We start from the raw sequence: 57,671 nt of genomic DNA, 5'->3' as shown, positions 1-57,671 counted from the left end.
CTGACGATCGATTTTTTGGGAAACCATATCGTAAAGCTCCTGTTTGGTATTCAAGATGGCCCCAATTTGTTGGAAAGATCGCTCCTCGAACGCTTTTTGGGTCTTGTTAAAGACTTCCTCAAGTTTTTGGTCGATTTCCTTAAGTTCCTTGATTTGGTTGTACTTGAGCTTTTTATGATTGTTGTTCACGTGATTAAAGCTCACTTTCCCAATATATTCCAATGATTGGGACATATCATTCAAATGGCCCATGGCATTGAGATAAAAATTACTGGCCCCAACATGGGCTTCATCCAAATTCTTGATGAAGTAGAACGTATGGTTCCTTAAATCGTCAATCTCCTCGGATAGTTTGTTGCCCTGTTTTTTGTTTCTTTTCAAGGAATCCAAATCTTGTTTGGCAAGACCATTTATGGAATTGGAATAGATTCTGTTGCTTCTCTTTACCACGTTGGCAATATTGGCTGCACTCTCCTCGATCACACCTTGTATGGAACTGCTCTCCGCACGACGCAAACTGTCCTCGGCCTTTATTTCTTTCGATTTTTTGTTGTGCGACATATAATTGCGGAGCAAAATGGCCGCTGCGGCCACAAGCATCAACGCAAGTGCTATAAATTTACCCATGAACAAGATATAGGCTATTATGGCAGAGGCAATAAAGGCACTAAGCGCTGTAAAGAACCAACCACCGATAACGTTCAATACCCCAGCGACCCTGTAAACGGCACTTTCAGCTCCCCAAGCCCTATCCGCCAAAGAAGTTCCCATGGCCACCATAAAGGTCACATACGTGGTGGACAAAGGCAATTTCATGGATGTGGCAAGCGAAATAAGGATACTGGCCACCATCAGGTTTACCGAAGCACGCACCAAGTCAAATGCGGGCATGTCCTGTACCTTGCTTTTTGGTACATAGGTATAGGGAATCACAAATTGTTTGTCTATCCTACTCTGTAATGCCGGTGGAATAATTTTTGAAAGGGTTTCAAACGCGGCAATACTTAACTTTACAATTTGACGGGATAGGTAATTGGGCTGGAAACGCTCATCTCCTTCGTCCTGTCTTGCAAGATCCACACTGGTTTTGACCACACCTTTGGCCTTGGATGAAAACCAGAGCGTGAGAATCATCACGGCCCCGGACAGCAATAACAAAAGCGTAGGGGTTCGTACCGCGGCGGAAAGACCACCCATATTGAAATCAGCAGGCGGGATACCGGATACCTGCCAATCCTGATAAGACTGCAATGCTGCAATCGGTACCCCGATGAAGTTGACCAGGTCATTCCCGGCAAAGGCCATGGCCAATGCAAAGGTCCCGAAACCAATGACCATTTTGTATATGTTCACTTTCCCCATTGTGGCCAATAGGTACGAACTCACGGTCCAAAAAGCAAAATTGCCCAACAGAAAAAGTTCCGGCTGGGTCGCCACAAAATCGGAGATGACACCATTAAACAGCGCAGCACTCTTCAATCCTTTCACCAAGATGAAATATACGATGGCCGTAATGGCCAAACCACCAAAAATGGACTCGATCCATTTTGTTTTCGATTTAAAATCAAAAGAGATCCACACCCTGGAAACGAACTGCACCAAGGCTCCGACCGTGAATGCGATGAACACTGAGAGCAGTATGCCAAAGATGATTTCGGCAGCCTTGTCGGTATTGATATAAGTGGCCAAGTCGGCGAAACCTCCTTCAGTCTTGGCAATCTTGAAAAGTGAAATGGCAACCGAAGCACCCAATAACTCAAATACGATGGAAACGGTCGTGGAGGTTGGCATTCCCAAGGTGTTGAAAAAGTCCAAAAGCAGGATATCGGTGATCATGACCGCCATGAATATGAACATGATCTCTTCAAAAACGAACTCACCTGGGTTAAAAATCCCTTTTCTTGCCACTTCCATCATCCCACTGGATGAAACGGCACCAAAGGCAATCCCAATACTGGCAACTATCATGATGGTCTTAAAGGACAATGCCTTGGAGCCAATAGCTGAGTTTAAGAAGTTAACGGCATCATTGCTAACACCGACCACCAAATCGGTTATTGCCAAAACTCCAAGAGCAACAACCATGAAAATGTAGATATTCTCCCCCATTCTTTCAGAAATATGACAAAAATGCCACTATAAATCCGCAATCAGGTTAACAAAATGTTACCAAATACTCCTTTAAAAATATCAATATTTTCCATGCGGAAAGCATAGGTTCTTCTTTTAATATATCTTCGCCACAAATGATTACACCATGAACTGGGAACGGTTACTTTCTTTAAAACGCCACGGAGATACTGCAAAACGATTGCGAAAAGAACAGAACGAGACCCGTTTGGGCTTTGAAGTGGACTATGATCGTGTCATTTTCTCGTCCGCATTTCGCAGCCTGCAAGACAAGACGCAGGTAATCCCCATGCCCATAAGCGTTGGGTCCAATAAAGATTTTGTGCACACACGCCTCACCCATAGTTTGGAGGTTTCCGTGGTTGGCCGAAGCTTGGGTAGGATTGCCGGACAAGAAATATTGACCAAATATCCTTCGTTGTCTGAAGTGCACGGGTACCATTTCAATGATTTCGGGGCCATTGTGGCCGCTGCGGCCCTGGCACATGATATTGGCAATCCCCCCTTTGGACATAGTGGGGAAAAAGCGATCGGAAATTTTTTCAAGCATGGAGCAGGAGCAAAATACAGGGAGGTCCTATCAGTGGAAGAATACCAAGACCTTATCGATTTTGAAGGCAATGCCAATGGTTTTAAGTTGTTGACGGAATCTAGGGGTGGTGTTCCGGGCGGTCTCAGGTTGAGTTATGCCACTTTGGGAGCGTTCATGAAATATCCGAAAGCTTCGTTGCCCAAAAAACCGTCTAAACATATTGCCGATAAGAAGTTCGGGTATTTCCAATCCGAAAAGGATTTTTTCATGGAAGTAGCCAATGAGATAGGGTTACTTTCCAATCCGTACAATCCTGGAACAGGGTTCTTCAGACATCCGTTGACGTATTTGGTGGAAGCTGCGGATGACATCTGCTATACCATTATCGACTTTGAGGATGGCATCAATTTAGGTTTGGTTCCCGAAGAGTATGCCTTGGAATATCTGATCAATTTGGTGAAGGCGAACATCAACACCAAAAAGTACAATGCCATGACCAATTCCAGTGATCGATTGAGTTACCTAAGGGCTTTGGCCATCAATACATTGATCCAGGATGCGGTCGATGTGTTTGTGCAAAACGAGGACAAGATCATGCAAGGGGAGTTTGATGCCGCTTTGTTGGACAAAGGAAAATACCAGGCCCAGGTTGAGGATATCATTAAGTTGAGCGTGGACAAAATCTATCAATCAAGCGAAGTGGTAGATAAGGAACTGGCGGGGTACAGGATCATCTCCGACTTATTGGAAATGTATACTTCGGCGCTCATCAATGCCAAACAAGGACATGCAACCAATTATGACAAATTGCTGATCAAAAGCCTGCCGGAAATCTATCGGGATACCGAAACATCGATTTATAAAATCCTGTTGGACACCAGTTGTTTTGTGGGCAGTCTTTCGGACAGTGCCGCAGTGCACATCCATGATAAACTTACTGGAAGAAAGGTCTAAAAATTGTAAATAATTCCGAGTCCCAATAATTGTTTGAACTGGATTCTGGAGATGCCGGGGTCTATTACATTGCCCTCATCATCAACCACTTCATCAAACTTGATGTCATTGTCAAAAATGAGATGGGTCCCAATACTGGCATTGATGTGGTCATTGACCTTTAGGTTAAAGTTCACCTCCCAATCCACGTCGATGTTCCCGAAACTTCGCACGTAATCCGTATATAGGTTTATCCGATGGTTCATCAACACATTTTTCATCACCTCCTTCTCCCAGGTGTTCGTGATGAGAAAACCGAGTTCCAAAAACACATTTTCCCCTTTGTCCACACCAAAGGCACCTTGATTGGACAGTGCTTCATCCATAACAAAGGTAGATTTCATGGTGGCTGGTGAAATGTAAAGGTTGAACTTGTCGTTTGCAGGGATGTACGAAGTACCCATACCTATATAGAGATACCCCGGAGACATGAACCGTGAGATGGGATTGTCCCGATCTGGATATTTGAAACCGTTGGAAAACTGGGTGTTGAAATTGGCCTTTACGGAATAGTACCAACTGGTGATGGTGTCTTTCCTAAAACTGATGGTGGAAGAAAGCCTGATCTGGTCGTCCGTTTTTCTGAGTTTTCTCCCTTCTTGGGCATTGAGCCCATATCGCAGCTGCGCTTCGTTGTTCCAGTTGAGATATCGGAACTTATAGTTACGGGCGAAGTTGAAACTTGCCAAGGCGGAAACCGAATTATCACCCCCCGCATTCCAGTTTACAAAGGAAACCTCGTTGATGTTGAGGCCAAACTGGTTGACTTTTTTCCAAAAAGAAGTGGGTTCAAAACGCTTGTACCATTTGCGTAGCGGTTTTACCCGGTTCAGAACGGCCCTCGGATCCGTGAGTTTGGCACTCCTGGGCAGGTATTTCAATTTTACATCCTTGATGCGAACAATCTTGAAACCGGCATTTACACTGTCCGGTTCAAATACTTTCAGTCGGGTTATTTGTGCACTTGCAGAAAAGGAAACGGTAAGGAAGAGAATCAGAAAACAAGTTATCCGCATTGGTCTAGGGGGTTGATTGTATGTAAGAAAACAGGGCATCAAAATCCATACCAGCCAGTTTTTGGGTCTCGGGGATTGTTCCATGTTCAACAAACCGATCGGGAACACCAAAAATTTTAACAGGTTTGGAAAACCCTTCTTCATTTGCAAATTCAAGTACCGCAGATCCAAATCCTCCCATTTTACATCCATCTTCCAAGGTGATTATCTGCTCATGTTTTTCAAAAATAGTACGTAGTGTGCTTTTGTCCAATGGTTTTACGAACCTCATATCAAAATGGCCCACTTCTTCAGGCTTGTCCAAAGCACCGATTAAATCTTCCACTTCATTTCCCAAATGGCCAATGGAAAGGATGGCTAACTTGGAACCTTCTTTTAAACATCTGGCGGTTCCGATTTCAATCCTTTCGAACTTATTTCGCCAATCAAGGTTTACCCCACGACCCCTTGGATAGCGGATGGCAATGGGGCCATCAAGTCCTAACTGGGCGGTGTACATGATATTTCTCAGTTCCATTTCATTCATGGGGGCAAAGACCACCATATTGGGAATGCATCTTAGGTATGCGATATCAAAGACACCGTGATGCGTGGGGCCATCCTGGCCTACCAGTCCGGCACGGTCCAAACAAAAGATCACAGGGAGTTTTTGAAGTGCGACATCATGGATGACCTGATCATAGGCCCGTTGCAAAAAAGTGGAATAAATGTTACAAAAAGGAATCAATCCTTGGGTCGCCATCCCTGCAGCCAAGGTAACGGCATGTTGTTCGGCTATGCCAACGTCGAACGCCCTATCCGGCATTTTATCCATCATGAATTTTAACGAACTTCCTGTTGGCATGGCTGGGGTGATGCCCACAATCTTGTTGTTCTTCTCCGCCAGTTCTACCAAGGTATGGCCGAAAACATCTTGGTATTTGGGAGGTTCTGCACCGTTGGATTTTTTTATCCGTTCCCCGGTACGTTTGTCAAATTTTCCCGGAGCATGGTATACCACTTGGTCCTCCTCTGCTTTTTTGAGGCCTTTGCCCTTGGTGGTGATAATATGCAACAATTTGGGGCCTGATACTTTTTTTAACCGTTCAAGTTCACCAACAAGCGTTTTTACGTCATGCCCCTCCATGGGTCCTGAGTAGTTGAGGTTGAGGCATTCGAAGATGTTCTCGTCCTTGGCGGTCCCAGCTTTTACATTGGTGAGGTATTTCTTCAGTGCCCCGACACTAGGGTCGATGCCGATGGCATTATCGTTCAAAATGATGAGGGCATTCACATTGGTGACCCCCAAATGGTTCAATCCTTCAAAGGCCATGCCGCTGGCAATGGAGGCATCGCCGACCACAGCCACATGTTGCCTGTCGGTATCACCTTTCAATTTAGAAGCCATTGCCATACCCAAAATAGCGGATATGGCGGTTGAGCTGTGTCCTGTTCCAAAATCATCATAAACACTTTCGCTGCGTTTCGGAAAACCGCTGATGCCCCCTAACTGTCGATTGGTGTCGAATATTTCCTTTCTGCCCGTCAAGATCTTATGCCCGTAAGCCTGATGGCCCACATCCCAGATGAGTTTATCGTTCGGGGTGTCGAACACATAGTGCAGGGCAATGGTCAATTCCACAACTCCTAAACTGGCCCCTAGATGACCTTCTTTTGTGGAAACTATGTCGATGATAAATTCCCGAAGTTCCTGGGCAAGTCGGGGCAGCTCATCCAAGGTTAATTTTTTGAGGTCGGCGGGGGAATTGATATGTGATAGCAATGTTTCCAATGGACAAAAAACAAAAGTACCGATTCTCTCCAAAATTTTTTTATGCGTAGCTTAGCCATGTCTTCAAAATTTTGAAAATTATCGTGGAAAATCCGTTCGATGACACCTATTTCATGAAAAAAGCCTTGCAAGAGGCCGAAATCGCATTCGAAAATGGCGAGGTTCCTGTGGGTGCCGTGGTGGTAGTGAACAATAGGATCATTGGAAGGGCACACAACCTTACGGAGCGATTAAAGGATGTTACGGCCCATGCCGAAATGCAGGCCATTACGGCAGCATCCAATTTTTTGGGAGGAAAATATCTTCATGGCTGTACCCTCTATGTTACCTTAGAGCCCTGCCAGATGTGCGCGGGTGCCCTGTACTGGAGCCAAATTTCGAAAGTGGTATATGGGGCTGCCGATCTGGAGCGTGGTTTTAATGTTGTGGGGGGACATCTGCATCCCAAGACCGAAGTGGTCAGCGGAATATTGGAAAATGAGGCGTCCGAATTGTTAAAAAGGTTCTTTATCCAGAGAAGGAACCTCAATTAAACAAAAAACCCTGGCAGCGCCAGGGTCCTAAAACAAATCAAAATAAAATATTGTTATCCGATTACCTTCACTTTGGAAGCAACCACACCTTTTCTTCCGTCTTCTTCTGTGTATTCTACTTTGTCACCTTCGTTCAGTTCCACTCCGTTCAATGCCGTAACATGAACGAAAATGTCTTTTCCTGTTTCGTCGTTGGTAATGAAACCATAACCTTTGGAGTCATTGAAAAATTTTACTGTACCAGTCATTAAAAAAAAATAAAATGTTAAAGTACGAATGTAGGATTTTTTATGGCCCGTTGGATGAATTGAAGATTAAATCTTTTGAAAATTATTGAGTATCAGTGTTTTTGCGTTCATTATTTTGCATTTTCTTAATATTTTCATTGGTGAGCATGTAATCTTTCATGTTTTTGCCCCTACTTTCCGTAAATAAAAAAAGGGGCATGGCCACCAAAAATAAGCCCGCAGTGCCCCCACCGATAAATTTTTGGGCCGTTACGGGGTCTTTCTCTTCAATATTCAAGCCATAGATGATGCTGGTCAATGCCGCTATGACCAAGAGTAGAACAATATATCTGAAGATGATTTTCATTGCGTATAGTTGATGAGTTCCCTGCGGTAGGCTGTGAGCAATTTTGATTTGGAAATAAACCCTTCGTATTTTCCATCCTTCACCACGGGTAGGTTCCATGCACCACTGTCCTGAAATTTCTTCATCACATCGGCCATTTTATCCGCATCCAGATCGATGATGCTCGGTGGTGTCTGCATCACATCGGTGGCCAACACTTTATCGTACATGGTCTGGTCGAACATGATGGGTCTGATGTCATCCATCAGGATGATACCCAGCAAAGTGCCTTTTTTTTCATGGACCACTGGAAAAATATTTCGTGTGGATTGGGTGACCACCTTGTGGACGATGTCACCCAGATTCATTTTGGGATACACGGGCAAAAAATTCTTTTCTATCACCTTGTCCATTTCCATGAACATCAGTACCGCATGGTCTTTATTGTGGGTGATGAGTTCGCCTTTACGCGCCAATTCCATGGCATACACGGAGTGCGGGTGTACATAGCGGGCCAGTGCGTATGAAATGGCGGCAGTGACCATCAATGGAATGAAGAGCTCATATCCTCCGGTTACCTCGGCAATAAGGAAGATGGCCGTTAGTGGGGCATGCAAAACACCGGCCATAAGACCTGTCATGCCTACCAATGTAAAATTACTTTCCGAGACCATATTTTTGAAAATGCCCAAATGGTTGATGAACTTGGCTACACAATTGCCCATAAGGCTTCCCATAAAAAGGGTAGGGGCAAAAATACCGCCAACACCCCCGGCACCAAAGGTGAGGGCACTGGCCACAATCTTAAAGGCCACAAGCCCGGCCAAAAGTAAAATGACCACCCAGCCGTTGTTCAGGTCAAGATTGAGGAAGTTGTTCTCAAGAACGGCATCCGTGTTTCCCTGTACCAAGTTGTTCATCGTATCGAAACCTTCACCGTACAAGGGAGGGACCAAAAAAACCAATATCCCGATGACCACACCACCTAACATCAATTTTTGAATGGGAGAGCCAAGTTTGTCAAAAAAGTTTTGTATCCGTGTATACACCTCGGTAAAGTAAATGGAAGTGATACCTCCGAACAGCCCCAATACCATATAAAAGGGTACATCTGCAATAGTAAAACCATCCACGATCTTAAAGGGCAACAAGGCATCATCCCCAAAAAAGAAATAGGAGGTGATAATAGCCGATATGGAGGCCAGCAATAAAGGCAGAAGTGATGCAAGGGTCAAGTCCAAACTGAAAACCTCGATGGCAAATACGATGGCAGCAATGGGTGCCTTGAAAATGGAGGACAATGCACCGGCAGAGGCGCAGCTGATCAACAGGATCCGTGTAGCGTGGTTCAAGTGCAAGGCGCGGGCAATGTTGGAACTGATGGCAGCACCTGTGGCCACCGTTGGTCCTTCAAGTCCCACAGAACCTCCAAAACCAACCGTGATGGGAGCGGTGAGGATCGAGCCGAACATTTGATATCTGGCCATAATACCCTTTCTTTTGGAAATGGCATATAAAGTGGAAGGGATGCCGTGGCTTACCTTATTCCTGATGACGTATTTGATGACGAGATACACCAGGGTCAAGCCTATGATAGGGAAAACAAAATAAAAGGCATGATGGTATTCCTGTACCAATCTACCTTCCATAAGATGTTGGAAGAAATGCGTCAGGTTTTTTAGGATAACGGCCCCCATTCCAGAAGTGAAGCCCACAAGAATGCTCAAGATGGCCACAAATTGCCTATGAGAGATGTGTTTGGCCCGCCAAACCAAAAATTTTGTCAACCAAGATTTTTTATGTCCCATTGATCCAAAGGTCAAAAAAATCCCGATAACAATCGGGATTTGAAGTTTATGAGGTATGTGTCAATTTCAAGTGCAATTCATCCAGTTGTTCTTGATCGATATGGGCAGGCGCATCGATCATTACATCCCTTCCGCTATTGTTTTTAGGGAAGGCGATAAAATCACGGATGGTTTCCTGTCCGCCTAAAATAGCCACCAATCGGTCGAGTCCAAAAGCGATACCTCCATGGGGAGGTGCTCCGTATTGAAAGGCATCCATCAAAAATCCAAACTGTGCCTTGGCCTCTTCCGGGGTAAAGCCCAAATGTTTGAACATGGTCGCCTGTGTCTCCTTGTCGTGGATCCTGATGGAACCACCGCCTATTTCATTTCCATTCAGCACCAAATCATAGGCATTGGCCTTTACCGCACCGGGGTTGGTTTCCAACAATTCCAACTGACCGGGTTTTGGCGATGTAAAGGGGTGGTGCATGGCATGGTAGGTGCCCGTCTCCTCATCCAGTTCCAACAACGGAAAATCGATTACCCAAAGTGGGGCAAATTCGTCAGGTTTTCGCAGACCCATTCGGTTGGCCAGTTCCATTCTCAAGGCACTTAATTGTGCGCGGGTGGGATTGGCATCACCGGACAGCACACAAATAAGGTCTCCAGGTTTGGCCCCGGTCACTTCTGCCCATTTGGCCAAATCCTGTTCATCGTAGAATTTGTCCACGGATGATTTATAGGTGCCGTCCTCATTGCATTTTACATAAACCATGCCCTTGGCGCCAACTTGTGGACGTTTTACCCAATCGATCAGGGCATCAATTTCCTTTCTGGTATAGGACGCTGCGCCTGGCACGGCAATACCTACTACCAACTCGGCCGAATTGAAAACTCCAAAATCCTTGTGTTGAGCCACGGCATTCAGTTCGCCGAATACCATTCCGAAACGGATATCGGGTTTATCGTTACCATAAAGTCTCATGGCATCGTCAAAGGTCATTCTAGGGAATTTGTCGATTTCGACACCTTTGATTTCCTTCAACAAATGTTTGGTCAATCCTTCAAAAGTGTTCAGGATGTCCTCTTGCTCCACAAAGGCCATTTCACAATCTATCTGGGTGAACTCAGGTTGCCTGTCTGCACGGAGATCCTCGTCCCTAAAACATTTCACGATCTGGAAATACTTGTCCATTCCGCCCACCATCAACAACTGTTTAAAGGTTTGGGGGGATTGGGGCAGGGCATAAAATTGTCCCTCGTTCATACGGCTGGGTACCAAAAAGTCCCTTGCGCCTTCGGGGGTCGATTTGATTAAATAGGGGGTTTCTACATCCACAAAGCCCTGGTCGGAGAGATATTTTCTAACCTCCATACTCATCTTGTGCCTGAAGATGAGGTTGTTTTTTACGGGGTTTCTTCGGATGTCCAGATAGCGGTATTTCATTCGGATATCCTCTCCGCCATCCGTTTCATCCTCAATGGTGAAAGGAGGTAAAAGGGATTTATTGAGAATAGTGAGTTCACTTACCAACACCTCAATGTCTCCTGTAGGGATATTTGGGTTTTTGGATGCCCTTTCTATCACTTGGCCTTTGGCCTGAATAACGGTTTCACGACCCAGCTCACGGGCCTTTTCCAAAAGCTCCAACGCGGTGCGGTCCTCATCCAAAACCAATTGGGTTATGCCGTAACGATCACGAAGATCTACCCACACCACAAAGCCTTTATCCCTGACCTTGTGTACCCATCCACTTAAAATAACCTCGGAACCGATATCAGATGCCCTTAAAGCACCACACGTATTGCTTCTGTACATGATGTTTGTAATGAGAGGGCAAATTTAATAGGAATAGCATTATTTATTGCTAGTAAACCTTTTTTTCTCGTTATCGGGAAAAATATTTCTGACGGATTGATTTTTTAACGTCCCATACAAGGATTATTTACATAACTTAGAATTAACAATAAATTTACATTGAAGTTCTTTTTGACTGGAATATGTGTCAAAATTATCGATAAAAGGAGAATTGCCCTAGTATGCTTAATGTTATAAATATCTATTAATCAATTACTTAAATTTTTAATGTTAATTCAATGTAAATTAAAAGTTACCTAAATATTTATTTAACGTAAAATATATGTATATTTGTTACGTTGTCTAATAGTATTAACCATTTAAAATCCCAATAACGTGATGAAAAAAGCAGTATTTCTTTTGGCGGTGATGTTTACGGTAGGTATATCTGCACAAGATATCAAACCTACTTTTGAAAAAGATGGTAAAATGGTAAAGGCTACTTATTTTCACGATAATGGAGAAATCGCCCAAACTGGCTTTTTGTTGAACGGAAAGCTACATGGGGATTGGGTGATGTTCAATAATGAAGGAAAAAAGATAGCTACAGGTCAATACATGAATGGTAAGAAAACCGGAAAATGGTTCTTCTGGGAAAATGATGTATTGAAGGAAGTGGATTTTACCGACAACCGAATTGCAAACGTTAAAAACTGGAGCCAAGGCGAAGTTGTCTCGGTCAACTAGTAATTAAATCAGTGTTTAAGAAAAAGCCCCGACCTATTAGGTCGGGGCTTTTTTTGTTGGGTACCTTTTGGAAGGTTTTAGGCAGTTGCTGTATTCACTGCTTTGCGCTCTTCCCTTGCTAATTTTCTTTTTCTGATCCTGATCTTAAGCTTGTACACCAAACTGAATAGTATGGGCACCACTACCAAGGTCAAGAACGTAGCCACGAACAATCCGTAGATCACGGTCCATGCCAAGGGTCCCCAGAATATTACGTTGTCCCCACCAAAATAGATGTTCGGGTCAAAGTCACTCATCAAGGTGAAGAAGTTGATGTTGAACCCGGTGGCCAACGGAATCAATCCCAAAATGGTGGTGATGGCCGTCAACAGTACAGGTCGCAACCTGGCCTTACCACCTCTTACCACGATTTCTGTGAAATCTTCCATCTCCAACAGTTCGTCCTCGTCCATATCGAGTTTGTCTTTTCTCCTATCGATTAACAGTTGGGTATAATCCAACAGTACCACCCCGTTGTTCACCACGATACCCGCAAGGGAAATGATCCCCATCATGGTCATCATGATCACAAAGGCGCTTCCCGTGGCCACCAATCCGCCAAATACCCCTATCAAGCTCAAGAAAATGGCAAGCATGATGATGCCTGGCTTGGACACCGAGTTGAACTGGAAGATCAAAATAAAGAAGATCAAGCCCAAACCGGTAAAGAAGGCTCCCATCAAAAACTGAAATTGGTCTTTTTGTTCTTCAATTTGTCCGGTATAGTCGATTTTGATACCCGAAGGGAGGTTTTCAAAATCGTTCATTTCTTCTTGAATTTTGCCAACAACGGCAGCAGCATCAGTAAAACCTGGGGCCAAAGCGGAATACACGGTCACCACCCTGCGCACATCACGGTGTTTGATGGCGTTGAACCCGGTACTGTTCACCTGCTTGGTCACGGCGGAAACAGGAACTTCCTTGATCTGTCCGGATGAAGGGTCCCTAAACGTGATCCTTTGATTGAACAGGGCACTGGTGTTATAGCGGTCTTTCTCGTTAAAACGGACATAGATATCATAATCCTCTCCATTTTCCTTATAAATACCCGCCTTGGATCCAAAGATGGAACTTCGCAATTGCTGGCCTACCTGACCAGTGGCGACACCTAGTTCCCCAGCTTTTTTACGGTCCACGGCCACCAACATGGAAGGCTTGGATTTGTTCACATCAATTTTCAACTCATCAATACCAGGTATGTTTTTGGTATTGATAAAGTTCCGCATTTCTTCAGCGGTATTGATCAACTCCGTATAGTCATCACCTTCCAACTCAATGTTGATGGGATAACCTACTGGGGGACCCACCGCATCTTTTTCCACAGAAATGGCCACCCCTGGGTAAACATCTTTCAAGGCTTCCTGTACTTTTCTGAGCAACTCGTTACTGTCGGCACCCTCACGATATTTGAACTCCCGCATGGTAGCTGTTATTTTTCCACGGTGGGGCATCTCGGCGGAAGAACCCCCATCAGTCTGTGGGTTTCCGGCACCTTCACCCACCTGCGAAACCGCACTTTCGGTCATAAAGTTATAATCCCCGTGCATGTAGGCATCCGAATTGATGATGCCATACACTTTATTCTCAATGTCTTTGGTAATTGCATTGGTCTTCTCAATATCGGTTCCTTCCGGATATTCGATATACACGATTATCTGGTTAGGCTTGTTATCAGGGAAGAACTCCACTTTGGTCCTTTGGCTTCCCACGGAAATACCAAAACCAACGAAAGAGATTAAAAGCAAAACCAAAGTGGTGATCGCTATTAAAATAGGTCTTTTACCCGCCAAGGCGAAGCGCAAGGTTCTTTCGTATAGGTTTTCCCACTTGGGGAGGATGTTTTTCTGGAATCCATTGGCCCATCCTCTCAAGAAGAAGCGATATACCCACAACATGATGGCGGTTACCACCATTACCGTTCCTAAACCACGGTAACTTCCTCCAAAGAAAATGATCAACAATCCAATTACGGCAACGATGGATGTAATGCGGATAATCTGCTTTAAAGGCATTTCCTTGTCCTCGGTGGTCATGTATCTTGACACCAATACCGAGTTGAAGAAGATGGCCACGAAGAGGGACGATCCCAATACTACGGACAGGGTTATCGGGAAATACATCATAAACTGCCCCATGATACCAGGCCAAAGACCTAGTGGCACGAAAGCGGCTACGGTGGTCAACGTGGAAATGATAATCGGGAACGCGATTTCACCGATACCTTTTTTGGCGGCCTCTATTCGGGACATGCCTTCCTCATCCATCAAACGGTACACGTTCTCAACAACCACAATACCGTTGTCCACCAACATTCCCAACCCCATGATCAAACCGAATAAGATCATGGTGTTCATGGTGTAACCCATTGCGTTCAGGATCATCAGCGACATGAACATGGACATCGGGATTGCAAACCCTACAAACAAGGCGTTCTTGAACCCTAAAAAGAACATCAATACTCCGACCACCAAGATGATACCGAAGATGATGTTGTTCACCAAATCATCTACTTGGCCAATGGTTTTGGTAGATTGGTCATTGGCAATAGTAATTTTCAAGTCTTGTGGGAACACGTTCTTTATGGCATCATCCACGATAACTTTGATCTGTTCCACAGCGGCGACCATGTTCTTCCCGGAACGTTTCTTTACGTCTAGCATTACCACAGGTTCACCAAATTCCCTGGCATATGTGGTCTTGTCCTCTTCCTTGAAGGTCACTTTTGCAATATCCTTCAGGTAGATGGGATTTCCATTTTCGGACTTCACCACAAAATTTTCCAGATCTTTGGGTTTGTCGATCTCACCTACGATCCTGATGGTTCTCCGTTGGCCACTGGCGATAAGGTTACCGGCGGACATGGTCATGTTTTCATTGCTGATGGAACCGATCACATCGTTGAAGCTGACCTTGGCGGCCATCATTTTATAGATGTCCACGGCCACTTCCACTTCTTTTTCCTGGGCGCCCCGAATATCCACCTGTTTGATTTCCTGTAATCCTTCGATCTCATCTTCCAGATATTCCCCATATTCTTTGAGTTTGTCCACGGGATAGTCCCCAGAAATATTGATGTTCAGGATGGGCATCTCTTCGGATAGGCTCAGGTCGAAAACATTGGGTTCTACTTTCGCATCGTTAAAAGTAGGCCAGTCTTCACCCGCGGTTTTGGAATCCACTTCGTCCTTCACTTTTTGAAGGGCCCCTTCCACCGAAATGTTCTCATCAAACTCTACAATGATCATGGAATAGTCTTCCTGTGAGGTAGAGGTAATCTCCACCACATTGCTCACGGTTTTGAGTTCATCCTCCAACGGGTCCGTGATCAGTTTTTCAATATCCTCGGCGGTGTTTCCAGGATATATGGAGCTGATGTATATTTTGGTTTCCTTGACTTCCGGGAAGCTTTCCCTGGGCATGCTGAAATATGCCATGGCGCCAAGGATAAGGATCACCACGATCAATACATACATGGTGGTTTGGTTATCGATGGCCCAAGAGGACAAACCAAACTCCTTATCTACTTGCTTTTTTTGTTTGCTCATATTTTTTAAGTCTTTGGTCTATGGTTGATAGACGTTGGATCCTATTACTGGATATTTTTGATCTTCACTTTTTGTCCCTCTTTCACACTTCGGGCACCTTCATCAATAATGGCATCGCCACTGTTGATTCCGGAAAGTACTTCCACAAAATCCCCTTGGGTCTTACCTGTGGTAATGACCACCTTTTTGGCCACTGGGTCGTTCTCAATGGAATCTGCTTCTACCAAGAACACATATTGTTCACCATTGGCATTTTCCGAGAGGATGCTTTGGGGAATAAGAATGGCATTTTCGCTGGTATAGTCATTGATCATGACCCTCGCCGTTAGGTTCGGTTTGATCTTGCCATCGTGGCTAGGTACGGGGATTTCAGCAGTGAACGATCTATTGCTCGGATTGATGAAGTTTCCGGTTTCCCTGATTTTGGTGGCAACACTGTCGCCCAATACAGGAAAATATACTTTTACGTCTTTTCCTGGGTTTACATTGGGGAGGTGGCTTTCAGGAACTTCCACTTCAACATACATATTGGAAAGGTTCACGATACGGAACACCTCCGAACCTGCTCCAGGGGCAACCACCGTGCCTTGATCTTTGATCACGTCGTCTATGATTCCAGCAAAAGGGGCCCTGATGGTCGATTTGGCCACTTGGCTTTCCATTTGCTTCACGGCACTTTCTTGGGCCTCGTAATTGGTCTTGGCCTGTAGGTACTGGATTTCGGAACCGATGTTCTGTTCCCAAAGTCTTTTTTGACGTTCAAAAGTGGTCTTGCTCAGCTCTGCTTGGGTCTTAAGCTGCGCTAATTGGCTGGACAGGCCACCATCGTCTATGCTAGCCAATATTTGACCCTTGGCCACTTTTTGTCCCTCTTTTACATACACATGGTTCAAGGTACCGGCCATTTCAGGATAGATGAGCACGTTCTGTTTGGTCATCACATCTCCTTGAAGCTCCAAATAGTGGTCGAATTTTTGCGGATGTACCTGTATGGTGGTCACTAATGGCAATTTGGCGGAATCGTCCAATAGGGCGATTACGGAATCCAAGGAATTGAGCTGCATTTCCAAGGCCTTGTGCTCTTTGGAAATTTCCACATGCTTGGCACGTATGGCATCAAGGTCGTTGCTGGCAAGTACTTTTTCCAAAGATTTGTTGCTGCCGCCCCCGCAAGAAGCCAAAACTGCCGCTGTTAGTGTTATATATATAGTCTTTTTCATGATGGAATGGTTTTCTCTTGTGATCATTTGTTTAATATGGTTTCCAGTTCGGTTTTCTTGTTGATGACATCTACCATGGATTGTAGATATTCCTGTTGACTGGTGTACAACTGTGTTTGCGCCTGTCTTAGGTCAAAGCTGGTGGCAAGACCCTCGGCGTATTTGATTTGGTTTTTCTTTTCGATACGTTCCGCGAGTTCCAAATTTTCCTTGAAGGTGCCATACTGCTCAATGGCAAGGATATAATCACTCTTGGCACTTTCCAATTGAAGTCGGATTTGCGCTTGGGCCTCGGTAAACTGTGTTTTGGCCTTGTCCAGCGCAATTTTGGCGCGCTGGGTACCTGCACTTCTCTTGAAGGAACTGAAAATGGGGATGTTCAGGTCCACTCCCAAAATGGAGGAACCGAACCATTTTTGGCCACTGTTCAAGAATGAGAAATCATTACTGAAAGAGTTCCCACCGTAATTCACAAATGCATTCAAAGTAGGTAAGGCGTAACTTTTGGCCAATTTCAGTTCAAGGGCCCTCTGCTCGTTCAAATTGATTGCCATTTTGTAATCGACATTGTTTTCAATAGTGAACTCGCTGTCCAAAAGACCTAGGTCTATTTGACGTTGGGTAAGGTCATCCAGGTTTTCGGTCAAAACCGTAGGAGTCTCTATGGGTAAACCCAAAACCAAATTGAGCATTTGCAGCGTAATGAGTTCCAAACGCTTGGCATTCTTCAACTGGTTATCCACCGAAGAAAGGGTAATCTGCAACTGATCCACACTTTCCTCATCTCCCAAGCCATTTTCATAGATACGTTTAGTCTCGTAAAGATTCTTTTCCAAAGTGGCCTTGTTCTTTTCGGAAATTTGCACGCTTTCTTGGGCCAACAGCACATTGCCATAGGCTTCCACCACGGATTTTCTAACCTCCAACTCGGTTTTCTCCTTGTTGTTCTGGCTGTACTCCAAAAAGGTCTTGGTGGCCTGTACCCCCACAATGTAGGAACCATCGAAGATTTGTTGTCTCAAGGTGGCCGATGCAGTCATGGACTGCTTTTGACCAAAGACCACTTCTTGGTACGTGCCGGGTTCGCCTCCAAAGAATTCCGCAGGAATCTGGGATACGGGCTGTTTCAATTGGTTCTGATAGCTTACCGCTCCGGAAATCTGTGGTAGGCCCGTGGCAATGGTTTCCCACTTTTGCTTTTGGGCATCCACTATGTCCCTAGAGGCATTGATGGCGCTATAGTTGTGCTCCAAGGCGTAGGCAATGGCCCCATCCAAACTGAAATTTGGGATGGTATCCTGGGCCGAGGCCAGCCAGGGCAATAGTAACATTAGACTGATAAGGGTTGTTCGCATTTATTCTTGATTTGAATTGATGATAGAGTTTAGTATGTTTCTTCCCTTGGGTGTTACGATTCCCCTCAGGTGGTATTCGAGATAATAGTCCAATAATTCGGCCCTGCTGAAAATCTCCGTGGGAAAAACATTATTGTCCTTAATGCTCATGACTCCCGTGAAATAGATGCGCGATACGAATTCCACATTGAGATTATCACGATAAATTCCCATTTCCATTCCCCTTTTTACATTTTCAGCCACACAACGGTGCGTACACTCAAACTGGATTTCCTTCAATGAGGAATGGATCTTTGGATAATATTTCTGTAATTGGTACAATGGGGATGATTTTTCGTCCTTCAAATGCACCATGATGAATTTTTTGATCTCATATAATTCTTCAATCGGGTTTTTTTCCAGGGCTATGATGTTATCGATGCCGCAGGTAATGAAATCCGACATGGACATGGTGGTTTCCTGTACCAACTCGGTCTTGTTCTTAAAATGGGAATAAATGGTCTTTTTCGATATTCCCATTTCATTGGCCAAATCATCCATGGTAATGCTCTTAAAACCAAGGTTTAAGAACATGTCCGTTGCTTTTTGTATAATCTTCTCCCTCATAATGAGCGGCAAATGTAGGCATGGAAACTTTAAAAACAAAAAAAGTTTCCTTGGTTTTACATTTTTTTAACGAGGGCTTAATGGTTTGTTCTACTGGGTTTCTTCTACATTGCTAAATAGGGGGCGAATATGCGGCCCATTATCTTTAGAACCTCCTGTAGTACCGCCCAACCGCCAAAAGAAGGGGCTGAAACGGAGTAAATACCGGTTTTTGGAATTATTCTTGTTCTGATTTATCATGATTTTCGTTTTTGATTTTTTCTACATAAGCTTTGAAGGACTGTTCCCCTTCTTCTTTCCAAAACTGGTCATAGTGTTTCCACTCTTCAAAATCCCTTCGCATGGAACCACAGCGCTTGGATGCATTGAACTTCCTTTTGTGACGAGGTCCACCACCTTTTTTTCCACCGCCACCTCCAAATCCGAAGAGGAGTTTGGCAATGATGAAGATTCCAAGGGCCTGCCAGTAGGTTATGATGGATAGTCCAAAGAGATCTGGCATCAACCAGTTCCACAAACGCATCAACACATAATTGGCCAATAGGAAGAATGCAACTGCCAGTATGACCATGGCTATGACCTTGACCACCTTTTTTACATAGTGCTCCACATTTTTTTCAACTCTCCTTTCAAATTCTTTTTTACGTTCCATAATTAAATTCTTTTATATTTTCCAATGTTTTTGACAATTCCGACATGGCACGGTGCCTCCTGGACATCAGTGTTCCAGAGGGTATCCCGGTCCGTTCGGATATCTCTTTATAGGTATATCCTTCAAAATCCACAGCTATGATGATGTCCCTGTAGGCTGGCTTCAGATCGGAGACCGCTTTTTTTAGGGCTGCTTCCATTTCTGGGGAATAGCTGTTGTCCGCATCACCGTAGAACAGTTCCGCAAATTCCTGCCACTGTCCATCGATGTCCTCGCTGGGGAGCTTTCGTTCTTTTTTCCCCCGCATAATATCAATGATCCTGTTTCGTATGGCGTTGTACACAAACCCACCCACGTTGGTAATGGGAATGGCATCATCTGGCCGCGAAAAGATCCGAAGGGCAACGTCCTGCACAATATCCTCCGCATCCCGCTCCGAGGTATCCCGGATTTTGGATTGCACGTACGATCTCAACGACCCATATTCGTCGTTGAAAAAAGTAGTGAGGTTATTATGGTTTTCTGTTTTGGCTGCCATTTAAATAGGACTGGTTGCTGTCTTCAACTATAGAGACGAAGGATTTCAAATCTATTGCATTTTTTGGGCAAAAATTTTTTAAGGGATGCCGTTTTAGGCTTTAGGATGCTTCCAAACGCGAAGTATTCATGAAGGTTGAGACGATTTTTTGATTTTTTGCATGTATTTTTGACGCCATGGCAAAAACCGAATTCATCGACAGGTATAAGGACCCATTTTTGGTACATTTGGAAAAAAGGTCGCAGGTTACCGAACCCAAAAACCTTTACGAACCAATCCAGTATATTTTAGGTTTGGGTGGGAAACGGCTCAGGCCCATTTTAACGTTGATGACCACTGAACTTTTTGGTGGAAAGGTTGAAGAAGCCATGGATGCCGCATTGGCCATTGAAATGTTCCACAATTTTTCGTTGGTACATGATGATATTATGGATGATGCCCCGTTGCGCCGCGGGAAGGTCACCGTGCATGAAAAGTGGGACATCAACACAGGTATTTTGTCCGGAGATGCCATGTTGATCCTATCCTATCAATTTTTTGAAAGCTATCCGCCTGAAATATTCAAGGAACTGACTACGCTTTTTAGCAAGACTGCCATAGAAGTTTGCGAGGGCCAACAATATGATGTGGATTTTGAGACGAGGGACGATGTAACCATCCCAGAATATCTTAAAATGATAGAATATAAGACCTCGGTACTGGTGGCGGCTGCCATGAAAATGGGGGCGATCATTGCCAAGGCCCCGGAAAAGGAATCATCTGCTATTTACGAATTCGGTCGTAATCTTGGAATTGCCTTTCAGTTGAAGGATGATTATTTGGATGCCTTTGGGGATCCTGAAACTTTTGGAAAACAGGTTGGAGGGGATATCATGGAGAACAAAAAGACCTTTTTGTATCTGCGTTCCCTTGAAAAAGCAAACCAACAAAATCGGGAAAGCCTGTTGCATTTGTATTCTATTAAACCAGAAGATTCGACCATCAAAGTCCAAGCAGTAAAATCGATTTTTATGGAAAGCGGGGCCGTGGAGGATGCTAAATATGAAATTGAATCTTATACGCAAAAAGCGTATAAAACTTTGGATGAACTGAATTTGCCCGATAGCAGCAAACAACTTTTAAGGCAATTCGGGGAAAGTTTGATGCAACGAACTGTTTAAAAAATCCGGTTGACCAATGCTTTAATAAAGGGCATCGGTTTTGGCGCCGTTACAATCTGTAATTCTTCCCAAAGATTGGTCTCATTACCTAAAAATTTCAGGATCAGGGATGCTTTTCTTTTTTTGAACAGGGATGTAAAAATGGACGCTCCCAAATGGTTGTTTTTGTACAGAATGTCCAACAAAAGCATATCGTAAAATCCAAACCTGTTTTTTTGATGGAATTTGGAAAGCGGCTTCCCCATTTTCAAATGCTCCACCAATTTTATGATCTGTTTACTTGTATTAAAAAAGGTAAAACCGGTACTGGGTTTGGCCCATCCGCCTGCAATGCCAATATGAAAAATCCGTTCGGTATTTTTATGATGAAAGGGATAGCAGGTCATGGGAATGGTTCCGAATTCCTTCTCTTGGATGGTATATATGGTGCCAGGAAACTTTTCTTCAATATAATTTTTGATGGCATCTTCGTATGCTTCTTTTTCCAGAAGATGTTCAGAAAACAAGGTGTATTCCACCAATGCTTCGGTTTCTGAAAAGGGGAGTACGTACATAAACCGGGTATTGCCGTTTTGGGGAATTGAAAAGTCCATAAAAGTGGCCGTATTCGTTTTAAAAACCGAATGGTCGGTTTTAATTGTCCATCCCAGAAAGTGTTGTTGCAGTAATGGATACTTCATTTGTTGGGCAACTACATCCTTATCATACAGGCTTGAAAAAACACATTCACCAACATAGGTGAAGTGTTCCGTGGTGATGATAACTCGACTATCTTCCTTCCGAATATCCACTACATTTTCCTGATTCCAAGTGATATTAGGATTGGCTTTTACCTTGGAGACGAAGTGTTGGTAAAAATCAGCCCCACGAATCATTTTGTAGGTGTACGGGGCAATGGATGTTCGTAATTCCAGGTTTTCCCCCGCAACAAGAATTTGGTCCCATGATTGGTGCATCAAAAAATCAAACTGACCTTCTCCTTTTTCCCAAAAACACCAAGTGCGGTCATTCTGGTTTTTAGGTTCTTTTTCCAAAATTAAAATGGATTTGTAGGAAAAGAAAGCATCAGTTCCCATGGCATCGGCCAATAAAAGTCCAGCTGCACCGGCACCCACAATAATGTAGTCGTATTGGGTCATGGCGTAAAAATACACATTGAAAACTGTAGTTGGGAATCAAGTTTTGGAACTATCCTACATGACCCAATAAAATGTAAACCGCTAGCGTGGCCACTACCAAAAATATGCTGAAACCTTTGGCATACTTCCATTGGGTTACATCCACCACACCAATGTTTGTAATGCTGAAGGAATTGGTCCTTGGATAGAATTTTGAGACCAAAAGCATGACCATAATATTGAGAACAAATTCAATGCCCCAAATATGGACGTAGTGCATATCCACTTGCCAAATAAAATTGGTGAAAACATAGAAGAACAAACCGAACAACAAACCAATTTTAGCTGCTTTGGCGGATACCTTGGGCAAAAAGAATCCTGCTAGGATTACAGTTGCCATGGGGATGAAGAAAATTCCGTTCAGCTGTTGTAACAATTGGTAAAGTCCTCTAGGGGCATGGGCGATGAACGGTGCAATCCCGATGGCAAACAAGGCCAACAATGCGGAGGTTGATTTACCAATCTTGACCAATCGGTTTTCGTTCGCATTTTTATTGATGTAACGTTTATAAATACCCAAACTGAAAATGGTAGCTGCACTGTTCAACGCACTGTTGAAGGTGCTCAAGATGGCTCCCATCAAAACGGCAACAAAGAAGCCTGTCATCCAAAAAGGTAATACTTGTTTCACCAAACTGGGGTAAACGAGTTCTTTTTTATCGTAAAATGAATCGTTGAAATAATAGAAGGCAATAATGCCGGGGAGGACAATGATTAAGGGAATCAAAATCTTCAAGAGTCCTGCATACAACAATCCTTTCTGGGCTTCTTTCAAGTTTACTGCTCCTAAAACCCGCTGGATGATGGATTGGTGCATGGTCCAAAAATACAGCTGGTTAATGATCAATCCCGTAAACAAGACACCAAAGGGCATGATGGAATCACGGGAGCCTGGTCCCACCGAAACTTCATCACTGACCACATTGAATTTTTCCGGAGCTTTTTCAAAAACCAAACGGAGTCCTTCCAGAATATTGCCATCCCCAATGTTCCACAAGGCCAATAACGGAATGGAAATTCCAGCTATCAAAAGTCCAAAACCATTAATGGTATCGGTATAGGCGACCATTTTCAATCCACCAAAAATGGCATAAACCGCACCGATGAAGCCCACAACAATTACGGTTAACCAAAGGCCTTCGGTCTGGGTGATGCCCAACAACCCGGAAATATCAAAAATCTGCTCAATGCTAATGGCCCCCGAGTACAACACAATGGGCAAAAGAGTGGATACAAAGGAAATGATGAGCAAAAAGGCGATAATGGTCCTGGTCAATCCGTCAAAACGTTTTTCAAGGAATTCGGGAATGGTGGTGAGTCCCATTTGTAGATAGCCTGGTGCAAAGTACAGGGCCGCGGCCACCAAGGCCAACGCGGAGGTTACTTCCCAAGCCACAATGATGGCCCCGTGTTTATAGGCATCCCCGTTCATGCCCACCAAATGTTCGGTGGAAATATTGGTCAGCAACAGGGAACCGGCTATGACAATGCCTGTCAAACTTCGTCCACCCAAAAAATAACCATCCTTAGTGGAGAAGTTGTCCTTACGTAATTTCCAACTGGAGTACGCGGCAACAAATGCCGTGAACACAAAAAAACTAATGAATGCTACCATCCGCTAAAACCGAATTGTATCGGGCAGATATTTGGAAGCCAGATCCTCATAATAGGGGCGTAGTTCCTTTACATTGGGTTTTACGGGTGCCTTGGAATAAAGATCGTAGGGATTGAATTTATCCACCCACTTGAACATGGCCCGATCGTGGTCATCCATCAAATGATCGTAGGCATGTTCCCTGTGTTGGGAATAGAAACTGTGATAGCGGATCATATACAAACCTTCTTCGGGCAGATAATCCTTCATGATGTGGTAGAGGTATTCGTCATGACCCCAGGACATATGAACATTCTTCAACCCACAATTTTCCTTGTATACGCCAAGTTTGGTGTTGAAACGTTCATCGGTATTATCCGGGTTGGTTTTGAAAAATTCCGGATACACAATTTTATCCGAGAATTTACAGCCGACTGGGAAGGTATCGCCCACTACTGCCCATTGCGGTTCGCCGAACAAGCAGAGCACTTTGCCCAAATCGTGCAAGAACCCGGTCAGCACAAACCAATCGGGATGTCCGTCGGCGCGAATGGCCTCGGAAGTCTGCAACAGGTGTTGGGTCTGGTCCAGATCAATATCGGGATCGGAATCATCCACCAAAGTGTTCAAATATTCCACGGCATCCCAAAGGCTCATTTCCCTGCGATTGAGGGAAAGGAACTCTTTTTCCTTTTCCATCACAAAATCATAGGTTTGATAGGTGTGGTTCATTTTGTAGAATTCCCTAACCGTATCTCTGGCAGGATCATCGTAATTACGGAATTCTTCCTTGGATTTTGTGGCATTTTCGGGGTAACGTTCCAGGACATCATCTTCCCAAAGCTCCATCATATCATGGGCTTCTTTCTTTTGTTGTTGGTTTAGTTTCATGATTGTGCAAATAATGGGGATGTGCGGTCCCGTTAAAATAAAAATAGGAATTTTTTTGATCTATGGCTTATAAAACAGCATTTTATGGATGAAGTTGTGAGTGAACCACCTTTATTTTTCATTATATCATCAACATACTTAGCGTTAAAACACCGTATATCTCAAACCCAAAAATCCCCTTATACCTTGATTGGGGCCGTATACATATCCAGTGTCAAAAGTAAGGGCATAGGGATTATCCTGAGTGGCAACGGCATTCCCATTGGCATCAAAAGTGACGTTTTTATCGAACGGGTCATTGGCCCGGGCAATGATGAAAGGATTGCCCCGGTTTGGAGTCCAGTCCAACAGGTTTTTGATGCCTGCATATGCTTCAAAGTTGGGGAGCCCTTTATAGGTGAATTGAATGTTTTGAATGCTCCATGTCGGGGAATACTCCCGCCTAGGATCTAAATCGCCCAAAAGTGGCAACCGCATGGGACCATATAAGTTTCCAGTATAATCAACCATTAAATGAAGCTGTCGAAAGGTATACGACAAATTCCAGGTAGCCGTAATGCTTTCGGTTAGGATTTGCTGTTGGCGAATGCCATTTTCAGTATTACTTACATCCTGCCAAGTAGCCCCGACTAAAAATTTGAGTCCGCCTGCAAAGGCAACATCCACATTGGCACTTACACCCTGTGAAACCGATTTTCCATCAAGGTTATCATAAATGATAAGATTGGGGTCGGTATCGTAATCGGGCAGGATGATATTGGAGAAATGGGTGTAGAATGCAGAGGCATCGAGGCCAATGAAAGTCCCATTGTCGCTATAGATTTTTTTCAGGTAGTTCAGGTTTATGTTGACGGATCGTTCGGGTTTCAGCTCCTCCGAAATGACTACCTCGCGTGCTCCTGTGAGAGCAGCATGGTCTTCTGTGAAAAGGCTCACCACACGAAAACCGGTCCCTACGTTCAACCGTAAAATGTCGTTTGTGGACACTTTCCATTTGTACGCAGCCCTTGGCGTAAAAATGTTGCCGTGCCTTTTGTCATAATCATATCGCATTCCCGCCAAAAAAGAGTGGTCTGGTGCAATGGCAATTTCATCTTGGGCAAACATACTCGGAATCCAAATGTTATCCGCTGATGGAGTGGCAGGAGTGTTGTCGTTGTAATAATTATAGCGCACAGCGCTTCCAAAAAGCAGATCATGTTTACCTACGGATGTATCCCAAGTAAGTTGAGCAAATCCGATACGCTGATTAGCCAAATATTGGGTGTCACCATAAACCGAGTTCTGGTTGTGGTCGTTGTAAGAGAAGGAAAGCAGAAGTTTTTCTTCCAAGGGCAATTGGTATTTCCCTAAGACTTCCCAACGGCGTGTATAAATGCTTTCACCATAAATTTCATCACCACCCCGATAATCTGGAGTCCATTGCATTTCCCCGCCCCATCGGTCTTCATAGAAAAATCTACCCGCAAAAGAGAATATTCGGGAGTCTTTGCGTTCAAAATCCCATTTCTGAAAGATGGAAATGCGGTCTTGCAGAGTTAAGTCGGTAAAATTGTCCCCATTGTTGTCAATAGGCTGGTTGTAGTTGAAGTAATTGATTCCAAAAAGCACATCGGCTTTTTTTCCTAAGTTGAATTTACTGCCCACATCCAGATTATATTCACCCCATCCGGTCACAAAGCCATCCGCAAAAAACTCTGGGGCGCTTAAGGTATTTTTGGTGATGATGTTGATCAGCCCACCCACGGCTTCGCTACCATACAGGGATGAAGCCGGTCCTTTGACGATTTCAACTTGTTCGATCAAGGAATTGGGGATGCCTGTTAAACCATACACGGTGCCCAATCCGCTCACGATAGGCATTCCATCAATAAGCACCAAAGTGTAGGGGCCTTCCAATCCGTTGATATGGATGTCGCCTGTATTACACACATTACAATTGATTTGTGGGCGCACCCCGTTCACGTTTTGAAGGGCATCAAAAATACTGGCTGTTGGGTTCTTTTTTAAAAACGTTGGGGAATAGACTTCCACGGGAACGGGACTTTCCAATCGACTTACGGGTTTAAGGGTTCCGGTAACCACGGTCTCGTTTAAACTTTGAGCCGAAGGAACCATCTCAATATGGATTGTTAAGGACTGTCCCTTTGATATGGTTAAGGATTTGGAAAAGGAGACATAGCCTAATGCCGAAGCGAAAAGCAGGTGCTCCCCAGTTGGAATATTGGTCAAGGTAAAATTCCCGTTTTCATCCGAGGATGTTCCAAGTTGGGTGTTTTTGATCATGATGTTCACAAAGGGCAAGGGCTGTCCATTATCTGTTACTATTCCATTTACCGATGCCGATTGTGCCATGCAACAACTGCTCACCAAAGCAATCCAAAGTAGGGCGATATGTTTACAAATGGTTTTCAATTTATATAAAATAAAATTTAGGCAAATCTAAAAATAGTTTTTTATAAATAAAAAATGTATTTTTGATAAAATTAAATTGAGATGACCCGATCCGAGGAGAACTATCTGAAAACCATTTTCCATTTGGGAAGCGGGGATGATGTATCCATAAACACCAATGCCATTGCGGAGCAGATGGAAACCAAACCATCCTCTGTTACGGATATGGCCAAGAAATTGGCCGAAAAAGGTCTGGTGAACTATAAAAAATACCAAGGGATTTCCCTTACGGATGCGGGGGTTAAAACCGCCCTTTCCATTGTTCGAAAGCATAGGCTTTGGGAAACTTTTCTGGTGGAGAAGCTTGATTTTGCCTGGGATGAGGTACATGAGGTGGCGGAACAGTTGGAACACATCAAAAGTGAAAAATTGATCGATAAGTTGGACCAGTTGCTCCAGTTCCCCAAATATGACCCCCATGGTGATCCCATTCCGGGAAAGAACGGTGAATTCCAAGAACATAATAAGGACTTGTTGAGTGAACTGCCTGTTGGGGCCCATGGCATTTGTGTGGGGGTGAAGGATAGTTCTTCGGCCTTTCTGCAATATTTGGATAAGCATGAAATTTCAATCGGCAAGCCGATCCAAATTTTAGGGAAAGAGGCATTCGATGGTTCCCTTCACTTAAAGATTGGGGAACGGGAACATATGGTTTCACATCAGATTGCCTGTAATATCTATTTAAAATGAAACGATTATATAATCCAAAATAGCTATGGAACAACCTGTAATGGCCTTGGTTTTGGGATTGGTAGCCGTCGGGACCCTCATTTGGGTGTTCTGGCCCAAAAAAGGATTGTTGGCCCGTTTGGGAAAAGTACGGATGAGCTCCCAGCGCGTTCTTTTGGAAGACACTTTGAAATACCTTTTCGATTGCGAATATAAGGGCATCGCCTGCAACTTGAACAGTGCTGCGGGCAATCTCAATATCAGTGCAGACCAAATGGCAAAACTGATGGCCCACTTGAAAGATATGGGTCTCGTTGTTTTTGAAGGACATAACATCCATCTTACCGATACCGGGAAATCCTATGCGCTACGTATTGTACGTGTACACAGGATCTGGGAGCGGTTTTTGGCCGATGAGACCGGGGTACAGCATATGGATTGGCACGGGGAGGCCGACATTCAAGAACACCAATTGTCCTTAGAAGAAGCCAATAGGATCGCGGCACGAATGGGCAATCCTGCCTTCGACCCCCATGGTGACCCCATTCCCTCCACGGAAGGGGAGATTCCGCCATTTTCCGGCCGGCCGTTGAGTAGTTTAAAAGAAGGGGAAGTGGCCCAAATTGTACATATTGAGGACGAGCCCCATTATATCTTTGAACAACTTTCGGCCCTTGGTCTATACCCCGGCATGCAGGTTTACCAATTGGATGTACAACAGGGGAAGATCACCTTTGCCGCCGATGGGAACGAATGTGTGCTTACCCCACTTTTTGCCTCAGCTATAACGGTTCAACCACTTCCGAAAGCCGAACCTATTCAAGAGGGGTATCAGCGCTTATCCGAACTTCAGCCTGATGAGACCGCCAATATTGTGGGCATTTCTTCCTACTGTCGTGGTTTGCAAAGAAGACGGTTGATGGATTTCGGGATTGTTCCGGGTAATTCGATAACCGCTGAGCTTCGGAGTGCCTCGGGAGACCCTGTGGGCTACCGCATTTTGGGAACCACCATCGCCATCAGAAAAGATCAGGCCAACCTGATTTTCATCAATAACATTAAAAAAGAACAACATGAGCAGTCAGCCTAATTGCGAAAATTGTCCGGTACACCATAAGGGGAACCTCGTCCGATTGGGAATCGATATGGATAAGGTGGATTATGTTGTGGCGCTTGCCGGAAACCCCAATACTGGAAAAAGTACTGTCTTTAACAACCTTACCGGATTACGACAACATACCGGAAACTGGCCAGGAAAAACGGTTGGTAGGGCAGAAGGAGCTTTTTCCTATGAAGACGACAGTTACAAGATTGTGGACCTTCCGGGCACCTATTCTCTTTTATCCACCAGTACGGATGAGGAAGTGGCCCGTAATTTTATCCTTTTTGGCCGTCCGGATGTAACCGTGATCGTCGCCGATGCCACCCGTTTGGAAAGGAACTTGAATCTCGTCCTTCAAATATTGGAAATCACAGATAGGGCCATTTTATGTCTCAATTTGATGGATGAGGCCAAGCGTAACCATGTAGAAATCGATGTTCGAGAACTTACCAGGGAATTGGGGATTCCAGTGATTCCTACTTCGGCCCGAAGACGGGATGGTATGGACGAATTGGTAGCCATGATAGCCGAGGTGGCCTCAGGCAAATACATCTGCAAGCCCCATCGGGTCAGGAACCATACGCCACAGTTAAAACATGCCATTGATACCTTATCTAAAAAATTAAGGGAAACCTATCCGGGTTTGCCCAATGCGGAATGGGTGGCCTTACGTTTGTTGGAAGGAGACCAAAGCATCATCGAGGCCTTGCAGAATGGCATTTTAGATGGATTGGTCGAGAATGAAACCCCTATAGCGATATGACGGAGCAGAACAAATCAAAAAATACGGAGGAAATCTTGGGGATAGCCAACAACCTGAAATGGGAATTGGGCATGGGCATCCATGACAAGATCGTTTCCTCCCTATATGCCGATGCGGCACAGATTGCCCGCAAAACGGTTTCCATCGAAGGAGATAAACCAGCTTTCAGTTTGGATAGGAAGATTGATAAGATCGTGACCAGCCGATGGTCAGGATTCCCGATTATGTTCGTGCTCTTAGCCGTGGTTTTTTGGGTCACTATTTCGGGTGCCAATTACCCATCCGGACTTTTGGCTTCTTTGTTGGTGGATACGCTTCATCCCATCCTGAAAAGTGGAGCAGACAGTTTTATGCCATGGTGGTTATCCGGGCTTTTGATCGATGGGGCCTATTTGGCCATGGCCTGGGTCATTTCCGTAATGTTACCGCCAATGGCCATATTTTTTCCATTATTCACCTTGTTGGAAGACTTGGGTTATTTGCCCAGGGTGGCCTTCAATATGGATAGTTTGTTCCGAAAAGCAGGGGCACACGGAAAGCAAGCCCTTACCATGAGCATGGGATTTGGATGCAACGCTGCGGGTGTTATCGCCGCAAGGGTCATCGATAGTCCAAGGGAACGATTGATCGCCATCATCACCAATAACTTTTCACTATGTAATGGTCGATGGCCTACTCAGATTTTGATTGCCACCATTTTCATTGGAGGTATGGTATCCCCATTTTGGGCTGGTTTGGTTTCCACAGGGGCGGTGGTAGGTGTGGCCGTTTTGGGTATCGCTTTTAGTTTGATCGTTTCCTGGGTTTTAAGTCGCTCCGTTTTGAAGGGTGAAGCTTCTACCTTTAGTTTGGAATTGCCGCCTTATCGTCCGCCAAGGGTGCTTCAAACCTTGTATACTTCATTGATTGATAGAACATTGTTCGTGTTGTGGAGGGCTGTGGTCTTTGCCGTTCCAGCTGGAATGGTGATTTGGTTGGTTTCCAACATCCATATTGGGGGGGTGAGCTTGGCCGAGCACTTCATTGATTGGTCCAACCCGTTTGCTGTGGTCTTTGGGTTGAACGGAGTCATTTTATTGGCCTATATCATTGCCATTCCAGCCAACGAAATCGTAATCCCGACCATTTTGATGCTTACCGTGTTGGTGACAGGGATGTCCGGGGTCGGTGAGGGCTCAGGGGTCATGTTCGAACTGGATTCCATCACCAGTACCGAAAACATTTTGAGGGCCGGGGGTTGGACATTGCTCACTGGAATCAACCTGATGCTGTTCAGCTTGCTGCACAACCCCTGTTCCACTACTATTTATACCATTTACAAAGAGACCAAAAGTGCCAAATGGACTCTAATTGCTACTCTTTTGCCCATTGTGTTGGGATTTGTGGTCTGCTTTTTTACGGCCCAGTTATGGTATTTATTTGCTTAATATACTATCCTCCAATCAGATCAAAAACTCCTTTGAGCAAAAATTGATCGTCTTGCTTGAGGTCTTCCGAGCTGATTTCGGTAAAGCCTCCATAGCTATTGCCTTGGTCCACATGGACTTTCTCAAAGGTATAGCCCTCAGCATTTTGAGAAACCAATTTCAACACATAGGATGACCCTTCGGATTCTATGACAGCTTCATCCGGAAGGGATAGGCCATTTTTCGTATCGGTCATAATCATGGCATTCACGAACATACCGGGCAGGAATCCAGTATCATCCTCGTTCTCCAAATGGCCATGTACTTTAATGGTTCGTTTGGCATCATCAATGGAGGCACCTACCAGATGTACTTCTGCCATATAGGTTTCGTTGGAAGCCTCTGGGATGGTAAATTGGATTTTTTGTCCCTTTTTTACTTTTAATATGTCCTTTTCGAATACTGTGAGTTCCAAATGGACGTGTTCATTGTTCGCTATTTCGAGAATTTGACTGGCAGGGGATACATAGCTGCCCATGGAAACGTTCACTTTGGTTACACTGCCCGAAATAGGGGCATAGATACTTGCCAGTGAACTGATAGCCCCTTTTTCCACTTGACTGGGAGAAATGTTGAGCATCTGCAGTTGTTCCCGTAACCCTTGGTATTTGGCCTTAGCGGTTTCATAATTGCTTTTGGCCTGAAGGAAGTTCTTCTGGGAAGCGATTTTTTCATCGTACAACGTTTTGTTTCGCTCGAATTCGGCTTTCAAAAAATCCAGTTGATTGTACACCTGAAGATATTCTTGCTGCATTTGCACAAATTCTTGGTTTTCCAAGGTCACCAACAATTGGCCTTTTTTTACCTTGTCGCCTATTAAAAGTGGCGTCTTTTTCACGAATCCTCCCATAAAGGCCATTACACTGGCCCTGTTTTCCGGTGGTACATCGATCATACCCGATGTTTCCACCACATCGGGAAAATTTCGCTCCTCCAATCCTCCCAAAAGAAGTCCGTTGGATGTGAATTGATCTTGAGTTACCACAATCGCAGAGGTTTCAGTCTGTTCCCCTTCGGAGGAAGTCTCGTTGTTCTTGTTGCCACAGGATGTTATCAATAAAAGGAAAACGGTGGCGTAGCTATAGATGATATTTTTCATTGTTATAATGTTATGGTCAAGTAATTAATGGCGATTACGGTTTGATTGTATTGGTTGAGGACATCCAAGTAATTCAACTGGATGTCATAAGCATTCTCCAAGCTTTGGATGTATTGGAAAAAATCGATTTCCCCATTGCTGAAATTGCCCGAAGCCGCTTTTAAGATTTGCTCGGACAATAGGCCCCCTTCATCTTCATAATAGGAGAGTTCCTTGGTCTGCTGTTCCAACTGCTGCAAAAGGGATTTGTAACGTTGGTTCATGGTAATGCTGATCTCTTGGTTTTCCATGGCCGTGATCTTGGTCTGGATCTTGGAGGATTTCACACTGTTGCTGTGCCCGAAGAAAAACAAAGGAACCCTTATTCCCAATTGGACTCCGTACAGGGAGGTGCCGAGTCCTTTATTGGTCCCTTGAAAATATTCCAGGTCGATGTCTGGCAGCAATCGGTTTTCTTCCAATCGCTTTTGGGCATTGCTCAACTCTTGGCGCTGATCAAGGAAGGCGTTTTCCGTTTCCAATAGGCCAGTGGTGTTCAAGACCGATAGCTTTTCTGGTTTTTCAATGGCAATATCCAAGGTGTCACCACTTTGCACTAAACTGATGATCAATGCTTTGGCTGTGATAATTTCCTGTTGGGTCTTGGTATAGGTATTGGCAATCTGCCGTTGTTTGGCTTGGGCCGTCACCTTTTCCAGATAGTTGGTCTCACCGAGCTCAAAGCGCCGGTTCGCTGCATGGGCAAATTTGGTGTAGATGCTATCCAGCGTATGGTACATTTTGGCTTTTTGATGCAGCGTTTGGTAATCGTAATACGCGGTGCTCAATGATTGGAACAGGGTCTTTTTTTGTAGTTCCAAAGATGATTTTTGCAGCTCGAAATTTGATTTTTGCACCTTACTTTTCGCACCGTAAACCGTCGGAAATTCCAACATCTGCTTTGCGCCGAAAACCTTTAAAGGCTCCCCGTTCAACGCCAGGTTGTTCTCATCGTATTGATAGTAGAAATCAGTCTTTTCCAACTGAAATGCAGTTCCCTTTAATGTTTCGGCCTGATCCACCATTAGAGCACCGGCTTGAATACCCTTGTTATTTTCCAAGGCCAGGGCCTTCAAATCTTCAAGGTTCAATTTGGATTGTGAGAATCCGGATATCGAAATCAAAAGCAACAAAAGCGTCAATCCTTGGTTTTTCAACATCTTTTTCATTTTTCTTCGCTTTCTCATACCCTTAAACTTAATGTTGTGTGAATAGGCATACAAAACAGGCAACACTACCAAAGTAAGCATGGTCGCCGTTACCAACCCACCGATGACCACAGTGGCCAAAGGTCTTTGCACTTCGGCTCCCGCATTGGTAGAAACCGCCATGGGCAAAAAGCCCAAGGCCGCGGCCGATGCGGTTAACAATACGGCCCGCAATCGATCTTTAGTTCCTTGCTTGATAAGGTCTTCCATGGAATCAAAATCCTTTCCTTTCAATTCCTTGAAATGTTCGATAAGTACGATGCCATTGAGCACCGCTATACCGAAGAGGGCAATGAAACCGACTCCCGCGGAAATACTGAAGGGCATTCCTCTCAACCATAATAGTAAAACGCCTCCCACGGCGGAAAGCGGTATGGCAGAAAATATCAATAGTGCTTCCTTTACCGATCCAAAGGCAAAATAGAGCATGATGAAAATGAGTAACAATGCTATAGGAACGGCAATCATCAACCTAGCTTTTGCATTTTGCAAATTTTCAAATTGTCCGCCGTAGGAAATGGTATACCCAGTGGGCAACTTGATGTGTTGGTTGATCAACAATTGTACATCGTCTACCACAGATTGTAAATCGCGGTTCCGCACGTTGATACCGACCACAATCCTTCTTCGGGTATTGTCCCGTGATATTTTGGCGGCCCCTTTTTGATAGGTGATCTCAGCCAATTCGCTCAACGGAATCTTTCCTCCGGAAGGGAGGTCCACATACAGGTTTTTAAGATCGGAAATATCCTGTCGATTTTCTGAATCCAATCGAACTGCCATATCGAACTGCCGCTCCCCTTCAAAAACGCTACCTACAATTTTCCCTGCAAAGCCCATGGAAATCATTTCGTTGAGGTCGGCTATGTTGAGTCCGTGACGGGCAATTTTTGCTCGATCGTAGGATACGTTCATTTGCGGCAGACCTTCCACTTTTTCCACGGTGATGTCCGAGGCTCCTTCCACATTTTCGATAAGTTGTTTGATCTCGTTGGCCTTTTTGTTCAAAATCTCAAGGTCTTCCCCAAAAATCTTGATGGCGATATCGGCCCGCACCCCTGTAATCAATTCGTTGAAACGCATTTCAATAGGTTGGGTAAACTCCACTTCCATGCCAGGAATCACAGCCAAAGCTTCTTTGAATTTATCGGCAAGCTCATCCTTTGTCTCCGCAGAAACCCATTCCGATTTGGGTTTTAGGGATATGATTACGTCGCTTTCTTCCATGGACATAGGATCTGTGGGTACCTCAGCGGCCCCGATTCTACTTACCACTTGCTTTACTTCGGGGAATTGGTCCATTAAAATTTTCTCGATCTTGGTGGTTGTCTCCACGGTTTTCTCCAATGAGGTCCCTGTCTTAAGAATCGGTTGGATTACAAAATCCCCTTCGTCCAGCGTTGGGACAAATTCACCGCCCATGGAGCTGAACAGAAGAATGGCACCAACCAACAGGGCTGCGGCTACGGATAGCACCAATTTTTTACTTTCCATGGCCCAGTGGATTACGGGTTCGTATTGCCGGTTGATCCAGTTTACCAAACGCGCGGATATCCCTTTGGATTCATCCTTGCTCGGCTTCAGAAATAAGGCCGAAGCAACCGGAACATAGGTAAAACACAACAGAACTGCCCCAAGTAATGCAAAACTGAACGTCAAAGCCATGGGTTTGAACATTTTACCTTCAACTCCGCTCAAGGACAGAATCGGGATGAATACAATAAGAATGATCAACTGGCCAAACACCGCGGAGTTCATCATTTTAGTGGCACCTTGCACCGTGATTTCATCCTTTACTGCTTGTATTTCATGCTTGCCCAAATGGACCAGTTCAGCTTGTTTTTGACTGATTTGAAAGGCAATGAACTCTACAATGATGACTGCACCATCGATGATGATGCCAAAGTCGATGGCCCCAAGACTTAAAAGGTTCGCGTCTACTCCAAAAATGTTCATCATGGTGAGGGCGAACATCAGACAAAGTGGGATTACAGAGGCAACCACCAAGCCCGAGCGCCAGTTGCCCAAAAGGAGGACCACCACAAAAATCACAATAAGACACCCCAAAATAAGGTTCTCCGTTACGGTAAAAGTGGTTCTTCCGATCAATTCACTGCGATCCAAAAAAGGATTAATATAGACTCCCTCTGGCAAGAAATTTGAAATACTTGCCACACGTTCTTTAACAGCCTCAATAACTTTTTTAGAATTTGCATCCTTTAACATCATGACTTGGCCCAGCACTTTTTCGCCTTCCCCGTTACCGGTAATGGCACCAAAGCGGGGAGCACTACCGAACCCGACCTTTGCAATGTCCTTAATATAAATAGGTATGCCGTTTCGGGTGGTGACCACGATATTTTCAATATTCTTCAGGTTGTTCACCAGACCCTCTCCACGGATAAAATAGGCTTGGTTCACCTTTTCAATATAACCGCCCCCTGCAATGCTGTTGTTTTTTTCCAAAGCGGTGAACACTTCTGCTGCCGCAATATCCAATGCATTCAATTTTTGGGTCTGGATGGCGACCTCGTATTGTTTAAGGTGCCCACCCCAGGTGTTGACCTCAACCACTCCCGGAATACCAGAGAGTTGACGTTTCACGATCCAATCCTGAATGGTCCTAAGATCGGTGGAGGTATATTGACCTTGATATTTGGGTTCAACGTCCAGAATGTATTGGTAGATTTCTCCCAAACCGGTGGTAATGGGACCCATTTCGGGGGCTCCAAACCCTTCTGGGATACGTTTGGATGCCGATTTGATCTTTTCGGCGATGAGTTGCCGGGGCAGATAGGTCCCCAGATTGTCCTCAAAGACAATGGTGACCACCGAAAGCCCGAATTTGGAAACCGATCGGATTTCCTTGACCCCGGGCAGGTTGGCCATTTCCAGCTCAACAGGGTAGGTAATGAACAGCTCCATATCCTGGGTGGACAAACTACTTGAAGTGGTGAGTACCTGTACCTGGTTATTGGTCACATCCGGAACGGCACCAATGGGTATTTGTGATAGGGAGTATAAACCTACCAACGCAATAAATAAAGTAAAGAGTAGAACAATGAACTTGTTCCTTATGCTAAAAGAGATGATTTTTGAAAACATGATTCATAGAAATAGAGTAGCATTACAGATTAAATAAGGCTTCTGGAGAAGTGTCCGGCAATCCCGGATAACTATGAATTATGCTTGTTTGGGTGGTTGGAACAACCCGTCGCCCCAAATTTGTGAGTCCGACATTTGATAATGGAAATTGCCCTTTCTTACCACGGGGATTTCCGAGCGGGATTCAAAAAAAGGATTGGAGTCCACCATAAAGACCAAATGCTGCAAACATTGTGATTGGTGCTGAAATGGCAATTTTTCGTGATCTTTTTGTTCCTCCTGATGCTTTTCGTTGTGTGAGGCTTTCAATTCACCATAATGTTTGGACATAAAAACCATGAAACTATCCCCATATTCCTCGCTGTGGAATTTGTAGTGCTCCACCAACTGTCCCATTTCCACCAAATCCTTAAAATGGATATTGATGCTCTGGAGCAAAATGAGCATTGCAGTTAATATGGTAATAAGTTTATTCATCCTGACACCATAAAATTACGACAATTCGAGGTAGGATAAATGCTTGATTATTAATTTAGAATGAGTCTGATTATATTGGTAATGAATCAGTTGATGTTTAGTATCACCGCTTGAAAGGGCTCCATTTTTATGGAATCGTCAATAATTTGAAGGTCATTATAATTATTTATAAGTACTGGCGATTTGGCCCAACCTGTCTCAAGGGTAATGTCAGCACTTTCTTTAGAAAAGTTTAACAGGGTCAAAAGCGTTTTGCCCTCCAAAGTTCTGGTATAGGCATAAATAGAAGGATGTTCTGGAGCCAAAAGCTCATAGCTGCCATAGACCAGAACAGGATTTTGTTTTCGAAGTGTGGTCAATTCCCGAAAATGATTCAGCACAGAACTAGGATTGGAGTTTTCTTTTTGTACGTTGATGTCGACGTATTTGGGATTGACTGGAAGCCAAGGGGTCCCCAAGGTGAATCCTGCATTTTCGGAATCATTCCACTGCATTGGAGTGCGGCCATTGTCCCTGGAACCAAAATTGAGTTTCTTCATGAACAAGTCCATATCCTCACCTTCGGACAATGCTTTTTGATATCCATTGAGGGCTGCAATGTCCTGATATTGTGTAATGGTATCAAAATCAATATTGGTCATTCCAAGTTCATCCCCATAATAGCAATAGGGAGTGCCCCGCATGCTCATGATAAAGGTATTCAATAATTTGGCCGAGGCACTTCGGTATGCTTCGGTGTCATTGCCCCATCTACTTACCATTCTGGCTTGGTCGTGGTTGGCCAAAAAAATGGAAAGCCATCCGTCTTTGGCAAATTCCTTGTCCCATTTGCTGAACACTTCCTTCATGGTTGCCAATTCATATCCCTCATATTTGGGAATATCCACCCCTTCAAAGGCATAGGCCATATTAAGCTCTTTTCTGTCCCGATCTACCAATTTATGGGCATCATCAAAATTACGGCCGGCGCCTTCGGCAACGCTCATGACATCATATTTACTAAAAACTTCTTGGTTCATTTCCCTCAGATAGTCATGGAGCCTATCCTGCATGGCATAGTATTGAATGAAGTCCTTTTCAAAACCATCCGGGAATTTAGGGTAGGTGGTATCCTTGGCCGCAAACTGAAAGGCATCCAACCGAAAACCGTCCACGCCCTTATCGGCCCAAAATTTCATGATGTCGTAGACTTCGTGGCGCATTTTTGGGTTGGACCAATTGAGGTCGGGTTGTTGCTTCGCAAAATAATGAAGGTAGTAGGCGTTGGTCAATGAATCATATTGCCAGGCATTGCCCTTGGCATCGAACAAACTGTAGCGATAAGGAGGTTCTCCTTTTTCAGCAGGCCACCAATGATAATAATCACGATAGGGATTGTCCCGTGAACTTCGGGATTGTTTGAACCATTCATGTTCATCGCTGCTATGGTTTACCACAATGTCCATGACCAATTTGATGTCCCGCTCATGCATTCCGGTTAAAAGGGCATCAAAGTCTTCCATGGTGCCAAATTCTTCCATGATACCGCGATAGTCGCTTACATCATAGCCGTTATCGGCATTGGGCGAGCTATAGATGGGATTGAGCCAAACGGCCGTAACACCTAAACTTTTAATATAATCGAGCTTTTCTATGATACCTTTTAGGTCGCCAACACCATCACCATCCGAATCCTTGAAACTACGGGGATAAATCTGGTAAACGATGGCCTCTTTCCACCATTCGGCATTTTGAACAGAGGTAGTGGTCTGCGGGTTGTTGTTTTGTTTGCAGGAATTGGCCACGCCCAAGGCTATAAAAAGACAAATCACCCATCTTATTGAGGAACGTTTCATCACAGTTAAATTATGCGCTATGTTCCTTAAAGATAGGTGATTTGCCTGAAATCTTACCGTTAGGAAATCCTGTTAGTCCAAACTGATGGGAGCACTACCATTTTTTTCCAAAAAGGCATTCACTTTTGGGAGTTGTTTTTCCAGTATACTGTTCAATTTTCCAATATGGATATCCAGTTCCTTTGACAGCTCGTCAAAAACAACGTAGGATGCATCAGTGGGTTTGGCATCGCCATTTTCAATACTGCGTTGAAGGGAAATGAACCTGTTGTTGAGCTTTATCGGGAAGTTCAGGGGATCCTGTCCGGACTGGTTCCGAACTTGGTAGAGGTCTTCCTCCACAACGGTCAGGGGCTCCATAAGACCACCTGAAAGTTTTTTGAACTGCTTGCTTGTGATTTCCTTGCCGATACTGTCCAATTGTTTGCGGATGCTTCTGATCTGGATCACTGCCTCGTTGGCAATACTTGCCTTTTTGGTAATCTTGGAAGCCAATTCAAATTGTTTGTCCAAATCATCAGCAGTGATGCCTTTTAAGTTGGGGTCGATGACCACATTAAAAGGGAGTTCCTGTACCACTTCATCCCCTACTTTCATTTTGACCTTATACGCGCCCAAAGGTGCCTTAGGACCGTTTTTGACCGACCCACCCCAAATGATGATGCCATCAAAAGAAGTGGGCCCAGGATACCTTAAGTTCCAGGTAAAGGTGTTGATGCCTTTGGCCGTGGTAGGTTTGGTACTGCTTCCCCTGCTGTACCAAGAATCACCATCATCTTTTTTGTATTTAGGCTGATTCCCTCCGAAGGAATCAATCAATTCTCCTTTGGCATCCAGTATTTCAAAAGTGATGGTATCTACCTGTTCCTCCAGATAATATTGGAAGTTGGCATTGTAAATACCCCGGATGACATCGGTTGGTTTAAAGAGGACATTTTTTTTGCTCTTCAGCTCGGGAGAATATTCGCGAAGGGGTTGAATGTCGTCCAAGATCCAGAATCCCCTACCATGGGATCCCAAGACCACATCGTTGTCCTTGATGACCAAATCCCTAATCGGGGTATCGGGAAGGTTCAATTGAAGGGACTGCCAGTTATCCCCATCATTGATGGAAAAATAGACCCCGTGTTCCGTGGCTAAGAAAAGAAGGCCTTCTCTTTGGTGGTCTTCACGAATGGCCCTTGCAAAATGCCCTTTTTCAATTCCGGTAATGATCTTGGTCCAGGTTTTACCATAATCATGTGTCTTGAAAACATAGGGTTCACGATCATCAACCTGGTAACGGTTGGCCGCCACATACAAAGTGCCAGGATTGTGGACAGATTCATCAATGATGCTGACCCTAGAGAATTTTGGGAGGTCTTGGGGAGTAATGTCGGTCCAAGTTTTGCCGCCATCACGGGTAACGTTAATCTTGCCGTCATCCGATCCTGCCCAAATGGTATTGATGTCATGGTAGGATGGTGCCAAAGCAAAAACTGTGGCATAAATTTCCGGTCCGTTCATATCCATGGTGATCACACCGCCCGTTTTGCCCAAAGTCTCGGGATCGGCATAAGTAAGATCAGGACTTATTTTTTCCCATGTTTGACCATCATTGGTCGTTTTCCAAACATGTTGGGAGCAAGTGTACATCACATTGGGATCTTTGGGAGCAAACATGATCGGGAAGGTCCACTGCCAACGTTCTGGAAGGGCACTGGCGGGTTCCCCGGAGAAAAACCGGGGGTACACCTGTATGTCCCGGGTTTGGCCATTGCTTCGGTCATATCGGGTCAATAAGGCTCCTTGGCTTCCGGCATAAAAAATATCGGGATTGGTTGGGCTCTGCGTAATCCATCCACTTTCACCACCTCCTACGGCATAGTACCAACCTTTATTGGGTCCACGCGCCTGCATAAAATCCCATCCATCGCTGGGCATGGCCAAAGTGGTATTGTCCTGTTGGGCACCCGCTACATGGTAGGGAACATCACTGGTGGCCATCACATGGTAAAATTGCGAAGTAGGATAATCCTGATCGGTCCAGGTTTTACCACCATTAAGGCTTACAATACCTCCACCATCGTTGCTACTGACCATTCTTTCGGGATTGTTCGGGTCTATCCATAGGTCATGGTTGTCGCCATGGGGAGGGTTGATGGTCACATCAAAGGTTTTCCCGCCATCGGTGGACTTGAAAAAGCCCACGTTCAATCCGTAGACCACATCTTTATCTTTGGGGTCCGCATAAATTCTGGAATAGTAGAAAGCACGTTGTCTTAATTTGCGCTCGTTATTGGTAAGTTCCCAAGTTTTTCCTCCATCATCCGATCTAAAAACGCCACCTTCGTTGGCTTCCACAATGGCCCAGACCCTATTGGAATCCACAGGGGAAACCGTAACACCGATTTTCCCGATAGGACCCTTGGGCATGCCAACATTTTGGGTCAGATCGGTCCAGGTTTCACCGCCGTCCGTTGATTTCCAAAGCTTACAATCAGGACCCCCGCCCCACATTTTCCAAGCTTTTCGGTACACTTGCCATGTACTGGCATAAAGGGTATTGGGGTCGTTCCTGTCAATGATCAAATCGGCCGCGCCAGCTTTATTGCTTACGTAAAGTATTTTTTTCCAGGTAGCTCCACCATCGGTACTTTTAAAAACGCCACGCTCTTCATTGTCTCCATAGGGGTGACCAAGGGCCGCAACGTACACTATGTTTTCGTTGGTTGGGTCAACACGTACCCTGGCAATGGCCTGGGTTTCTTCCAAGCCTATATGCGTCCATGTTTTGCCGCCATCGGTGGTTTTATACACACCATCCCCTTGGGTAATACTTCCCCGGAGTTGGGTTTCGCCCATTCCGATATAGACCACGTCAGGATTGGTCTCCGCTACCGCAACGGCGCCGACAGAGGAGCTCGTTACCTGACCATCGGTTACGCAGGACCAGGTATTACCGCCATCAACGGTTTTCCATAGACCACCTCCGGTGGCCCCAAAATAATATTCATTGGGTCTTGAAGGGCTTCCCGCACAGCCTAACGATCGGCCGCCCCTTTCTGGGCCTATATTTCGCCATTTAAAACCGTTGTAAAAACTGGTGTCCACTTGCATGGTAGGAGCAGTCTGGGCGTAATTGAACAATGAGGATAGGAACATGGACAGTAGCAGCCATGTTCTGGTTGAGGTTTTTAGCATTCCCATGATGTCGGTGTTGGTTATGAGTAGTTAAATAAAGCTACAATTTACTCAATACGATTGAAAATGATTCACCATTTGTGAGGATGTGCCCCATATTTTTAACCATTCTAAAGAAACTGTTGAGAATATTTCAAACTAGCTTTTCAAATGGGTCAATTGCTCCCCAAAATCATATTGCAGATCTTCATGGAGCAGGGGCAATTTCTTTTCGATATAGATCAATTGCCTGTCGTACAAGTTTTTTAAAGTGGTATTACGGTGGATGGAAGGCCGAAGGGCTTTCAGTTTTTCACAGAAATAGAGCAGTAGTTCCACTTCGGTTTCATTGTTGCCCGAATAACGGATGTATTTTTTGATGGTTCGAAGGATTTTCCGGACACTTTTTTTGATGTAGAAATAGCTGTTCACATTGATTTCAGAAAACAACTCGTCCACTTCTTGCTTCACGGATTCAATATATCCCGATTCACTGTCCGCCTCAAAAAGTAGGTAGGTAAGGAGTTCCTTGTTTTCCTTTTTGAACCGGGCCAATCGCAAGCACAGTTGGACCACTTCATCCGAAGATCTGTGTTGGAGTTCTTTTTTGATTTGTGCTATGGTAGATGCCTTCATGAATGGTTTATCTCAAATATGAGGCCCCATTCACGTCGATAATGGTCCCTGAAGAATAGGCAGCACCTTCCGATGCCAAAAACAATATGGCATGGGCCACTTCTTCCGGTCGGGCCATCCGTTTGAAGGGAGATTCCCGCAAAAGATTTTCCCGCTCGGCGGGGGTAAGAGTTTCTTGTGCCATTTCGGTTTCAGTGAACCCTGGGGCCACAACCCCCACATAAATGTGGTGAGGGGCCAGTTTTTTGGCCAACGATTGACTCATGGCATTCAGGGCGGCTTTGCTTGCGCCGTAGGCTGGCTTGGTGGGTTCCCCTCGGAAAGACCCTCGGGAAGAAACGTTGACAATGTGTCCGCCACCCGATTTCATCATGGCCTTAGTTCCCCAATAGCAGAGATTTGCCGCCGCAAAGAGGTTGGTTTCAAAAGTTTTTTCCCAAGCATGGGTCCAATGATCAAAATCCACATGGTCCAATTCATGAAAAATGGAAATGCCCGCATTGTTCACCAAAACATCCAATTGGCCATAAACCTTGATGAAATCATCGATCAATGCCTTGGTCTCTTCCTTTTGGGAAATGTCCCGTTTAAAAAGATGATGACCTTCCCCGGGAAGTTCTTGTAATGCCATTTGGGCCGCTTCGTCATTGTTTTTGTAGTTGACCCCGACCTTGGCCCCTTTTTTGGCGAAGGCCATGGCGGTAGCTTTTCCGATGCCGCGTGAGGCCCCTGTGATCAGTACGTTCTTTCCTGTAAAATCCATAATGGTGGTTCTTGATGTTCCAAAGATAATAGGAATGGGCATTTTTGAATGCTAAATTGAATTGCACTACCTTTAAATCCATCAACCGTACCTAACAATATGGGTAAAAAGAAAAGACATTGGCTTTGGAATGTACTGATCGTGGTCACCGTGGTTTTCTGTGTGCTCGCTTTTGTGGAGCATTACAAAAATTGGCATAAGATTGAGGAAGGCAGCCTTAGGATTTTCTCAGGCATATACTACCAGAAGGTTCCGTTGGCCGAGATCGATAGTGTTCTTTTGGTAGATAAGCTGCCCGAAATGGAACGCTCGAGTGGGTTTTCATGGGACATGAAGGAAAAAGGCGTTTTTAAGGATTCCATCACCCAAGCCAAGGTGTATGTTTTTGTGGACGACCTACGGCAGCAGAAGATCAAACTGGTACACCATGACTCGCTCAAAATGTACATCAACCTGCAGGATAGTCTTCAGACCCAAGAATTATACTCCATTTTGCAAACGGATTTACAAGATCGTATGTCTTCCAAAGGAAAAGAATGATGAGGACTTTTTTTGTTTTCTGTTTGATGGTTTTTCCCATGATACTCTTGGCCCAGAACACCATTTCGGTACATGTGAACAATGTGTCATCCAAAAAAGGTAAAGTAAATGTGGCCGTTTACAATTCGGATGAAGCCTTTCTCTCCTTTGAACGGGTCTTGACAACGGAAAGTGTGCAGGCCAATGAAGGTAGTGTTGTTTTGAAGATTGCAAACTTGCCTGCAGGGGAATATGCCTTGGCTGTTTTCCACGATGAAAATGATAATGGTAAATTGGATACTAATTGGTTGGGGATTCCAAGGGAAAAGGTGGCCTTTTCGAATGCCGAGATGAAAACCTTCGGGCCACCCAAATACAAGGAATGCGCCTTTCACATAACCTCGGATTACGTAATCAACATTAACCTTTAAATTTTAGTAGATGGGAACACTGTTTATGGCACAACTTATGGGAGCATTGTACGGGCTACTGGCTGTGGTTTTTGGTGCCTTTGGTGCCCACGCCCTTAAAAAGAAATTGACCCCCGAACTCTTACATAGTTTTGAGACAGGGGTCAAATATCAGATGTACCATGCCCTAGTGCTTTTGGTACTTGGTTTTAACCTAAGTTTTGACGGACCATTGGATTCGGCCATGGTCAACTGCTTCATCTTTGGTACGTTGCTGTTTTCCTTCAGCATTTATGCACTTTGTTTAAGTGCGGCCAAAGGGGAAAACTTCGGTTTTTGGGTCCGGTTACCCCAATTGGGGGATTGCTATTGGTAATCGGTTGGGCCCTATTGCTCTATTCCTTTGTTTCCAATTTGATTTAGGGTCTTCATCACTAATTGCAGATTATCATATTCATTTTGAATAGGTCACAACTTTTATGCTTATGGCGTTGTGCAAAGAATTGTATGCTTGCCATCCTAAATTACCTTCCATTATTTTGCATTGCTAGTTTGTCAAAATGGCGTTTTAATATACTTCTCGATAAACTGTCTGAATAGTTTGGGCAATTGTAATATTTTCGATGCAATCCATATGACCATTTTTCTAATAAGTCATAATCAAAATGAACCATATCTTCAATACGGCTTTCAATGAAAACAAGCTTTAAGGCACTTTCATCCATAACCCCAAGTCCGGCATCAAACAAATTTTTATCTGGCAACCTTACAAGAACATGATTGCAATCTGAACCATCCGGTTTCATCATAAAAACAATATTGACCGAGTCTTTGAACCTGGAATTCCACTCTTCATAGAAGGCATAGGCAAACTCACCGCATGGTCCCATGTCCACCCTCGACCATCCATCAATTGTGCCATAGGTTAAAAGAAGTTCATTTCTAAGTTCATTTAGAACTGCTATACGATTATTTTCAACCTGGGTAATGCTGTCATTACCCAGATTTTCCATATTTGGTTTGCTCGATTTTGACTGTGAGCATGAAAACAAAAGAATTGCTGAAAAGACAATCACTGATTTTTTCATAATTTATTTTTTTGAATAGCGTAACTCTTGCCCCATCACAAGATTGGGTCATCTTTCAGATATACCACGTTGTTGTGATTTAGAGCCTTAAGTAAACATTGCCGTTGATGGTGTTCAGTTTCATGCGGTGCGAGGCATTGCCAAAACTTCCTTCCACTTTTTGCCCCACATAACGTTTGGATACCTTGAGGTCCATTTTTTCGTCGGCGTAAATGTTACCGTTCAAGGTCTCGGCCACCATTTGGGTATCCTTCATGACCAAGTCGATGGCTCCGTTGATGGTCTGTAGGTCCATATCTCCATTATATTTTTTGATGTCGATATCCCCATTGATCAATTCTGCGGTGAAATTCCCTTCAATAATGTCGGATTGGAGCTCACCATTGATGCTACTCACCTTGAATGAAGCATTTTTTGGCACATAAAGCACGTAGTTGAACGTATAGGTGTCCTTGGTAAAATAGTACCTTTCCTCTTCATTGGGATGGTTCTTGTTCCATTCATCGTGAAACGCTTTGAACACATCTTTGGGTTCCGAGGTGATGCTGATGGTCTTGGAACCTTCGTCGATGTCCAATTTATACAGGTCCAAATATTTGCCGTCTTCTGTAGTAAGGTCCACTTTGAAATAAACGGTGGATTTGTCCCATGTCTTCACTTCGATGTTGGATGCGAATTTTACATCAAGGTCAATGTATTGCCCGGAATAGTTAAAGTTCTTTTCAATGACTTTTTGGGCACTCAGGGATAGGGTGCAAAGGCCTATCAAGGCTAAAATGAAATTTTTCATGACTGTTCGTTTTTTTGATGTTTTGGATTGTGATTACTTTTTTCTGAGGTACATGTTCCCGTTGGTCGACTTCATGGAAAGGTTGACACCCCCACCATTGATGGTCGATTTGATGTTTCTGCCCAACAAGGATCGCATACCGTTCTTTTCTTCCGCTTTAATGTCAAAATCGGTATACACATTACCGTTCAAGGTGCTTAGGGATAAGTTGGCAGGCGTGTTGCTGGGTAAGGACACATCTACGGCACCATTGGTGGAGTATAGGGAAATAGGTGAATCTTGTTTCACCGTGCCGAAGGTTACGGCAAGTTCTCCGTTCAAGGTATTGGCGGTTACAGGACCGTTTACATTGGAAACCCTGACACTTCCGTTCAATTGGGCATCTGCTTCAATTTCGCCTGCAAAACCGTCAATTTCAATATCTCCGTTCCAAGTGCTCTTCACGGAAATATTTTGGTTTTTTGGGAGATAAATTTCGGCATCACCAGATTTTCTTAGGTTGTAAACAATCAGGGTGCTGCCATCCTGGATGACCGAAAAGCCCACATCGGTGTTGTCGGTGCCGCCTTCACCCACTAATTTTAGGCCCTTGGCCCTTTCGGGGGTTTTCATGGATGGGCCAGATTTGATCAACAGTTCGTTGGAACTGTGGGTTTTTACCGTTACGTCTGCCTTGGATTCGATTTTTACCCATTGGATACCGCTCAACGATTTGGTATAATCGGCCTGGGCCCGGGCTACCGTACTGGCAAAGAGTACGGCTAGGATAATGGTGAATTTTCTCATGATTTTCGCTTTTTGATATTTATGTTAAACTTGGTAATACTGCTTTGATCTGTTCTTTGATGAAGGGCTGGGTGTCTTCATTCTCCAATAATTTCTTCATGGGTTCGGCCGCTTTTTTCTCTTGAATCTGAACTAAGGTCTGTATGATGGCCACTTGAATGCTTGGGTTTTTTTCCTTCTCCAATGCTTGGATGAGCACATGCTTTACGGTTTCCGAAGAGGTATATTTGGATAGGGCCTCGAAAGCGGTCAACCGAACGTTATCGTTCTCATCATTAAGCAATCGGTTGGCCAAGGCCTGTATGATGGCCTCATCCGGATTCTCAAATTCGTCGATATAAGCTACCCCTTGGATACGTTTGCTGGCTGATTGGTTTTCCATAAGGGAAAGCATGGCGGTCTGTTTCATGTTCAGGTTCTCGTCCTTCAACTCGGCCAGTTCCTGATCTATTTTTTTCTGTTGGAATACACTTCCCATCTGAAAGGATGCGACCAACAAGGCAATACTGGCCGCAATTTTGAGTACGGAACTGGCCCAATCATATTTTTTCGTTTTGGACGACAAGGGAACTACTTTGCCCATAGCTGCTTTTTCAGCTTCCAAAGCTTCTTCAAACCTTGATTTTAAACGTTCCGAAGGAACGGGAACCACATCGTTCTTGAACGCCTTGAGGAGTGCTTCCATTTCCTTTACTTCCTGTTGGCATTGAGGACATTTTTCCAAGTGCCGTTGAATGTTCTTCATGGTCTCGTTGTCCAGGGAGCCATCCAAATATTCGGGGATAAGATCCAAAACGTGTTCGTTTTCCATGGTTATATTGTTTCTAAATAGATTTCCTTCAATTTTTTTAATATCCTGCAGACCTTGGTCTTGATCGCTCCCGGGGTACTGCCCATAATTTCTGCAAGGTCCTCGTACCGTATTTCCTGATAACGGTTCAGGAAAATCAGCTCACGGTCTTCCGGGGACAATCGGTTCAATGCATTTTGCAAATGGGCATTGTTTTCGGTCATGTCATTTACTTCTTCCGCTGATTGGTAGGCCAAAATCCCAATGTCTTCAAAGGTTTTGTGGTGCCTTGTAAAATGCGTCTTCAAACTGTTCCTGGCTATAGTGAACAACCAAGATTTGAAAGACCCCATATGGTATGAACTTCTGTACTTGATCAACTTGTAAAAAACATCCTGTGTCAAATCTTCGCTCAGCATGCGGTCTCCCGACATTTTGAACAGAAAATTGTACACATGTTTGTGATGCCTGTCAAAAAGTACCTTGAGCAAATCTAAATTGCCCTCGGCCACTTTTTGCATGATCATTTCATCTGAAAGCGCTTCCAAAAGATGTTTTTTAGTTGGCGTTTACTTTATATAGTCAGGAAATTAAGAAAGGTTACATCACCAATAAAAAAAATTAAAGGTTGATGTGAGATAGATTTGGAAATATGATTTTTCCTATTGAATACAATGAGGTGAAATGTTATTGGTAGGTGGTAATCTTTATGACCCCGTTACCGCCCCTTGATCCATACTCTGCGGCATCAGAACCTGCAATGGTCTGTATTCTTTTTACGTTGAAACTGTCCACCAACTGGTTGATGGACTGAAAGGAATTACCCATAACCGTGCCGTTCAATACGTACAAAGGTTCGGTGCCGCTATCAAAAAATTGAGTGGAGTTCCGTAAAAAATGCGGTACCCCATTTCGTAAAGTGATGCCTGGCATTTTTCGGATACGATCGATCAATGGAATGTTCCTGGCATTTTTTTCTGCCAGTTCTTCGGAATGGCTTTTATCATAAGATGCATTCTTGTTGGATGAACAAGCGGTCAACAATAAAAGCAGTACTAAAAGACAGAGAAAATGGCTTTTCATGAGAGTAGGATTATAATCTAAAATACTAAAAATTAATTAGTTGAAGACATTAATCCTGTTGGGATTTTAACTGCAGCCACAATTGTCCTGACTGCAGTCCTTGGAATTTTTCTTGCCTCCATGGATCAAGGACTTGGGAAGAAGGAACTTGTACACCAAATAGGCAACGGCCAAGGCCAAGATCAGATAGACCAATATGTGTTGAACCGTTTCCATTAGATGAGGATTTGATAGGCAATCAATGCTACAAGGTAGGCAAAAACACTCATAAAGCCCAATTGGAACAAGGGCCATTTCCAAGAATTGGTCTCCCGTTTTACAATGGCAAGTGTGCTCATGCACTGCATGGCAAAGGCATAGAAAAGCATCAAGGAAATACCGGACGCCAAGTTGAACAATGGCCTTCCCGAAGAGTCCAACTCAGCGGCCATTCTGGTTTTGATGGTTTCTTCCTCGTCACTTCCCACGCTGTAGATGGTGGCCAAGGTGCCTACGAATACCTCCCGTGCTGCAAAGGAAGTGAGCACGGCGATACCTATTTTCCAATCGTAGCCCAAAGGTTTCACCAAAGGTTCAAATGCTTTTCCGGCCTGGCCTATATAGGAATGTTCCAACTTATAGCTGGCAATTTCCTGGGCTTCGGCCCTTTCCCTTAGATCGTGGGTCATGGACTGTATGGAGTCTTGAATGACTTCTGGTGCAATCCCTTCGGCCAGAGCATTTTCCCGATAGGCATCAATGTTGTTCTGGATGTAGTTTTTACTGTATGTGCTAAGGCCTTCCTGTTCAATGCGATCGTTCACGATCTGCTCGGCGTTCTTGAAATCTTCGGAGTATCCGTTGGAACCCAAAAACCAAAGTACAATGGAGATGGCCAAGATGATTTTCCCTGCCCCGAACACAAAGCTCTTGGTTTTTTCCAAAACCGTATAGGCCACATTTTTCAACAAGGGCAGGCGATAGGTGGGCATCTCTACCATAAAGAGCGATCGGCTCTTAATTTTCAGAATCTTGTTCAGGATCATGGCAGAGAAAATGGCCATGCCAAATCCGATGAGGTATAAAAGCATCAAGGTCAGGGCTTGATAACTCAGTCCTAAAATGGTTCCCTTTGGAATCACCAACGCAATCAAAATCAGATACACAGGTAGCCTGGCGGAGCAGGTGGTGAAAGGTGTCACTAAAATGGTGATGAGCCTTTCCTTCCAATTTTCAATGGTTCGGGTAGCCATTACGGCGGGTATGGCACAAGCCGTTCCTGAAATGAGGGGCACGATGCTTTTTCCGCTCAGTCCGAAGGGTCGCATCAATCGATCCATTAAAAAAACCACCCGACTCATGTATCCCGATTCTTCCAAAAGGGAAATAAAAAGGAACAAAAAGGCAATTTGGGGGATAAAGATGACGATACCACCAATCCCTGCAATGATGCCTTCGGCCAAAAGATCCGTAAAGACCCCGGGAGGCAAGGTATTTTTGATCCATTCGCTGGCAAGGGCAAATTGCTCATCAATAAAATCCATGGGATAGCTGCTCCAGTCAAAAATAGCCTGGAAAATAGTAAGCAGGATTACAAAGAAGATGAGATAACCGAAAATCTTGTGCGTCAGTATCTTGTCCAGGGAGGCACGGAAGCCCTTAGCGGCCAAGAAATCCACTTTGTAGGTCTCTTTTAGGGTGTTGTTGATGAACTGGTAGCGCAACACTGTTTCCTTGTGCTGCAATTTTTTGAGTTCCTCCTTGGATTTGGTGGTGAACGATGTGGCATCCTCAATATGTTTCTTCTCAATCGGCATGAAGTTCACATCCTGGGTGATCACCAGCCAAAGTTTGTACAGATCCTCGTTGGGGAACGTTTTTTGAAGTCGTTCAAAGTACTCGGGAGAAATTCTTTTGGCATCGACATTAGGAGCAGAAGACAGGTTTTTGTAATCCGCAATGAGCTCCTTGATTCGCTCTATGCCTTGTCCTTTCCTCGTGCTGACCAAGGCAATCTTGGTATCCAGCTTTTTTTCCATTGCCTCGATGTCCATGGAAATCCCTTTTCTGGACATGCGGTCGGCCATATTGATGACCAAGATGGTGGGAATCTTCAGGTCTTTGATTTGCGTAAAAAGGAACAAGTTCCTTTTGAGGTTTTCCACATCGCTGATCACGACTGCCACATCGGGATAGTCTTTATCGTTCTTGTTCAAAAGCAATTCCACCACCAAGCTTTCGTCCAAAGAGGTAGTGTTGAGGCTGTACGTGCCGGGAAGATCAAGAATATGGGCCTTTACCCCTCTGGGAAGCTTACAGATGCCCTCTTTTTTCTCTACCGTAATGCCAGGGTAGTTGCCCACTTTTTGTTTGAGCCCGGTAAGTTGGTTGAATACAGAAGTTTTTCCGGTATTAGGATTACCGATCAGGGCAACGTTGATGTTCTTGCTCATAGGGCTTGGGTTTCTTCAATGATATCCAGCTCAATGAGTTCGGCCAGTGATCGTCTAATGGCTATGTGACTTCCACTTAGGTTGATGTATATGGGGTCGTTCAAAGGGGCCACTTGGATCAGTTCAATACTGTTTCCGGGCAAACAACCGAGCTCCAATAGTTTAATCGGTAGAACATGTTCCGCAAAATCTTTGATGATTCCCTTTTGGCCTTGGGTGAGGTCTGCAACAGTAGCCACTAAGCTTATTTAGATTGAATATAATTAAGGGCAAAAATAAGTAAAAAAGCTAAATATTTGGCCATCATCTTTTAAACGTTTTGTTTCAATCCTCGTAACTGGCCTCAAGAATCTTGATGTCTTCCAACAACTTGTTGATTTCCTCCCGATTGGTGCCATCATAAAAACCGCGGATTCTTTTCTCCTTGTCCACCAAGATGAAGTTTTCGGTATGGATCATATCATACGGCCCACCATCTCCATCGGTCTTTACGGCTAGGTACGATTTACGGGCCAGCTCGTAAATCTGCTTTTTATCTCCGGTCACCAAATTCCATTTGCTGTCCACCACTCCTTTTTCCAAGGCATACTTTTTCAGTTGGGGCACAGAATCGATCACCGGGGTCACCGAGTGCGATAGGAGCATGATGTTGGGGTCATCCAAAATGGCGGCCTGTATCTCTCCCATGTTTTTGGTCATGATCGGGCAAATGGTGGGGCAGGTGGTAAAAAAGAAATCTGCCACATAGATTTTCCCTTTGTAATTGTCTTGGGTAATGGTATCACCGTTTTGGTTCACCAAGGCAAAATCAGCAATGGTGTGGTACTTCTTTTTGTAGTAGAGTGTGCTGTCCACAAGCGATTTATCCACCATGTTAGGTTGGTACACAGGGAGTACATTTTCGGGCTGTAGGGCATTGTAGAATAGGTAGATGATAATGGCCGACAGACCAAGGAACACCAATCCGAACAACTTGTATTTCGCAAAAAAAGAACCCATGGTGCAAAATTACGGCCCAAGGGATGATCTGCCATGATAAAACTCAACTTTTGTTGCTAAATCTTTCTTAAATCGATGAGTGAACAAAACCTTGGTTTTTTTATCATTTCTTAAAAGGTTACTTTTGTGCGTTTTAACAAATTGTGACTGATGACCCCTATATTGATAAAGACCATACAATTCTTTCTAAGCCTTTCCCTGCTTATCGTCCTGCACGAGCTGGGGCATTTTATACCGGCCAAAATCTTTAAGACCCGGGTTGAAAAGTTCTTTCTCTTTTTTGATGTAAAGTTTGCCCTGTTCAAAAAGAAGATAGGGGAAACGGTATATGGTATCGGTTGGTTGCCTTTGGGCGGTTATGTGAAGATTTCCGGAATGATCGATGAGAGCATGGACACCGAACAGATGAAGGAAGAACCTAAACCTTGGGAATTCCGGAGCAAACCGGCCTGGCAACGTTTGATCATCATGTTGGGAGGGGTAACCGTAAACTTTATTTTGGCGGTGGTCATCTACATTGGTATGGCCTATGCTTATGGGGACGAATATATTCCCATGGACAGCTTAAAGGATGGGGTGTGGGTCACTGAAAAGTCCATTGGTGATGAGTTGGGAATCCAGACCGGGGACAAAATCATTGCTGTGGATGGCAACGAGTTGAAAACCTTCAGGAGTGTTTTTGCAGAATTGATCAATGGGAACACCATTACCTTGGAGAGGAACGGCCAACGTATTGAAAAGGAAATCCCTGTGGATTTTATTTCCACTTTGTTAGAGGATGAGGACAAAATCCATTTTTTGAGTTTTAGGGTGCCCTTTATCGTGAACCAGGTTCCTGATACTTCCCATAACAAGAATGCAGGCTTTAAATCTAAAGACGAGTTTGTCAACATCAACGGGTCACCTGCCAAATATCGCGATCAAGTGATGACCCTATTGGATAACAACAAAGGAAAAGAGGTTGATGTCCTTGTAAAAAGGGAAGATGGTACGGAGCACCATGTTATGGCCAAAGTGAGCAAGGATGCCAAATTGGGCTTGGAAACCGCTGCGATCACCATGGAGGATTTTCAGGATAAAGGGATATTTAGGATCGAGACGCAAAAATATTCTTTCTTGGAGGCCATTCCAGCCGGAATCAACAAAGGGGTGTCTACCCTCTCGAGCTACATGAAGCAATTGAAAAAAATCTTCAATCCAGAAACTGGAGCCTATAAAGGGGTAGGAGGGTTCGCCGCCATTGGGGGCATGTTCCCCGATACTTGGAACTGGCCGGCCTTTTGGGCCACTACGGCATTTATCTCCATTATTTTGGCGTTTATGAACATTTTGCCTATCCCAGCCTTGGATGGGGGGCATGTGATGTTCCTGTTGTATGAGATGATCACGGGCCGCAAGCCCAGCGATAAGTTTTTGGAGTATGCCCAAATGGTGGGCTTCTTCCTTTTGATCGCTCTATTGCTGTTTGCCAACGGGAATGATCTGTATAAATGGCTTTTTAAATAGAAAAGCTATTTTTTTGTTTGTGGTGTAATAAAGAATCTGCTATATTTGCACCCGCTTAAGGTAAAATTCCTCCTTAGCTCAGTTGGTTAGAGCATCTGACTGTTAATCAGAGGGTCCTTGGTTCGAGCCCAAGAGGGGGAGCAGATACAGCAAGGCTTCAGAGAAATTCAAACTCTGAAGCCTTTTTCATTTGCACGCAATTTGCACGCGGATTGAAAAAAATAAAGTTTGAACCCAAACTTTAACATTTCAAACTAAATTTTTTCAGAATAATTTGTCACTTGTCCCAAATACTTACCCTTAAACTTTTGCACGTGGATCCTGTTCCAATTTTATAGTGTTCGGGAAGAAAAGCGTAAATTAAAATTGGAATAGGGGCAACCTATTGTGCTAATAAATGACTTTAGAATAAAAATCCAATTAAGTTTAATTTTCCTTACTAGCATCCTTGTGACTGTTGTCTAAATGTGGATACATTTCTCGTATCTTTTTCTTTTTTTCTTCAGTGTCTGCCAATTCTAAAAGCCTCTTAAATAGGTTTGTTTCTAAATAATGAGATTCTGTGCCCATATAGAAATAATCGGATATAAAGTCAACAGATAATTCAAGTATATGGGTCATTTCTACTAAGCCCCCGAGATCAAATAAGATTACGGTATCGTCTAATGGGTTATCATCGTATTTTATAAATTGTTCTTTAAAATCACCTGGGATTTTATCTATATGATTAATGAAATTATAAAGCGGATCCAATACCAATATCTGGAAAAGCGAATCATTATGTTTTTTATTAACCATTACGTCTACGGTTTTCTGGTAGAGAATAGGCAAGTTGTGTGTGCGAGGAACCGTGCTATCTGTCAATGATAAATAAGCTTTACAAAATACCTCAATGTAAAATGTGAGATTGTGGAAAATTGCCGGTGATAATTTGCTTAATTGGCTGGATGGATACGAATCGATATCATATACCCTTTCATCTTTAACAATTTCAATCGCATTTTTAAAAAGTAGTGATATTACTAAATATTGGTTTAAACAAGAATTTAGCGCACGATTAAAAGTAGGTTTATTTTTTGCAACTAATCCCGAAGTACTTACCCAAACATACCCAAACTGGCTTTCGGATATATGTATTTTTCTACTTGAATCGTAATAAAAATAGTTTTTAGTAAAGTATTCATAGTCAACCTTTAATGATTCGAGTAAGTTGATGAAGAGTTCTCTTTTGGAAAATTTAAATTTATCGGCAAAGGCTTCTTGTGAAGATATAAGATTGAGTAATTTCTCCAATTGACGTGGATTGGATATCAAAATATAATTTTCACCATCTTCAGTAATGATTTGCATTTTTTGTTTAAAGTTCTATTCCGTTTTAATCTAACTTCATCAACACGAAAAATAGACGTTTTTTTAAACTAAGCACATAAAAGGTTAAAATTCTTAATACGTTCTGGGGGCTTATTTCATAAATATTTCATCTCTTACATAACTTGCATTAAACCAAAAACAGTGTTTAGTATATTCAGTAAGTTTTGTTAATTTATCAGGTATAGGAAGCATAAAAGTATCTGCAGCATTTCTGGCATGTGGTCTGACATGACTTATTCTGTTTTCAGTTTTCTTTGGAAAGTAGGTCTTTCTAATGCCAATATCGCTTACTTCTCGGACTATCAAACCTCTAGAAACTGCTTCAATCATTTTGTCCCAAACTATTTTGGCCTCTGATATGTCGGATTGTGGCATATTCCAAAACCGTACTTTTTTTAAAATTAGATCATCGTTTTCATATTGATAAAAAACAAAGAAAAACTTACTTTCTAAAATATTCTTGAAATCAGAGTCTTCCCAATCAGTTTTGATTAATTCTTGAAATTCAAATGTTGGAAATGAAATATCTTCTTTTGGTAGGTTATTTTCGCTAAGTCGAATTGTTTTGACTTGGATATCGGCCTTTTCAAATTCTTCTATTTTTTGCCCAAGTTTAAGACCAAGAATTGCATTAGTAAGGTTGGCAAAATAGCTTTTGGCTTTTTGATTCAACTCCAAACCCAAATATTTTTCTATCTCTTTTGCTGATTTACCATAGAAAGGAAGGAATTTCGATATAACTATTTCTTCGATTGATTGAACTGCATCGAGAATTTCGGGCCGCTCTATAATCTTTCCATATGTCTCAGTTTCCTCCTGAGAAATGTTTGCAATTATGTGATTAACATAACCTTGCTTAAGAGAATAAGCCCTTTGCTTTGCTTTTTCTTCATTAAATGGCTGATTGCGAAAAGATTTTAAGGCAGTTGAGCCTTTTGTGCAAGCCCCAAGATAAAATGTGTCACCTTCTGATAATTCGTGGGCCTTGCCATCTTTTATTTTTTTATTTATTGTTTCCCAATCATGTTTGATGATTCTTAAATCTTCACTTGGGTATTGCCAATCATTTACAAGCCTTATATTATAATCTAGCAAGTCCAAATCATTGTCATGAAGATAAAATACCAATAATAAATGAGCATTTTTCTTCCAAAAGGAACTGTTCTCAAATTCCTCTTTGTATACTTCTATATAGTTTATAATATTTAATACAAGTCTTTCCTTTGCCCGAAACTCTGTAGATACCCCGATCTTTAGGACAGTTTTTCTACAAAACCAATATAATTATCAAGCTGCTCTCTTGAATAGATCGATGGGTCTTTCATAGTCGATGGACTGATGTCTTCTTTCATGGTTGTAATAATCAAAGTACTCTGCCAATAACAGATAGAGTTCCATACCATCCTTTGGAGGGTTCAGATAGATTTTCTCATACTTTACATTCCTCCAAAGCCTTTCGATAAAGGCATTGTCGGTGGCCCTTCCCTTGCCGTCCATGCTCAGGCGTATTCCCTGACCCAAAACATAGTTGGCAAACTCCTCGGCAGTGAACTGGCTCCCCTGGTCCGTATTGAGGATCTCCGGTGTCCCGTGCTCACCTATGGTCTCTTCCAATGTTTCCCTGCACCATTGGGCATCCATGGAATTGGACACGCTCCAGTTCAGGACATAGCGGCTGTGCAGGTCGATGATGGCCACCAGATAGAGATATCCCTGTTGCATGGGGATATAGGTAATATCTGTGGCCCAGACCTGATTGGGCCTGTCAACGGTCAGGTTCCTCAGCAGGTACGGATACGTTCTGTGGTCCTTGCACCTTCGGGAGGTATGTTTTCCCGGAAGGACGGCCCTGAGGCCCATTACCTTGTAATAGAGCCGTTCGATACGGTTCCTGCTCACCTTGTACCCTCTGTCCCTGGTCAGCCAGATGTGCATCCGCTTGGCCCCTTTGAAGGGATGGTGGAGGTAATGCTCGTCCATCTCGCGCATGAGCCTCAGGTTCAGTTCGCTCTCGCCCCTTGGCCTGTAATAGAGCCCCGAGCGATGGACCGACAATGTTCTGCACTGCCTTGCAATGCTCATCTTGGAATGACCCTTGCGTATCATTTTTCTGCGTTCGGAGAGTGGTCTCAGCGCAAGGCGTCCTTTAAAAAATCGTTCTCGACCTTCAACTGGCCTATGGCCTTTAGAAGTTTGTCCTTCTCCCTTTCGGTCTCGCTGCGGGCATCCTTCTTGCCCGATTCGAACACCTGCTCGGCCCCATCAAGGAAATCGCGCTTCCAAGCGCTGATCTGGGTAGGGTGTATCTCGTACTTCTGGGCAAGTTCGGCAAGGCTATGCCGTTCCTTCAAGGCTTCCAGGACCACTTTGGTCTTGAACTTCGGGGTAAACTTTCTTCGTGTCATATTCAGTAAATTTAATGATTAAACTTACTGCCCTAGTTTTTGGGGTATCTACA

47 protein-coding genes, 1 tRNA gene and 2 pseudogenes (1 of these 50 running past the window's edge) are annotated in these 57,671 nt (G+C 44.0%); 12 read left to right on the top strand and 38 right to left on the bottom strand.

From position 1 onward, the window contains the following. On the bottom strand, nt 1-2,109 hold the 5' portion of the coding sequence (locus D2V05_RS04325; RefSeq protein ID WP_119646305.1) for an inorganic phosphate transporter. The gene continues 165 nt to the left of window position 1, outside the view; the window shows 2,109 of its 2,274 coding nt (coding positions 1-2,109); the start codon lies at nt 2,107-2,109; its stop codon lies off the left edge, out of view. A 148-nt stretch (nt 2,110-2,257) separates the two neighbouring features. On the opposite strand from D2V05_RS04325, the gene dgt reads away from it, so the two are divergent. Beyond that, entirely contained in the window at nt 2,258-3,616 is a 1,359-nt protein-coding gene (gene dgt / locus D2V05_RS04320; RefSeq protein WP_119646304.1) for a dGTP triphosphohydrolase, read from the top strand. Here the strand turns inward: dgt and D2V05_RS04315 are convergent. Then, nucleotides 3,613-4,671, bottom strand: coding sequence for a DUF3078 domain-containing protein (locus D2V05_RS04315; RefSeq protein WP_119646303.1), 1,059 nt, complete (start codon nt 4,669-4,671; stop codon nt 3,613-3,615). The genes dgt and D2V05_RS04315 overlap by 4 nt on opposite strands. Nucleotides 4,672-4,675: 4 nt before the next feature. Further along, nucleotides 4,676-6,442 (bottom strand): 1-deoxy-D-xylulose-5-phosphate synthase, encoded by a 1,767-nt coding sequence (gene dxs, locus D2V05_RS04310; protein ID WP_119646327.1) that lies wholly within the window; start codon nt 6,440-6,442, stop codon nt 4,676-4,678. 83 nt (nt 6,443-6,525) lie between these two features. On the opposite strand from dxs, the gene D2V05_RS04305 reads away from it, so the two are divergent. Further along, complete coding sequence (locus tag D2V05_RS04305) at nt 6,526-6,975, top strand: nucleoside deaminase (protein WP_119646326.1); 450 nt, start codon at nt 6,526-6,528, stop codon at nt 6,973-6,975. 53 nt (nt 6,976-7,028) lie between these two features. On the opposite strand, the gene D2V05_RS04300 is transcribed toward D2V05_RS04305, so the two are convergent. From D2V05_RS04300 to aspS, 4 genes are all read right to left on the bottom strand, one after another. Next, complete coding sequence (locus tag D2V05_RS04300; RefSeq protein ID WP_119646302.1) at nt 7,029-7,223, bottom strand: cold-shock protein; 195 nt, start codon at nt 7,221-7,223, stop codon at nt 7,029-7,031. A gap of 82 nt (nt 7,224-7,305) precedes the next feature. Then, the gene (locus D2V05_RS04295; protein ID WP_119638993.1) at nt 7,306-7,569 is read right to left on the bottom strand and encodes a hypothetical protein; all 264 of its coding nucleotides are present in this window, start codon (nt 7,567-7,569) and stop codon (nt 7,306-7,308) included. After that, nucleotides 7,566-9,356, bottom strand: a complete 1,791-nt coding sequence (locus D2V05_RS04290) for a chloride channel protein (protein WP_119646301.1) — start codon at nt 9,354-9,356, stop codon at nt 7,566-7,568. The genes D2V05_RS04295 and D2V05_RS04290 overlap by 4 nt, the downstream gene beginning before the upstream one ends. Before the next feature lie 46 nt (nt 9,357-9,402). Continuing rightward, complete coding sequence (gene aspS, locus D2V05_RS04285) at nt 9,403-11,157, bottom strand: aspartate--tRNA ligase (RefSeq protein WP_119646300.1); 1,755 nt, start codon at nt 11,155-11,157, stop codon at nt 9,403-9,405. A 378-nt stretch (nt 11,158-11,535) separates the two neighbouring features. On the opposite strand from aspS, the gene D2V05_RS04280 reads away from it, so the two are divergent. Beyond that, on the top strand, nt 11,536-11,883 hold the full coding sequence (locus D2V05_RS04280) for a toxin-antitoxin system YwqK family antitoxin (RefSeq protein WP_119646299.1): 348 nt from the start codon (nt 11,536-11,538) through the stop codon (nt 11,881-11,883). 77 nt (nt 11,884-11,960) lie between these two features. On the opposite strand, the gene D2V05_RS04275 is transcribed toward D2V05_RS04280, so the two are convergent. The 6 genes from D2V05_RS04275 to D2V05_RS04250 form a co-directional block, all read right to left on the bottom strand. Beyond that, the gene (locus D2V05_RS04275) at nt 11,961-15,467 is read right to left on the bottom strand and encodes an efflux RND transporter permease subunit (protein WP_119646298.1); all 3,507 of its coding nucleotides are present in this window, start codon (nt 15,465-15,467) and stop codon (nt 11,961-11,963) included. A gap of 44 nt (nt 15,468-15,511) precedes the next feature. Further along, complete coding sequence (locus D2V05_RS04270; RefSeq protein ID WP_119646325.1) at nt 15,512-16,687, bottom strand: efflux RND transporter periplasmic adaptor subunit; 1,176 nt, start codon at nt 16,685-16,687, stop codon at nt 15,512-15,514. 23 nt (nt 16,688-16,710) lie between these two features. Continuing rightward, complete coding sequence (locus D2V05_RS04265) at nt 16,711-18,042, bottom strand: TolC family protein (protein WP_119646297.1); 1,332 nt, start codon at nt 18,040-18,042, stop codon at nt 16,711-16,713. Continuing rightward, the gene (locus D2V05_RS04260; protein ID WP_119638987.1) at nt 18,043-18,648 is read right to left on the bottom strand and encodes a TetR/AcrR family transcriptional regulator; all 606 of its coding nucleotides are present in this window, start codon (nt 18,646-18,648) and stop codon (nt 18,043-18,045) included. 217 nt (nt 18,649-18,865) lie between these two features. Further along, nucleotides 18,866-19,300 (bottom strand): hypothetical protein, encoded by a 435-nt coding sequence (locus D2V05_RS04255; protein ID WP_119646296.1) that lies wholly within the window; start codon nt 19,298-19,300, stop codon nt 18,866-18,868. Next, on the bottom strand, nt 19,290-19,838 hold the full coding sequence (locus D2V05_RS04250) for an RNA polymerase sigma factor (RefSeq protein WP_119638985.1): 549 nt from the start codon (nt 19,836-19,838) through the stop codon (nt 19,290-19,292). The genes D2V05_RS04255 and D2V05_RS04250 overlap by 11 nt, the downstream gene beginning before the upstream one ends. A gap of 176 nt (nt 19,839-20,014) precedes the next feature. Between D2V05_RS04250 and D2V05_RS04245 the strand changes: the two genes are divergently transcribed. Further along, nucleotides 20,015-20,998: a polyprenyl synthetase family protein gene (locus D2V05_RS04245; RefSeq protein WP_119646295.1), complete on the top strand. Its 984-nt coding sequence runs from the start codon at nt 20,015-20,017 to the stop codon at nt 20,996-20,998. On the opposite strand, the gene D2V05_RS04240 is transcribed toward D2V05_RS04245, so the two are convergent. From D2V05_RS04240 to D2V05_RS04225, 4 genes are all read right to left on the bottom strand, one after another. Then, nucleotides 20,995-22,137, bottom strand: coding sequence for a lycopene cyclase family protein (locus D2V05_RS04240; protein ID WP_119646294.1), 1,143 nt, complete (start codon nt 22,135-22,137; stop codon nt 20,995-20,997). The two genes, D2V05_RS04245 and D2V05_RS04240, sit on opposite strands and share 4 nt — an antisense overlap. Nucleotides 22,138-22,186: 49 nt before the next feature. Further along, nucleotides 22,187-23,791, bottom strand: coding sequence for a solute:sodium symporter family transporter (locus tag D2V05_RS04235; RefSeq protein ID WP_119646293.1), 1,605 nt, complete (start codon nt 23,789-23,791; stop codon nt 22,187-22,189). Nucleotides 23,792-23,794: 3 nt separating this feature from the next. Next, entirely contained in the window at nt 23,795-24,661 is an 867-nt protein-coding gene (locus D2V05_RS04230) for an inositol oxygenase family protein (RefSeq protein ID WP_183114782.1), read from the bottom strand. Between the two features lie 144 nt (nt 24,662-24,805). Then, nucleotides 24,806-27,016 (bottom strand): TonB-dependent receptor, encoded by a 2,211-nt coding sequence (locus D2V05_RS04225; RefSeq protein ID WP_119646292.1) that lies wholly within the window; start codon nt 27,014-27,016, stop codon nt 24,806-24,808. Between the two features lie 141 nt (nt 27,017-27,157). Between D2V05_RS04225 and D2V05_RS04220 the strand changes: the two genes are divergently transcribed. The 3 genes and pseudogenes from D2V05_RS04220 to feoB (D2V05_RS04210) all read left to right on the top strand — a co-directional run bounded on the left by D2V05_RS04220 (nt 27,158) and on the right by feoB (D2V05_RS04210) (nt 31,076). Beyond that, nucleotides 27,158-27,805 (top strand): metal-dependent transcriptional regulator, encoded by a 648-nt coding sequence (locus tag D2V05_RS04220; RefSeq protein ID WP_119646291.1) that lies wholly within the window; start codon nt 27,158-27,160, stop codon nt 27,803-27,805. A gap of 25 nt (nt 27,806-27,830) precedes the next feature. Continuing rightward, complete coding sequence (locus tag D2V05_RS04215; RefSeq protein ID WP_119646290.1) at nt 27,831-28,874, top strand: metal-dependent transcriptional regulator; 1,044 nt, start codon at nt 27,831-27,833, stop codon at nt 28,872-28,874. After that, nucleotides 28,858-31,076 (top strand): annotated as a pseudogene (gene feoB, locus D2V05_RS04210) (ferrous iron transport protein B). The gene D2V05_RS04215 and the pseudogene feoB (D2V05_RS04210) overlap by 17 nt, the downstream one beginning before the upstream one ends. A gap of 4 nt (nt 31,077-31,080) precedes the next feature. On the opposite strand, the gene D2V05_RS04205 reads toward feoB (D2V05_RS04210), so the two are convergent. The 7 genes from D2V05_RS04205 to D2V05_RS04175 all read right to left on the bottom strand — a co-directional run bounded on the left by D2V05_RS04205 (nt 31,081) and on the right by D2V05_RS04175 (nt 43,481). Then, nucleotides 31,081-32,214 (bottom strand): efflux RND transporter periplasmic adaptor subunit, encoded by a 1,134-nt coding sequence (locus tag D2V05_RS04205; RefSeq protein ID WP_119646289.1) that lies wholly within the window; start codon nt 32,212-32,214, stop codon nt 31,081-31,083. A 2-nt stretch (nt 32,215-32,216) separates the two neighbouring features. Continuing rightward, entirely contained in the window at nt 32,217-36,566 is a 4,350-nt protein-coding gene (locus D2V05_RS04200; protein WP_119646288.1) for a CusA/CzcA family heavy metal efflux RND transporter, read from the bottom strand. 78 nt (nt 36,567-36,644) lie between these two features. Continuing rightward, nucleotides 36,645-37,013 (bottom strand): hypothetical protein, encoded by a 369-nt coding sequence (locus D2V05_RS04195; RefSeq protein ID WP_147378226.1) that lies wholly within the window; start codon nt 37,011-37,013, stop codon nt 36,645-36,647. Nucleotides 37,014-37,129: 116 nt separating this feature from the next. Next, nucleotides 37,130-38,878 (bottom strand): glycoside hydrolase family 13 protein, encoded by a 1,749-nt coding sequence (locus D2V05_RS04190; protein WP_119646287.1) that lies wholly within the window; start codon nt 38,876-38,878, stop codon nt 37,130-37,132. A 72-nt stretch (nt 38,879-38,950) separates the two neighbouring features. After that, a complete protein-coding gene (locus D2V05_RS04185) occupies nt 38,951-42,067 on the bottom strand; it encodes a VPS10 domain-containing protein (protein ID WP_220473536.1) in 3,117 nt (1,038 codons plus the stop codon). A gap of 132 nt (nt 42,068-42,199) precedes the next feature. Further along, nucleotides 42,200-42,676, bottom strand: coding sequence for a hypothetical protein (locus tag D2V05_RS04180; protein WP_119646286.1), 477 nt, complete (start codon nt 42,674-42,676; stop codon nt 42,200-42,202). 7 nt (nt 42,677-42,683) lie between these two features. Continuing rightward, nucleotides 42,684-43,481 (bottom strand): SDR family NAD(P)-dependent oxidoreductase, encoded by a 798-nt coding sequence (locus D2V05_RS04175; protein ID WP_235855384.1) that lies wholly within the window; start codon nt 43,479-43,481, stop codon nt 42,684-42,686. Nucleotides 43,482-43,538: 57 nt separating this feature from the next. On the opposite strand from D2V05_RS04175, the gene D2V05_RS04170 reads away from it, so the two are divergent. The 3 genes and pseudogenes from D2V05_RS04170 to D2V05_RS04160 all read left to right on the top strand — a co-directional run bounded on the left by D2V05_RS04170 (nt 43,539) and on the right by D2V05_RS04160 (nt 44,791). Further along, the gene (locus tag D2V05_RS04170) at nt 43,539-43,979 is read left to right on the top strand and encodes a hypothetical protein (protein WP_119646285.1); all 441 of its coding nucleotides are present in this window, start codon (nt 43,539-43,541) and stop codon (nt 43,977-43,979) included. Next, on the top strand, nt 43,976-44,389 hold the full coding sequence (locus tag D2V05_RS04165) for a DUF2141 domain-containing protein (protein ID WP_235855383.1): 414 nt from the start codon (nt 43,976-43,978) through the stop codon (nt 44,387-44,389). The genes D2V05_RS04170 and D2V05_RS04165 overlap by 4 nt, the downstream gene beginning before the upstream one ends. 10 nt (nt 44,390-44,399) lie before the next feature. Beyond that, nucleotides 44,400-44,791: pseudogene (locus D2V05_RS04160) on the top strand (DUF423 domain-containing protein). 101 nt (nt 44,792-44,892) lie between these two features. Here the strand turns inward: D2V05_RS04160 and D2V05_RS04155 are convergent. The 10 genes from D2V05_RS04155 to D2V05_RS04115 all read right to left on the bottom strand — a co-directional run bounded on the left by D2V05_RS04155 (nt 44,893) and on the right by D2V05_RS04115 (nt 52,336). Then, nucleotides 44,893-45,456: a hypothetical protein gene (locus D2V05_RS04155; protein WP_147378225.1), complete on the bottom strand. Its 564-nt coding sequence runs from the start codon at nt 45,454-45,456 to the stop codon at nt 44,893-44,895. Nucleotides 45,457-45,535: 79 nt separating this feature from the next. Next, nucleotides 45,536-46,246, bottom strand: coding sequence for a DUF4097 family beta strand repeat-containing protein (locus tag D2V05_RS04150; RefSeq protein ID WP_147378224.1), 711 nt, complete (start codon nt 46,244-46,246; stop codon nt 45,536-45,538). Between the two features lie 33 nt (nt 46,247-46,279). Further along, complete coding sequence (locus D2V05_RS04145) at nt 46,280-47,032, bottom strand: DUF4097 family beta strand repeat-containing protein (RefSeq protein WP_119646282.1); 753 nt, start codon at nt 47,030-47,032, stop codon at nt 46,280-46,282. A gap of 19 nt (nt 47,033-47,051) precedes the next feature. Then, on the bottom strand, nt 47,052-47,843 hold the full coding sequence (locus D2V05_RS04140) for a HEAT repeat domain-containing protein (RefSeq protein WP_119646320.1): 792 nt from the start codon (nt 47,841-47,843) through the stop codon (nt 47,052-47,054). Nucleotides 47,844-47,845: 2 nt separating this feature from the next. Beyond that, nucleotides 47,846-48,370 (bottom strand): RNA polymerase sigma factor, encoded by a 525-nt coding sequence (locus tag D2V05_RS04135; RefSeq protein ID WP_147378223.1) that lies wholly within the window; start codon nt 48,368-48,370, stop codon nt 47,846-47,848. Nucleotides 48,371-48,509: 139 nt separating this feature from the next. Then, on the bottom strand, nt 48,510-48,905 hold the full coding sequence (locus D2V05_RS04130; protein WP_119646280.1) for a TonB-dependent receptor: 396 nt from the start codon (nt 48,903-48,905) through the stop codon (nt 48,510-48,512). Nucleotides 48,906-48,971: 66 nt separating this feature from the next. After that, nucleotides 48,972-49,121 carry a hypothetical protein gene (locus tag D2V05_RS19625; RefSeq protein ID WP_183114781.1) on the bottom strand — a complete coding sequence of 50 codons (150 nt, stop codon included), beginning with the start codon at nt 49,119-49,121 and terminating at the stop codon, nt 48,972-48,974. Further along, nucleotides 49,121-51,337, bottom strand: a complete 2,217-nt coding sequence (gene feoB / locus D2V05_RS04125) for a ferrous iron transport protein B (RefSeq protein ID WP_119646279.1) — start codon at nt 51,335-51,337, stop codon at nt 49,121-49,123. The genes D2V05_RS19625 and feoB (D2V05_RS04125) overlap by 1 nt, the downstream gene beginning before the upstream one ends. Then, nucleotides 51,334-51,576: a FeoA family protein gene (locus D2V05_RS04120; RefSeq protein ID WP_119638964.1), complete on the bottom strand. Its 243-nt coding sequence runs from the start codon at nt 51,574-51,576 to the stop codon at nt 51,334-51,336. Before D2V05_RS04120 ends, feoB (D2V05_RS04125) begins: the two co-directional genes overlap by 4 nt. An 85-nt stretch (nt 51,577-51,661) precedes the next feature. Further along, nucleotides 51,662-52,336: an SCO family protein gene (locus D2V05_RS04115; protein ID WP_119646278.1), complete on the bottom strand. Its 675-nt coding sequence runs from the start codon at nt 52,334-52,336 to the stop codon at nt 51,662-51,664. A gap of 150 nt (nt 52,337-52,486) precedes the next feature. On the opposite strand from D2V05_RS04115, the gene rseP reads away from it, so the two are divergent. Both rseP and D2V05_RS04105 read left to right on the top strand, forming a co-directional pair. Next, nucleotides 52,487-53,842: an RIP metalloprotease RseP gene (gene rseP / locus D2V05_RS04110; RefSeq protein ID WP_119646277.1), complete on the top strand. Its 1,356-nt coding sequence runs from the start codon at nt 52,487-52,489 to the stop codon at nt 53,840-53,842. A 67-nt stretch (nt 53,843-53,909) separates the two neighbouring features. Next, nucleotides 53,910-53,983, top strand: a tRNA-Asn gene (locus D2V05_RS04105). Between the two features lie 285 nt (nt 53,984-54,268). Here the strand turns inward: D2V05_RS04105 and D2V05_RS04100 are convergent. From D2V05_RS04100 to D2V05_RS04085, 4 genes are all read right to left on the bottom strand, one after another. Next, nucleotides 54,269-55,192, bottom strand: a complete 924-nt coding sequence (locus D2V05_RS04100; RefSeq protein ID WP_119646276.1) for a hypothetical protein — start codon at nt 55,190-55,192, stop codon at nt 54,269-54,271. A 111-nt stretch (nt 55,193-55,303) separates the two neighbouring features. Then, nucleotides 55,304-56,464: a Sau3AI family type II restriction endonuclease gene (locus tag D2V05_RS04095; RefSeq protein ID WP_262706544.1), complete on the bottom strand. Its 1,161-nt coding sequence runs from the start codon at nt 56,462-56,464 to the stop codon at nt 55,304-55,306. 36 nt (nt 56,465-56,500) lie between these two features. After that, the gene (locus D2V05_RS04090; RefSeq protein ID WP_119645567.1) at nt 56,501-57,319 is read right to left on the bottom strand and encodes an IS3 family transposase; all 819 of its coding nucleotides are present in this window, start codon (nt 57,317-57,319) and stop codon (nt 56,501-56,503) included. Nucleotides 57,320-57,342: 23 nt separating this feature from the next. Beyond that, nucleotides 57,343-57,618 carry a transposase gene (locus tag D2V05_RS04085; RefSeq protein ID WP_072882405.1) on the bottom strand — a complete coding sequence of 92 codons (276 nt, stop codon included), beginning with the start codon at nt 57,616-57,618 and terminating at the stop codon, nt 57,343-57,345. Between the last annotated feature and the right edge of the window lie 53 nt (nt 57,619-57,671).

It is taken from the genome of Flagellimonas pelagia (assembly GCF_003584135.1).
GTDB classification, from domain to species: domain Bacteria; phylum Bacteroidota; class Bacteroidia; order Flavobacteriales; family Flavobacteriaceae; genus Flagellimonas; species Flagellimonas pelagia.
This window is presented reverse-complemented; position numbering and strand designations above follow the sequence as displayed.

Excerpts from the sequence above, each read along its gene's own strand:
- dgt (WP_119646304.1), top strand. The coding sequence starts at position 2,258 with ATGAACTGGGAACGGTTACTTTCTTTAAAACGCCACGGAGATACTGCA.
- D2V05_RS04315 (WP_119646303.1), bottom strand. The coding sequence starts at position 4,671 with ATGCGGATAACTTGTTTTCTGATTCTCTTCCTTACCGTTTCCTTTTCT.
- D2V05_RS04300 (WP_119646302.1), bottom strand. The coding sequence starts at position 7,223 with ATGACTGGTACAGTAAAATTTTTCAATGACTCCAAAGGTTATGGTTTC.
- D2V05_RS04295 (WP_119638993.1), bottom strand. The coding sequence starts at position 7,569 with ATGAAAATCATCTTCAGATATATTGTTCTACTCTTGGTCATAGCGGCA.
- D2V05_RS04290 (WP_119646301.1), bottom strand. The coding sequence starts at position 9,356 with ATGGGACATAAAAAATCTTGGTTGACAAAATTTTTGGTTTGGCGGGCC.
- aspS (WP_119646300.1), bottom strand. The coding sequence starts at position 11,157 with ATGTACAGAAGCAATACGTGTGGTGCTTTAAGGGCATCTGATATCGGT.
- D2V05_RS04280 (WP_119646299.1), top strand. The coding sequence starts at position 11,536 with ATGAAAAAAGCAGTATTTCTTTTGGCGGTGATGTTTACGGTAGGTATA.
- D2V05_RS04275 (WP_119646298.1), bottom strand. The coding sequence starts at position 15,467 with ATGAGCAAACAAAAAAAGCAAGTAGATAAGGAGTTTGGTTTGTCCTCT.
- D2V05_RS04270 (WP_119646325.1), bottom strand. The coding sequence starts at position 16,687 with ATGAAAAAGACTATATATATAACACTAACAGCGGCAGTTTTGGCTTCT.
- D2V05_RS04265 (WP_119646297.1), bottom strand. The coding sequence starts at position 18,042 with ATGCGAACAACCCTTATCAGTCTAATGTTACTATTGCCCTGGCTGGCC.
- D2V05_RS04260 (WP_119638987.1), bottom strand. The coding sequence starts at position 18,648 with ATGAGGGAGAAGATTATACAAAAAGCAACGGACATGTTCTTAAACCTT.
- D2V05_RS04255 (WP_119646296.1), bottom strand. The coding sequence starts at position 19,300 with ATGGAACGTAAAAAAGAATTTGAAAGGAGAGTTGAAAAAAATGTGGAG.
- D2V05_RS04250 (WP_119638985.1), bottom strand. The coding sequence starts at position 19,838 with ATGGCAGCCAAAACAGAAAACCATAATAACCTCACTACTTTTTTCAAC.
- D2V05_RS04245 (WP_119646295.1), top strand. The coding sequence starts at position 20,015 with ATGGCAAAAACCGAATTCATCGACAGGTATAAGGACCCATTTTTGGTA.
- D2V05_RS04240 (WP_119646294.1), bottom strand. The coding sequence starts at position 22,137 with ATGACCCAATACGACTACATTATTGTGGGTGCCGGTGCAGCTGGACTT.
- D2V05_RS04235 (WP_119646293.1), bottom strand. The coding sequence starts at position 23,791 with ATGGTAGCATTCATTAGTTTTTTTGTGTTCACGGCATTTGTTGCCGCG.
- D2V05_RS04230 (WP_183114782.1), bottom strand. The coding sequence starts at position 24,661 with ATGAAACTAAACCAACAACAAAAGAAAGAAGCCCATGATATGATGGAG.
- D2V05_RS04225 (WP_119646292.1), bottom strand. The coding sequence starts at position 27,016 with ATGGCACAATCGGCATCGGTAAATGGAATAGTAACAGATAATGGACAG.
- D2V05_RS04220 (WP_119646291.1), top strand. The coding sequence starts at position 27,158 with ATGACCCGATCCGAGGAGAACTATCTGAAAACCATTTTCCATTTGGGA.
- D2V05_RS04215 (WP_119646290.1), top strand. The coding sequence starts at position 27,831 with ATGGAACAACCTGTAATGGCCTTGGTTTTGGGATTGGTAGCCGTCGGG.
- D2V05_RS04205 (WP_119646289.1), bottom strand. The coding sequence starts at position 32,214 with ATGAAAAATATCATCTATAGCTACGCCACCGTTTTCCTTTTATTGATA.
- D2V05_RS04200 (WP_119646288.1), bottom strand. The coding sequence starts at position 36,566 with ATGTTTTCAAAAATCATCTCTTTTAGCATAAGGAACAAGTTCATTGTT.
- D2V05_RS04195 (WP_147378226.1), bottom strand. The coding sequence starts at position 37,013 with ATGCTCATTTTGCTCCAGAGCATCAATATCCATTTTAAGGATTTGGTG.
- D2V05_RS04190 (WP_119646287.1), bottom strand. The coding sequence starts at position 38,878 with ATGAAACGTTCCTCAATAAGATGGGTGATTTGTCTTTTTATAGCCTTG.
- D2V05_RS04185 (WP_220473536.1), bottom strand. The coding sequence starts at position 42,067 with ATGGGAATGCTAAAAACCTCAACCAGAACATGGCTGCTACTGTCCATG.
- D2V05_RS04180 (WP_119646286.1), bottom strand. The coding sequence starts at position 42,676 with ATGAAGGCATCTACCATAGCACAAATCAAAAAAGAACTCCAACACAGA.
- D2V05_RS04175 (WP_235855384.1), bottom strand. The coding sequence starts at position 43,481 with ATGCCCATTCCTATTATCTTTGGAACATCAAGAACCACCATTATGGAT.
- D2V05_RS04170 (WP_119646285.1), top strand. The coding sequence starts at position 43,539 with ATGGGTAAAAAGAAAAGACATTGGCTTTGGAATGTACTGATCGTGGTC.
- D2V05_RS04165 (WP_235855383.1), top strand. The coding sequence starts at position 43,976 with ATGATGAGGACTTTTTTTGTTTTCTGTTTGATGGTTTTTCCCATGATA.
- D2V05_RS04155 (WP_147378225.1), bottom strand. The coding sequence starts at position 45,456 with ATGAAAAAATCAGTGATTGTCTTTTCAGCAATTCTTTTGTTTTCATGC.
- D2V05_RS04150 (WP_147378224.1), bottom strand. The coding sequence starts at position 46,246 with ATGAAAAATTTCATTTTAGCCTTGATAGGCCTTTGCACCCTATCCCTG.
- D2V05_RS04145 (WP_119646282.1), bottom strand. The coding sequence starts at position 47,032 with ATGAGAAAATTCACCATTATCCTAGCCGTACTCTTTGCCAGTACGGTA.
- D2V05_RS04140 (WP_119646320.1), bottom strand. The coding sequence starts at position 47,843 with ATGGAAAACGAACACGTTTTGGATCTTATCCCCGAATATTTGGATGGC.
- D2V05_RS04130 (WP_119646280.1), bottom strand. The coding sequence starts at position 48,905 with ATGAAAAGCCATTTTCTCTGTCTTTTAGTACTGCTTTTATTGTTGACC.
- D2V05_RS19625 (WP_183114781.1), bottom strand. The coding sequence starts at position 49,121 with ATGGAAACGGTTCAACACATATTGGTCTATCTGATCTTGGCCTTGGCC.
- feoB (WP_119646279.1), bottom strand. The coding sequence starts at position 51,337 with ATGAGCAAGAACATCAACGTTGCCCTGATCGGTAATCCTAATACCGGA.
- D2V05_RS04115 (WP_119646278.1), bottom strand. The coding sequence starts at position 52,336 with ATGGGTTCTTTTTTTGCGAAATACAAGTTGTTCGGATTGGTGTTCCTT.
- rseP (WP_119646277.1), top strand. The coding sequence starts at position 52,487 with ATGACCCCTATATTGATAAAGACCATACAATTCTTTCTAAGCCTTTCC.
- D2V05_RS04100 (WP_119646276.1), bottom strand. The coding sequence starts at position 55,192 with ATGCAAATCATTACTGAAGATGGTGAAAATTATATTTTGATATCCAAT.
- D2V05_RS04090 (WP_119645567.1), bottom strand. The coding sequence starts at position 57,319 with ATGATACGCAAGGGTCATTCCAAGATGAGCATTGCAAGGCAGTGCAGA.
- D2V05_RS04085 (WP_072882405.1), bottom strand. The coding sequence starts at position 57,618 with ATGACACGAAGAAAGTTTACCCCGAAGTTCAAGACCAAAGTGGTCCTG.